This window comes from Falsiroseomonas sp. E2-1-a20, assembly GCF_051433195.1.
GTDB lineage: Bacteria > Pseudomonadota > Alphaproteobacteria > Acetobacterales > Acetobacteraceae > Falsiroseomonas.
On sequence record NZ_JBHMFT010000006.1, the window covers coordinates 109,831 to 167,501 of the forward strand.

Sequence of the window (57,671 nt, forward strand, 5' to 3'; positions counted from 1 at the left end):
ACCGATGCCACCCAGGCACGGCGCGGGGTGCGGGAGGTGCTGTTCGAGGGCGCGGGGTGGCTGCCCTGCCAGGTCTATGACCGCTACGCCCTGGCTCCCGGCGCCAGCTTCACCGGCCCGGCGCTGGTGGAGGAACGCGAATCCACCTGCGTCATCGGGCCGGATGCCCGGGTTTCGGTCGATGCGTTCCGGAATCTGGTCGTCGAACTGCCCTGAGGGGGCCGCTGAAAGCCCTCTCCACCCACAAGGGGGGAGAGGGCTTTTCCGCCGTTCTTCTGCGGCCTGCTTGGGGCATAGTGAAAAGGTGGCGCCACCAAGAAGCGCCACCGACAGGGACTGCGCAGGCAGCACGGCAACATCACCGCCGCACGCGGCGACAAAGGAGACCGGACCATGGCGACACGTCGTTCCCTTCTGGCAGCCGGCCTCGCGCTGCCGGCGCTACGCAGCGCCGGGGCGCAGGAAGTGTTTCCCTCGCGCCCGGTCACCTTGGTGATTCCCTGGGCGGCGGGCGGTTCCACCGACACGCTCGGCCGGCTGCTGGCGCAGACCATGGCGGTGGACCTCGGCCAGCCGGTGGTGGTGGAGAATCGTGGTGGCGCCTCGGGCACCGTGGGCCACGGCCATGTCGCCCGCGCGCGGCCGGATGGCTACACCTTCCTGCTCGGCACCAACAGCACCTATGCCATCGCGCCGCATTTGATGCGCAGCCTGCCCTATGACAACCGCGCCGCCTTCACCGGGCTCAGCCTGGTGGCGCGCAGTGCGCAGGCGCTGTGCGTGCATCCCTCGGTGCCGGTGAACAGCGTGGCGGAGCTGATCGCCTACGCGAAGTCGAAGCCGGGCGAGGTGACCTTCTCCTCCGCCGGCATCGGCGCCAGCAGCCACCTGGCGACGGAGCTGTTGCAGGCCAAGGCCGGCATCCGGCTGCTGCATGTGCCCTATCGCGGCGGCGGCCCTTCCGCGCAGGGCCTGCTGGCCGGGGAGGTGGCGATGTCCTTCGTCGACCTGGTCACCGCCCTGCCCTTCCGCCCGACCGGCCAGCTGAAGCTGCTCGGCGTCAGCACGGCGGAGCGTTCGCAGCTGGCGTCGGACGTGCCGACGCTGGCGGAGGCGGGCGTGCCCGGCTTCGCATCCTCCACCGACGTCATCATGCTGCTGCCGGCCGGCACGCCGGCACCCATCGTCACGCGGCTTTCGGCCTCGCTGCAAAAGGCGCTGGCGGATGCGGAGACGCGCCGCAAGATCATCGGGCTGGGGATCGAGCCGATCGGCAGCACTCCGGCGGAGCTGGACCGCTACTGGACGGAGGAGCTGGCCAAGTGGGGCGAGATCATCCGCAGCCAGAATATTTCACTCGGCTGAAGGAGTTTCCGCCATGCTCACCCGTCGCCTCGCCCTCGCAGGGCTGGCCACCGCACCCTTTGCCCCGGTCTGGACGCAAGCCTGGGCGCAGGGGCCTGGCTGGCCGGAACGGGTGATCAGCTTCACCATCCCCTTCCCCGCCGGCGGGTCCGCGGACCTGCTGGCGCGGCTGGTGGCGGACCGCATGGCGCCGCTGCTGGGTGTGGGGGCGCGCATGGTGGTGGAGAACCGCGCCGGCGCGGGTGGCACCATCGGCAGCGACCATGTGCGGCGGCAGCCGGCGGATGGCCACGCCATCCTGCTCGCCACGCCCTCCACCCACGGCACCGTGCCGGCCTTGCAGCCGGACACCACGCCCTATGACCCGATCGCGGATTTCACCGCCATCGCGGTGCTGGGCCGGGCGCCGATCGCGCTGGCGGTGCCCAACGCCTCCCCGCACCGCGACCCGCAATCCTTGATCGCGGCGCTGCGGGCCAACCCGGGCCAGGCGAGCTGGGGCAGTTCGGGGTCGGGCAGCGTCGGGCATCTGGCGGGCGAGTTGATGAACCTGTCGGCTGGCGGGCTGCGCGCCGAGCACATCCCCTATCGCGGTGGCGCCCCACTGGTGGAGGCGCTGACCAAGGGCGAGGTGCAGTATGGCTGGGAACCGCTGGGCTCGCTGGCCGCGGCGGCGCGGGACGGGCTGTTCCGCATCATCGGCATGGGCACGGCGCAGCGCCACCCGCTGTTCCCGGACGTGGCCACGATGCAGGAGGCCGGGCTGGACGGCTTCGCGGCGAGCACCTGGAACGTCATGCTCGGGCCGAAGGGGATGCCGGCAGCCGTGGTGGAAAGGCTGAACGCGACGGCGAACCAGGTGCTGGCGATGCCGGATGTGCGGGCGCGGCTGGCCACCGCCGGCATCGATGCCGTCAGCGACAGCACGCCCGCCACGACGGCCGCCTTCGTGGCCGGTGAGTTCGCGAAATTCAAGGACATCGTCGCCCGTGCGCGGCTGAGCCTGGCGCGCTGAGATGAGCGATACGTCGATCATCGCGGACCGGCTGAACCGCATCCAGCCTTCGCTCACCACCGCCATGCGCCAGCGTGCCCAGGCGCTGAAGGCGGAGGGGCGCGACGTGCTGGCGATATCCTCCGGCGAGCCGGATTTCGACACGCCGCAGCACATCAAGGACGCGGCCATCGCCGCCATCCAGGCCAACCAGACGCGCTATACCGATATCTCCGGCACGCTGGCCCTTCGCCGGGCCGTGGCGGCAAAATTCAAGCGGGACAACGGGCTGGACTACGCGCCGGAGGAGATCCTGGTCGGCACCGGCGGCAAGCAGGTGATCTACGATGCGCTGATCGCCACCATCAACGCCGGCGACGAGGTCATCATCCCGACGCCCTGCTGGGTGTCCTACCCGGATATCGTGGGGCTGGCCGATGGCACGCCGGTGCTGCTGCCCTGCGGCCCGAACCAGGGCTTCAAGCTGGCGCCGGAGCAATTGGAAGCGGCGATCACGACGCGCACCAAGTGGCTCATCGTCAACACGCCGTCGAACCCCACCGGCGCCACCTATTCCGACGAGGAACTGCGCGGGCTGTGCGACGTGCTGCTGCGCCACCCGCAGGTCCACATCCTGACCGACGACATCTACGAGAAGCTGATCTTCGACGGTCGCCGCTTCGCCACCTTCGCGCAGGTCGAACCCCGCCTGCGCGACCGCACGCTGACGATGAACGGCTGTTCCAAGGCCTATGCGATGACCGGCTGGCGCATCGGCTTCGGCGGCGCGCCGCGCCACATCATCAAGGCGATGGACAAGCTGCAGGGCCAGAGCACCTCCAACACCTGCTCCATCGCCCAGGCCGCCGCGGTGGCGGCGCTGGAGGGACCGCAGGAGGCGACGGAGGCGATGCGCCAGGTCTACGAGGCGCGCCGCGACCGCGTCGTCGCCGCGCTGAACGCGACGCCGCATCTGCGCTGCCACCTGCCGGAAGGCGCCTTCTACGCCTTCCCGGACATGACGGCCTGCATCGGCCGCACCACCGCCGCCGGCACGCGGATCGGGAATGACTGGGACTTCGTGCTGGCACTGCTGTCGGAGGCCGGGGTCGCGACGGTGCAGGGTTCGGCCTTCATGTTCCCGGGCCATTTCCGCATCAGCTTCGCCGCCGCCGACGCGCTGCTCGACGATGCCTGCCGCCGCATCCGCGGCTTCTGCGAGGCGCTGCGCTGAGGGCGTGAAGCGGGTGAAACCCGTCCGGCCTCGACGCCTGTGTCCGGCGGTGCGACGGTCCTGCCGGAAACCGGCAGGAGATAGCCTTGGGCGCGTTCAGACTGGCCGTCATCGGCGGCGCCATCCTGGCCCTCGGCGCCGGGTGCGCCGCCCCGGGCGCGCTGGCGCCCGCCGCCCCGGCCCGCTCGGTTGCGGCCGATCCGCAGGATAGCTGCGGCCCGCAGGTGGTGGTGTTCGTCTCGGCAGGAGACCTGTTCGGCACGCCGCCGCGCCGGTCCGGCCCGCCCTCCGCGGAGGAACTGGCCGCGGAGCTGGCGCGCGAAAATGCGGCGCTGGAGCGATTGCAGATCGCCTTCGACGCGCTGCTGTATTGCCGCTGGACGGAGGTGCGGGTGATCCGGGCGGACGCCGGCTCCGGCGCCTTCCCGGCCGCCGAGCTGCCGCAACGGCTGGGTGCGGCGGAAGGACGGCTGCGCCGGGATGTGGACCAGGCCCGGCAGACGCGCGAGCGGATTGCCGCCCGCAGCGCGCGGATCGAACAGGCGGTGGAGGCGGCCTCGCCCGGCACGCGGGCAGCCCTGGCCGCGGCGCGGGCGCCGCAGGCCGGAACCACGCGGGCGGTCGCGTCGGCAGCCGTGCCGCTGCGGGCGCGGCCGGATGGCACGGCGCCGGTGGTCGCGACGTTGGAGGCGGGGCGGGATGTGGGCCTGCGCCGGGCCGCGGGCGGCTTCGTGCTGGCGGATGCGGGCGGCGGTGTCTCGGGCTACGCGCCCGGCACCGCCTTCACCGTGCAGGCCGCGATTCCGGACAGCGCGCCGGAGGGCGTCGGGCGCCTGCGCAGCCTGGCGGCGACCAACCTCGCCCGGCGCGATGCCTTCGCGCAGAGCGTGGAACTGGCCAGCCGCTCCGGCGTGCAGGGCTTCGAGCCGGGCGGCTGACGCCTGCCAGAGGCGCATTTTCCGAGCCGCCCGGCGTGCACGCCGGGCTTGAAGATGCTCTACCGGTTGATGGTCAGGCCGCGCAGCAGCCCGGCCTTCTGTTCCACGTCGGTCTGCACCCGGCGCGTGAAGTCGGCGGCGCCGAGGTAGAAGTTCGTCGGCTGCGAGCCGGTGCGGGCCGCGGCGCGGTAGCTGTCCCCGGCGGCGGCGGCGGCGCAGGCGGCCTCGATGCGGGCGATGCGGTCCGGCGGCGTGGCGGCCGGCGCGAACAGGCCGCCGAAGCTGGCCGGCGAGACGTCGAAGCCCTGCTCGACGGCGGTCGCTGAATTCGGGAAGTCCGGGTGGCGCTGGGTGTCGAAGACGGCCAGCACGCGCAGGTCGTCACGGCCGGCGGCGGAGCCGAGCACGATGGAGCCGACCTCGATCCGGCCCGCCAGCACTTCCGTCATCACCATCGCATCGGCGCGGTAGGGCACGTGCTCCACCTCGACACCCGCCGTCTGCGCCCATTGCACCATGGCGAGGTGCGGGATGGAGGTGACGCCGAGGGTGCCGTAGGTGACCTGCCCCGGCCGGGCCCGCGCCGCCGCCTGGAGATCGCCCAGGGTGCGGATCGGGCTGTCCGGCTTCACGATCAGCGCCATGGAGTTGTTGAAGACCTGGCAGATCGGCCGGAAGGAATTGGCCTGCAGGCCGGAAGTCGGCTGGATCACCGGCAGCACGGAGGCGACCAGCGCCGGCACGAACAGCAGCGTGTAGCCATCCGGCGCCGAGCGCGCCACGGAGGCCGAGCCGACGGAGCCCGCCGCGCCGTCGCGGTTCAGCACGACGACGGACTGGCCGAGATGCGGCGTCATCGCCGCGCCGAGCGCGCGGACCAGCAGGTCGATGGCGTTGCCGGGCGGATAGGGCAGGACGACCTGGACGGCCCGGGTCGGGAAGGCTTCCTGCGCCTGCCCGGCCGCCGGGACGGCCAGGGTCAGCGCGGCCGCGGCGGCCATCATTGCACGTCGGAACATCGGTGGTCGTCCTCCCAGACTGGTTCAGGCACTTTGCGTGTCCTGGTTGCGTGCGGCGGCTCAGCCGGCGGGCATGAGCCTCGATGGGTCGGAGCCGACCCGCCCGCCTTCCGTGTCGGCGTCGCGCGACAGGGTGAAGTCGTAGCGGATGCCCGGCAGGCCCTGCACGGGCGCATCCGGCAGGTCGTCGCGCGCGGTGATCACCAGGGATTGCGAGACGCCGAACACCGTGTCGCTGTCCACATGCGCGTCGTCGCCGAAATACAGGGCCGTCACCAGTTCCCGATGCCCGGGCGCCGCGACCAGGACGTGGATATGCGCCGGGCGGAAGCCGTGCCGGTGCTGCTGCCGCACCAGCTCCCCCACCGGGCCGTCCATCGGGATCGAGTAGCCGATCGGCTTCACGGTGCGGAAGTGGAAGCGGCCCGCATCGTCGCAGCGCAGCTGGCCGCGCATGTCCATCACCGAGGGGTCGTGCGCCTGGAGGTCGTACTGGCCTTCCGCATCGGTCTGCCAGACATCGATGACCGCATGCGGCACGCCCTGGCCGTTGGTGTCGGTCACCTGGCCGAAGATCTGGATCTCCGGCCCGCCGGCGATGCGGGCGATGCTGCCGCCGAGTTCGACCTTGGGCGCATCCTCGCGGAAGAACGGGCCGAGCAGGCTGGTCTCGGTGCCGGTGGCCTCGCGGCCCTTGGTGTCGTGCATCACGTTGACCAGCCGGGACAGGCCGAGCACGTCGGACAGCAGGATGAACTCCTGCCGGTAGGGCGTGCAGGCCTGGCCGACGGCGGTCATGAAGGCGATGCCCTTCAGCCATTCGTCAGGCGTCAGGTTCACGTCGCGGGCGAAGGCGTGCAGGTGGCGCACGGCCGCCTCCATGATCTCGCGCATGCGCGGATCGGGGGTGGTCGCCATCTGCTCGATGACGGCGTCGGTGATCCCGTTGACGTCGAGGTCCTGCATCGCATCCTCCTGCCCCTGCGGGCGATCGATTGTTCCTGTTGGTGGAAGCCTGATCAGTTGGGCTCGATGCCGGCCTCGCGGATGATGTCGCGCCACTTGGCGACCTCGGTGCGGGTCCGTTCGGCCAGGTCTTCCGGCGTGCCGCCCAGCGGTTCCACGCCCTGGTTGCGCAGCGTCGCCAGCGAGTCCGGCCGGCGCAGCCAATCGTTCGTCGCCGCGTTGATCCGGTCCACCACCTCCCGCGGTGCGCCGGCCGGCAGGTAGATGGCCCACCAGCCTTCCACCACGAAGTCGCGCAGGCCGAGTTCCTGCATGGTCGGGATCTGCGGCAGCGTGGTGGTGCGCCGTGCGGCGGTCAGGCCAAGCACGCGCAGCCGGCCATCCTGCACATGCTGCATCAGCGGCAGGTAGTGGTAGAACATGGCGTCGACCTGGCCGGACAGCAGGTCCGTCACCGCCTGCGCGCCGCTGCGATAGGGCACATGCACGGTCTTCACCCCGCCGCGCAGGTCGACCAGCGCCTGGGACAGGTGCCCGGTGGTGCCGTTGCCGGCGGAGGCGAAGGTCAGCGGCCGGTCGCGCCGGCGGGCGAGGTCCAGGAACCCCGCGAAATCCGCGGCACCCAGTTCGGGCCGCACCGCCAGCACCACCGGAGCGGTGACGAAGGGCACCACCGGGGTGAAGTCGCGCACCGGGTCGTAGCCCTGGTCGCGGTAGAGGCTGGCATTGACGCCATGCGTGCCGCTGGTGCCGAGCACCAGGGTGTAGCCATCCGGCCGTTCCCGCGCCACCGCGGCGACGCCGATGTTGCCGCCTGCGCCGCTGCGGTTGTCCACCACCACGCTCTGGCCCAGCACCTGCGTCAGGTGGTTGGCGATCGCCCGGCCGAACAGGTCCGTGGTCGTGCCGGCGGCGAAGGGCACCACCAGGCGCAGCGGCCGCGCCGGCCAGGCCTGCGCCCGCGCCGGGCCGGCGGCCAGGCCAATGCCGGCCAGGGTGCCCATGGCCAGCGAACGCCGGTCGATCATGCTGCGGACCATGCAAAGTCTCCTTGTGCCGTATCCGGCATCGTCGTGGCCGGGAGGCGTGAGGTGGGGATGCCGCGGCGCATCGCCACGCAGTCCTCGGGGAAATCCTGCCGGAAGGTCGCCCCGGCCTCCGCGAGGCGGCCCAGGAAGGCGTCGAGGTGGCGCATCGCGCCGCCGGGCAGGTCGTGCAGCACCAGCAGCGGCCGCGGCTGCGCCAGGCACTGCGCCAGGGCGATGTCCGGCCAGCCATCCGGGTCGCGCCAGTCGCCGGGCACCGCCGACCACAGCACCACGGTGTGGCGATGTGCCACCAGGTGGTCGCGTGCCTCCACGCTCAGCAGATGCGGGCCAAGCCGGCCGCCGCCGCCCACCGGGCGGAACAGGCGGTCCGGATGGGACAGCGGGCCGAGCAGGGCCTGGGTGCGGCCGATCTCGGCCTCGGCATGGCCAGGGTCGCGGCGGTCGCCCAGCGGCCCGGCATGGGTGAAGCTGTGGTTGCCGAGCCAGTGCCCCTCCGCCCGCGCGCGCGCCGCCAACGCGTATCGGGCCGGGTCGGCCAGCTTGGCGCCGATGACGAAGAAGCTGGCCTGGATGCGGCGGCGCGCCAGCACGTCCAGGACATGCGGCGTCACCTCGGGCTCGGGCCCGTTGTCGAAGCTGAGCGTGACCTCGGGTGCTGTCATGCCACCCGGCCTCAATCCCCGAAAACCAGCATGTTCCGCTCCATCCCGGCCGCAGATTTTCCCGATAAAATGCGCTTGTCAATCTGTTTTACCGCTATTGTCGGACGCAGTCCGGCACGCCATCCTCCGCCCGACCCCACGATCCGCTGGCAGCGGGAAGGACAGATTCGCCATGGCCGAGACCACGACCCTGCTGCCGACCACCGTCGTCGGCAGCTACCCGCAGCCCGACTGGCTGGTGAACCACGCCGTGCTGGCGAAGAACGTCGTGCCGCGCGTGCGCATGCGTGAGATCTGGCGGGTGGGCGAGGATGTGCTGGAAGGCGCGCAGGACGATGCGACGCTGATCGCCATCCGCGACATGGAACGCGCCGGGATCGACATCATCACCGATGGCGAGATGCGGCGCGAAAGCTATTCCAACCGCTTCGCCCTGGCGCTGGACGGCGTCGATGTCGACACGCCCGCCGAGGTGATGGGCCGGGCTGGTAGGATGACCAAGGTGCCGCGCATCACCGGCCCGATCCGCCGGCGCCATGCGGTGGAGGTGCGCGACGTGGAGTTCCTGCGCGCCAACACCGACCGCCGCATCAAGATCACCCTGCCGGGTCCCTTCACCCTGTCGATGCAGGCGGAGGACGAGTACTACAACGACGACGAGGCCGTCGCGATGGCCTATGCCGAGGTGGTGGCCGAGGAAGCGCGCGACCTGCGCGCGGCCGGCGCCGACGTGATCCAGATCGACGAGCCCTGGCTGCAGGCACGGCCGGACCAGGCGAAGCGCTACGGCGTGCGGGCGATCAACCGCGCGCTCCAGGGCGTATCGGGGCCGACGGTGGTGCATCTGTGCTTCGGCTACGCGGCGGTCGTGCAGGACAAGCCCTCGGGCTATTCCTTCCTGCCGCAGCTCGCCGATTCCATCGCCGAGCAGATCTCGATCGAGGCGGCGCAGCCCAGGCTCGACCTCGGCATCCTGTCCGACCTGTCGAACAAGACCATCATGCTGGGCGTGCTGGATCTCGGCAGCCATGAGGTGGAGACGGCGGAGACGGTGGCGGCGCGGATCCGGGCCGGGCTGCGGCACGTGCCGGCGGAGCGGCTGGTGGCGGCGCCGGATTGCGGCATGAAGTACATGCCGCGCGCCCGGGCCTTCGGCAAGCTGAAGGCGCTGGCGGACGGCGCCGCCATCGTCCGCCGCGAACTTACCGGCTGAAGTGGCGGCGCCGGATCGCCTTCTCGGCCTCCAGGATCAGCATCAGCAGCAGGCCGAGCGCCAGGATCGGCAGGCCGTTCGCCACCGGGTCGAGCGGCCGCGTCGCGAACAGCCGTTGCAGCGGCGGCGCGTAGGTGAAGGCGAGTTGCAGGACCACCACCGCGCCGACGCCGATCAGCACCGCGCGAGTCCCGAGCGCGCCGCGCCAGGTGAAGGAGGTGCCGGCCTGGAAGCGCACGCTGAACAGGTAGGCGATCTCCATCACCACCAGGGCGTTCACCACCGCCGTGCGCGCTGCCTCCACCGGCAGGCCGCGCCACGCGGACCAGGCGAAGATGCCGAAGGCGCCGAGGGTGAACAGCACCGAGACGAAGGCCACCCGCCAGACCACGAAGCCGGACAGCAGCGGCTCCCGCGCGGCGCGCGGCAGGCGGCGCATGATGTCGGCCTCGGCCGGCTCGAAGGCGAGCACGAGGCCGAGCGTCGTCGCGGTCACCATGTTGATCCACAGGATCTGCACCGGCGTCATCGGCAGTGTCAGGCCGAGCAGGATGGCGGCGATGATGGTCAGCGCCTCGCCGCCATTGGTGGGCAGGGTCCAGGCGATCACCTTCTGCACGTTGTCGTAGACGTTGCGGCCTTCCCGCACGGCGGCGGCGATGGTGGCGAAGTTGTCGTCGGCCAGCACCATCTCGGCCGCTTCCTTCGCGGCCTCGGTGCCCTTGCGGCCCATGGCGACGCCGACATCGGCGCGCTTCAGCGCCGGCGCGTCGTTCACGCCATCGCCGGTCATCGCCACCACCGCGCCCTCGGCCTGCAGGGCCTCGACCAGGCGCAGCTTGTGCTCGGGGCTGGTGCGGGCGAAGACGTCACTGTCCCGCGCCCGGGCGCGCAGTGCCGCATCGTCCAGCGCGTCCAGTTCCGCCCCGGTCACCACCACGCCAGCGCCGCGCAGCCCGACTTGGCGGGCGATGGCGCCGGCCGTCGCGGCATGGTCGCCGGTGATCATCTTCACGCGGATGCCGGCGGCCTGGCAGTCCGCCACCGCCGCAACCGCTTCCTCCCGCGGCGGATCGATCAGGCCGACCAGGCCCAGCAGGACCAGGTCGTGTTCCACGGCGTGCGGCGGCAGTTCCGCGGTGCCGTGCGGCAACTCGCGGGTGGCCAGCGCGATGACGCGCATGCCGCCAGCGGCCAGCGCCTCCGCACGCGCCTGCCAGGCAGCGCGGTCCAGCGGCTCCGCGCCCGCCACGCCCTGCTGCCGGTCGCACATCTCCAGCAGCCGCTCCGGCGCGCCCTTCACGCAGACGAAGGCATGGCCGTGCCCGCCATGCAGGGTGGCCATGAAGCGGTGGCGGGCATCGAAGGGAATCTCGTCCCGGCGCGGCAGGCGGATGCGCACCGCCTCCGGCGATTCGCCGGCCCGCGCAGCAAAGGCGAGCAGCGCGCCCTCCATCGGGTCGCCATCCACCAGCCAACCGGCTTCCGGGTCATCCCGCAGCGCGGCGTCGTTGCACAGCGCGGCGGCGCGGGCCAGCGCCGCCAGGATCGGCGCCGCCTCCGCGTCCGGCGCCTCGCCATCCCGTGTCACCGCACCCTGCGGCGCGTAGCCTTTGCCGGAGACGCCGAAGCGGCCGGCGGCGGTTTCCACGGCGGCGACGGCCATCTCGTTGCGGGTCAGCGTGCCGGTCTTGTCGGAACAGATGACGGAGACGGCGCCGAGCGTCTCCACCGCCGGCAGGCGGCGGATGATGGCGTTGCGCGCCGCCATGCGCCGCACGCCGATCGCCAGCGCGATGGTCAGCACGGCGGGAAGCCCTTCCGGGATCGCGGCCACCGCGATGCCGACCACGGCCATGAAGGCGTCCTCCGCGCCGTAGCCGCGCAGCAGCAGGGCGACCGCGAAGACCAGGGCCGAGAGGCCCAGGATCACGAAGGTCAGGCGGCGCGCGAAAGCATCCATCTGGCGCAGCAGCGGCGTGGTGAGTTGCTGGACATCGCCGATCATGCCGCTGATTCGGCCCAACTCCGTCGCAGCGCCGGTGCGGACCACCAGGCCGGTGCCGCTGCCGGCCGCGACCAGCGTGCCGGAGAAGGCCATCGAGGCGCGGTCGCCGAGCGGCGCCTCGGCCGGTGCGGGATCGAGCGACTTCTCCACAGGGACGGATTCGCCGGTCAGGGCGGCTTCCTCGATCCGCAGGCCGCGCGCCCGCATCAGGCGCAGGTCGGCCGGCACCCGGTCTCCGGCTTCCAGCAGCACGAGGTCGCCGGGCACCACCGCCGCCGCGTCGATGGTCAGCCGCCGCCCGTCGCGCAGCACGGAGGCGTGCGGCGTCAGCATGCCGCGGATCGCCTCCAGCGCCTGCTCCGCGCGGCCTTCCTGCACGAAGCCGACGACGGCGTTCACCAGGGCGACGCCGAGGATGACCGCGGCATCCAGCGCGTGCCCGAGCAGCGCCGTAACCGCCGCGGCGGCCAGCAAGACGTAGATGAGCAGGTTGGAAAATTGCGCCAGGAAGCGGCGCAGGGCGCTGCGCGGGGCGCCGGCGGGCAATCGGTTCGGCCCATGCTCGGCCAGACGCTGCGCGGCTTCCCCGGCGCCGAGGCCTTCGGAGCGGGAGGCAAGGCGGGCCAATGCCGCCTCGGCGGTGACGGCATGCCAGGGCGTGTCGTCCCCGGGGGTCGGGCGGTCCTGCATCAGGCCGCGCAGCGCCCGGAATGAGCCGGGATCCGGTCCTGGGTGATGAAGATGGCGATGGACAAAGGCGGCTCCTTCCCCGGCTCCACTGAACCGCAGATTGACCGGACAACGCCACCGCAGCCATGACCTGGGTCAACGGTGACGCCGCTCCGTAGGTTCGGCGCGGCGAGCCACGCGCTTTGCCTGGGCAGCCGCCCGCGCCTTCCTGTCGCCTGGCTGTTGCGTCGGTCGGCGGCGGCCCGGTCAGATCCATACGCAAGGGCAGGCAACGCAACGGCCCCGGTTCCCCGATTTTTTGGAACCGCGGCGGGTTCGGAGTGTTGAGCGGAGGCGCTCGTCATCTTTTCAGCCCGAAAAGGCGCAGCGGGAATGGTGAGACCGACCGCCGGAAGCAGCCCGCCGATGCCGAACCTGCCCGCGACCCCGAACCGCGCCAGCGCCGCCACCTCGGAGCACCTCAACCGACCATGTCCCAATCGCCCCACCCCCCCGTCGTGACCGGCTTCTTCCACGGGGAGACGAGCAGCATCGCCTATGTCTGCGCCGATCCCGCCACACGGCGCTGCGCGGTGATCGACCCCGTGCTCGACTTCGACCGCAATGCGCGCGCCACCTATTGCGACTTCGCCGACCGTATGCTCGCCTTTGTGCGCGAGGGTGGGCTGGAGGTGGAGTGGATCCTGGACACCCACCCGCACGCCGACCACTTCTCCGCCGCGCCCTATCTGAAGGGGCGGCTCGGCGCGCCGATCGCCATCGGCGCCTGCGTCGTCAACGTGCAGCGCATCTGGAAGGAGATCTACAACCTCCCGGATTTCCCCGCGGACGGGTCGCAGTGGGATCGCCTGTTCGCGGATGGCGAGCGGTTCCGGGTGGGCGACCTGGAGGCGGAGGTGCTGTTCACGCCGGGCCACACCGCGGCCTCCATCGCCTATCGCATCGGCGACGCGGCCTTCGTGCACGACACGCTGTTCATGCCGGATGGCGGCACGGCGCGGGCCGATTTTCCCGGTGGGAACGCAGAGGCGCAGTGGCGGTCGATCCGCCGCCTGCTCGACCTGCCGCCGGCGACGCGACTCTTCACCGGGCACGACTACCAGCCGGGTGGCCGCGAACCGCGCTGGGAGTCAACGGTCGCGCAGCATCGCGCCCACAACATCCACGTCCACGACGGCGTGACGGAGGCGGAGTTCGTGCGCAGGCGCCGCGGGCGCGATGCCGACCTGCCGCTGCCGGCGCTGATGCTGGATGCTTTGCAGGTGAACATGCGCGGCGGGCGACTTCCGGAGCCGGAGGCGAACGGCACCTCCTATCTCAAGATCCCGCTCAACCGCTTCCCGCCGCGGCGTCGGTCCGAGGGCTGACGCAGACGGCGTCAGCCGCCCTGGCGGGGCGGATCGGGTGGAGGTCCGCCAGGCGGGCCCATGGGCCCGCCCATACGGTGGCGGCCGCCCCGGCCCATCCGGTGCGGACCGTACATCAGTTCCTGGCGTTGGCCGGGCGTCATGCCCTGCCAGCGCTGCCGCATCTCCTCATCGCCCGGTCGCTGCGCGCCCATGCCGCGATGGAAGCGCTGCTGCGCCTCCAGGCGCCGTTCGGCGGGCAGGTTGTTCCAGTTCTCCTCGAGCCAGCGGTGCCGCTCCTCGCGCTCCGCGGCGGAACCTGGCGGGCCGGACCCACGCCAGGGAGGCGTCGGAGTCGGCTGGGACTGGGCGAAGGCCGCGCCGGGCAGAAGCCCGGCCGCGATCACGAAAAGCTGGCGCCGCCGCATCTTGTTTCCTCCTGGGGCCGAACCCGGAGGAAGCCTAACGGCTGGCGGTGCATCGGCGACTTGCGCGATATCAATCAGGCTCGCGCAATGTTCGCGCATCTGTTCACGGGCGTGCGAGTGACGAAGATGAGCGGCGCCTCGGCGGGATCCGGAGCCCACCAGGCGATGGGGCCGGTGCTGTCACGTCTCATGCCGCGTCAGCATCTCCGCCGCCGTATCCTCCTCGATCCGCCCGTCGCGCAGGGAGACCATGCGGTCGAAGCGGTCGAAGATCTTCTCGTCATGCGTGACGACCAGCACCGCCGCCCGCCTGTCGCGCGCCACCTGGCGCAGCAGGTCCATCACCACGCGGGCGCGTTCCGAATCCAGTGCCGCGGTGGGCTCGTCCGCCAGGATGATCGGCGGCGTGTTGGCCAGGGCGCGCGCGATGGAGACGCGCTGCGCCTCGCCACCCGAGAGGTTTGCCGGCATGGCGTCGGCGCGCCGGCCGACCTGCAATTCATCCAGCAGCGCCCGCGCCCGCGCCCGTGCCTCGGCCCGCTTCATGCCGGCCAGCGTCATCGCCAGCGCGACATTGTCGACCGCGCTCAGGAACGGCAGCAGGTTGTGGAACTGGAAGATGAAGCCGATGCGTTCCCGCCGCAGCCGGCGCAAATCCGCCACGCGGTAGCCGCCATCCCACACCGTCTCGCCGCCCAGCAGAAGTCGGCCGGCGCTGGGTTCCAGGATGCAGGCGATGATGTTGAGCAGCGTGGACTTGCCGCTGCCGGACGGGCCGCGCAGCCCGACGACCTCTCCGCCCTGGACCGCCAGCGTGACGTCCGACAGCGCGCGCACGGCGGCCTCGCCCTGGCCGAAGGTGCGGGCCACGCCTTCGAGCTGAACCAGCGGCGGCGTTCCCTGCATCAGCCGAGCGCCTGCTGCGGGTCGATCCGCAGGGCGGTGCGGATGGAGACCAGGCTGGCGGCCAGGCAGATGGTCGCGATGACGCCGGCCATCACCGCGATCTCGGCCGGTCCCAGTTCGACCGCGCGAGGGAAGTTGTCCCGCACGGCGAAGACCAGGGCCACGGCCGCGGTGAAGCCCAGGGCTCCCAGCAGCATCGCCTGTTGCAGCACCAGGCCTGCGATGGTCCGGTCCGGGGCGCCGATCAGCTTCAGCGTGGCGATCTCCCGCCGCTTGTCCATGGTCATGGTGTAGATGATCAGCGCGATGATCACGCCGGACACGAACAGCAGCACCACGGTGAACATGCCGAGCTGCAGCCGCGCGCGCTGCACCACGGATTTCGTCAGCAGGTCCTCCTGCTCCGTCGCTGTCAGTGCGGCCAGGTGCTTCCAGCGGCGCAGATTCGCCGCCACGGCATCCGCATCGGCGCCGGGGTGCAGCCGGGCGATCACCGCGTTGACGATGTCGGTCGCGGCCGGCGCCGCCCCCGCCGCGGCTGCCCGCCGCGCCGCCGGAGGTGAGAGGCGGAACTGCATATCCTGGCTATCCCGCAGCGTGACGAAGGCCAGTGGATCGCCGCCGGAGGCGACCAGCCCGCGCGTCAGGCCGACGATGCGATAGCGGTCCCGGCCCAGCGTCAGCGTGGCACCCAGCGGCAGGCCGGCGCGCTGGTCCATCACGAGTTCGAACCGTGCGCCGCCCAGGCCACGGCCGACGACCAGCGTGGCCGGCCCCCCGGGCCGCCCAGGCTCGTAGCCCGCCACCTGCAGGCGCAGCCGGCCCCGAGGCCCCTCCGCCTCCACCGTGCGCAACGCCAGGCTGCCGGCGGCGGCGACGCCGGGGATGCGGGCCACCATCTCCCGCACATCGCCCGGGATGCGGGAGGCCTCGGCGAAGGGGCCGCGCGTGCCGGCCTCCACCACCCAGAGATCCGCGCCCAGGCTGCGCGTCAGCGCCAGCGCTTCCCGCACCAGCCCCTGGTAGATGCCGACCATGGACAGCGCCACCGCCATCAGCAGGCCGACCCCGGCGCAGGTCAGCAGGAAGCGCCCGAGGCCGTGACGGATATCGGCGAGCGCCAGGTTCATGGCGCGGGCACGGCGCGGGCAGCGCGGCCGATGCGGAAGGACGCTGTGGGGCGGGTTGCGACCTCGGCGCCCTCGGGAAGCCCCTCGACGAGGGCAAGCCGCGCATCGACCAGGCGCGCGGCAAAGTGCAGGTGGCGTTGCGCCAGCCGGCCGTCCTCCACCGTCCACACCGTGCCGGCGGATCCGTCGAAGCCGTGCACCGCGCTTTCCGGCACCAGCCTGGCGCGCGGCAGGCGCCCGGTCTCGATCAGGGCCTCGACCTGTTCGCCGAGGATGGGGCGCGCGGGGCAGGACCGGCAGCGCAGATAGACCCGGCGCTCCTCGGTCACCCGGTCGGCCTCCAGGCCGATCCGCACCACTTCCGCCGCCACCGGCTGGCCGGGGCGGCTGCGCAACGTGACCTGCGCCGGCTGGCCCACCGCGAGGTCCCCTGCCCGCCCCTCATCCACATGGGTGAGCGCCCAGAGGCTGTCGGGCGGGATCAGCGTGAAGACGACCTCGCCGGGGTTGAGCGCGGTGCCCGGCTCGCGCTGGCGGCTGACCACCAGGGCGTCGTAGGGGGCGAGCAGGGTGTGCCGGGCCAGCGTGTTGCGTTCCGCCAGCAGGTTCGCGCGGGCATCGGCGATGGCGGCACGGGCCACGGCGGCGTCGGCGCGATTCACTGCCAGGTCGGCCGTCGCCAGCACGGCGTCGGTCTCCGCCAGTTCCGCCGCTTCCGCGCTGCCGGCCCCGCGCTGCGCCAGGTCGCGGCGACGTCGTGCGGTGGATTGCCGCTGCGCCTGCACGGCTTCCGCACGTTCGCGCTGCGCCTCGGCGCGTTCGGCCACGGCCTGCGCCGATTGCAGCCCGGCTTCGGCGCGCGCGACACGGGCTTCCTGGCCGGCCGGGTTCAGGCGTGCGAGCACCGTGCCGGCGGGCACTTCATCCCCGTGGTCCGCGGCAAGTTCGATGAGCGTGCCGGGCACCTCGAACCCGATGCGCGACAGCGTCTGCGCCTCGACCGTGCCAAGGCCGAAGATGGTGACCGGGATGTTGGTCTCGCCAGGCGCGATTTCCACCTCGAGGGGTCGCAGGCGCGGCAGCAAGGTGACGGCCACGGCCAGCAGCACCGGCACGGCGAGCAGCAGGGCGGTGCGGCGACGCATCGAGGTTCATGCTTCCGGAGGGAGGGGGCGGGCTCGGTCTGGCGGCCAGAGCCTGCATGATGGCGGCGCCGCGGGCGTTGATGTACCGCAACCGTGAACCCCGCCCCCACGCTTGCGGAACGGCCGGGCCGCAACCCCGCCGCAACGCGGTGGTCCTGCTGCCGACGATGCGGTTGCGCGGGCGCCCTTGGGGCCGATAATCCTGTTGGCGCCGGTACGGCCGCCGGAGTTGTTCCCCCTTTCGAAGGCGCCGGTGCGGAACCGCCCGGCTCATGCCGGGCCGGGTCGAACCACCACCGTCCCGAAGGATCCCTGCAGGAGGTGCGAAGCATGCTTGTACGAGGTCACTGCTGCTCCAGCACGGCGGTGGTTGGGTTGTACCTGCGGCCGGGCTGCAACCTTGGCCGGGCGGCACCGCCGGCCGGACGACATGATGAAGCGGCGGCGGCCGAATCCGTCGACGCCTTGAACCATGCGTCAAGCCAAGCTGGCCTCTCGTAAAATCTCAATATCCTGTGTTCGTAAAGATGTGATCCTGGTCAAGCATTAACGTCTTGACCACTCGCACCGAAGCTGCTCAACGAACCGAATCCACAACATCCGTTGGACGTCGCACAGTATATCACGATGATGAGCACCCTTTCACATTTTCGTTTCGGTCTTGACGCGGCGCTGCCTGACGAGCTTCTGGTCGGAAATGGTTTCCTCCTGCATGTGCGTGGCTGGTGCTATTCGGCGAATTCGCAGATCAAATTCCTCTCTATCGTCGCTGGCGGAGTGGTTACTTCCGTTCCCAATCATTCATGGGCACGGGCAGACATCTTTGCCGAGCACTGCCCGAGCAGCGACGTCAGCGGCAATAGCCTGCTCAGCGGCTTCGAAGCATTTGTCCCGTTCGAAGCCGCCATGGTTGCTGGTCCCGCTTCAGCGCCCCGGGAGGTCGAGGTGACCTTGCGCGCGACACTCAGGAACGGTGCTGTCGAGGAGCGGCGGCTCGGCCAGATCACGCTCCAACCGGGGCATGGCGCAACACCGACAATCGTCACCTGGCCCGAGCCGGACGAGCCGCGCGTGGCCGTATGCATGGCCACCTTCAACCCGCCCCGCGACCTGTTCGTGAAGCAGATCGCGTCCCTTCAGGCGCAAACCCACCGGAACTGGGTCTGCATCATTGTCGACGACCACACCGATTACGAGCGATACGAACACATCCGCTATCTCGTGAAGAGCGACCCACGCTTCTTCCTGTTCCAGAACAAGGTCCGGCGGAATTTCTACCTCAACTTCGAGGAGGGGCTGCGACGCACGCCCGCGGATGCCGACTTCGTCGCCCTCTGCGACCAGGACGATGTCTGGCATCCTGACAAGCTGGCGACACTCGTCGCGGCGTTCGGCGAAGACACGCAACTGGCCTACAGCGATGCCCAGGTCGTGGACGAAGCCGGAGCAGTCAGGTCAACGACTTTCTGGACCACCCGCCGCAACAACTACACCGATCTTCCGACGTTGATGGTCGCCAACACCATCACCGGCGCGGCAAGCGCCTTCCGGGCCTCCATGCTGCCCGACATCCTGCCGTTCCCGGTTGCAATCGGCCCAACCTTCCATGATCACTGGATCGGCCTGACCGCGCTCGTGAAGGGACGCATCACCTATGTCGATCGGTCCCTGTATGACTACGTGCAGCACTCGGAAGGCGTGATCGGCCATAACTACCACGAGTGGCCCGGCTTCGCGGCCGCCGCAAAGGATGTGCTTCGCGCCTTGCCGCGTCCGCGGGAGATGGCGCGGCGTGCTGCAATGCAGCTGCGGCAATCGGTCAACGACCACCAGTTCGTGCAGCAGCGCGTCATGTTGGCTCGCACGCTGCTGCTTCGGCACCCCCAGGCCGAGCAGAAGCGACGCGACCAGCTGCAGCGGTTTGCACGGCTGGAGACCTCCTTCGCCGCCGCCGCCGCGGAGAAGATCGCCGCCACGCGGTCCGGCCGCGCGACGTTGAACCTGGAGGGGATGTATCTGTGGGCGATGACGGGCACGCGCCTCCGGAACTTCGCATTCCGCATGAAGCGGCGCGACCTCGTGCGGTTGCGCATCGAGCAGCCGGGATCGCGGCTGCTGCACGCCGTGATCGCGGGAGATCCCCGCAGCGCGACCGAGGGACCGCTCGGCGGACCACCGGCACCTGCACCGGAGCAGAACCAGGCGAAGCGGATCGGGACTTCGGTGCTGGAATTCGGCAGCACCAAGTGGATCAACCACAACATCTCCCCACTGACGCTCGATGTCTCGGACGCACACCCGAAGCGGGTGAACCTGCTGCTGGCCACGATCGATTTCCGCTACGTCTTCGGCGGCTACATCGGCATGTTCAACCTGGCCCTCCGCCTCAGCCGCGACGGATACCGCGCCCGCATCATCCTGCATGAGCAGACGGACTGGAAGCTGGACGACTGGCGCCGGCAGATCCAGAAGTATCCCGGCCTGACGACCTTGTTCGACGAGGTTGAGGTCATCTCCCGTTTCGACCGAGGCCTTCCGGTCGAGGTGAACCCGGAGGACCGGTTCGTCGCCACGAATTGCTGGGCCGCCCACATCGCCCACAACACCTTGCAGCAGCTTGGCGGCAGCCGGTTCCTGTTCATGGTGCAGGAATACGAGCCGTATTTCCTGCCGATGAACTCGATCAGCGCGCTTTTCCAGCAGGCCTACACCTTTCCGCAGGTTGCGCTGTTCTCGACCGAGTTGTTGCGTGACTTCTTCCGCGAGGAGAAGATCGGCGTATTCTCGCGGCCGAACGCTGAAGCGAACGCCATGATCTTCAACAATGCGATTCAGCAGTTCCACCCACGCAGGGAACAACTCCAGCGCAGTCGTCGTCGGTTGCTTTTCTACGCGCGGCCGGAAGACCATGCGGCGCGGAATTTGTTCGAGCTCGGGATGATTGCGCTGGCACGGCTGGTCCAGGACCCCCGTATCGATCTCGCGAAATGGTCCTTCCACGGCATCGGCTCGATCGACAGGACCAACATGCTGGAGCTTGCACCAGGCGTTCCGCTCGAACTCGTGCCCAAGACCAGCCTGCAGGACTACATCGACATGATGCCGAACTTCGACGCGGGGCTCTCGCTCATGCTCACGCCGCATCCGAGCCTGGTTCCGCTGGAGATGGCCGCAGCCGGCATGCTGGCGGTCACGAACACCTTTGCCAACAAGACTGCTGCGCGGCTGGAAGCGATCTCGGCCAACCTGATCGGCGTGGCGCCGACCGTGGAGGCGATCCTGGAAGGATTGGTCGAGGCCATGCGCAGGGTGGAGGATGTGGAGGGACGACTGGCCGGTGCACGCGTTGCCTGGCCGTCTGACTGGGACAGCGCCTTCCCGGCCGAAACCATGTCGCGGATCCACGAGTTCCTGGATTCGAAGTGACCGAACGCCGCGCAACGCGAAAGGCCGGCACGTTGGACGGCGCGGTGCCGGGCGGCTCGCGCACACCGGACAGCGTGCTCCGCGCCACCGGCTCCCAGTCGAGATCAGCGAGGCAACGATGACCCGCACCGGCAAGCCCTACGATGAAGCCTTCTTCGACGCCCAGTCGCAACGCAGCCTTGAATCGGCGCGCGTTGTTCTCGGCTACCTCTTCCCGATGCTTCATCCACGACGCATCGCGGATATCGGCTGTGGCGTGGGAAGCTGGCTTCGCGCTGCGATCGAGCTGGGCACGGAGGACGTGGTCGGCATCGATGGGGACTACGTCGATCGAGCCGCCCTTCTCATTGACCCCGACCGGTTTCTTCAGGCCGACCTTGCGGTAACCCCCTTGCAGCAGGCCCTCGGGCGCCACGCCGCGACCCGCTTCGACCTCGTGATCTGCATGGAGGTTGCGGAACACCTTCCGCACGCGCGCGCAGCCTCACTGGTCGCGGAACTGGCGTCGCTCGCCGACATTGTCCTGTTTTCCGCCGCCGTTCCCTTCCAGCACGGCACCCACCATGTGAACGAACAGTGGCCGGAATACTGGTCCATCCTGTTCCGCGACCAGGGCTTTGCGACCTTCGACCCGTTCCGCTCAACGCTATGGGCAGATCCACGGGTCGAGTGGTGGTACGCGCAGAACTGCCTGGTGTTCGCGCGAGAGGGCAGCCAGGCCGCGGAACGGATCCCGGCCGGCTCCCGCGCAGATGGCAAGGGCCTTGCCCTGGTGCACCCGGAGAATCTGCTCTCCAACCTGCTCGGCCTGCCCCGGCGCTACCGGCGAGAGGCTTCGGCGGAGGAGTTCGCCGACCTTCGCAACCTTGCCGCGGCCAATCTGCGACAGGAAGCGAAACTGCCCACCCTCGCCGCTGTCGAACGAGCGATGGTGGCGGGTCCGGACGCCCGGGACGTCTTTCCCTGGACACGCACTGCGACCTACCAGCCGGAGGAGGAGATCGCCAAGCTCCAGCAGCATCTCCTCGCTGCGGAACAGGCCTGTCGAGACCTTCGCGACGCACACGATGCCGAACGTGCGGCCCGAAGTGCGGAACGCGCAGCGCGCGAGGCTGAACGCATGGCCCACGGGACTGAACGCGCCGCCTACGAGACTCAACGCGCCGCCTACGAGACTGAACGCGCCGCCTACGAAGATGAACGTGTGGCGCGCCTGAAGAACGAGGCGGCGCTCCGGGAACGGGTCCAGGCTCATTCGGCCGCGCGGCATCACGCCGAGGTCAGGATGAGGGAAGCCTGCGACGTCGCGGCCAAGGAGACGGAGCAACTGCTTGCGACACGACGCGACATCGCCGCGCTGCAGGAGGCCCTGCGCAGGGCTGACGCTGAGAACGCCGCGCGCGCGCACGTGCAGGTAGTCCAGACGGTGGCCGCGGCGCCGCAGGTTGCGGATGGCCCGCTACCGCGGCTGCGGGGACGCATCAAGGCGGTAGGCCGGCTTCTGCCAGTCCCGGTGCGGCAACGCATTCGCAGGCTTCAGGGCATCCGGCCGGGCGCTTCCGCGCCGGTCATGCCCCCGCCGGAGCCGGCACCTCCGTCACCCGAGCCGATCATCGATGCCGAACCGGTTCACGAGAAGGCGCCGATCCGGCAATTCGGCGCCACGCTTGGCGACGTCCACGCGATAACGCTGGAGGCCGCTGTCGACCGCCTGCGCCACTTTCCACTTTTCGACGGCGAGGATTACCTGCGCCGCTATCCTGACGTTGCCCAGGCCGGGATCGAACCACATGCACACTTCCTGCAATCAGGCGCCCTCGAGGGCCGCGGCGGGATCGGTCAGGAGGACCTTGCCCGGGTGTTGAGCGGCTTCCGGCTTTTCGAGCACGCGAAGCGTTCCCTCGATGAACCCGCGGAGGAGGCCGGAGAGTTGCAGCGCCTGGTCGCTGCCACCGGCCGGATTGGCATCTACGCGAGTTCGCAGGGCAATGTCTTCATGGAGGAGATTGCCGGGGACCTCGCCGCGGATCTCCGCTGCGTCGGACTCGACGTCGATCTGCTCGACGAGTGGTCGGACATGAATGCCCGGCCGCCGATCTCTCTTTTCGTGGCGCCGCACGAATTCTTCATCCTCGGGCGGGGGCGCGACTGGGTGCGGGACGATGTCATCTCGCACAGCTTCATGCTCGGCACCGAACAGGTGCAGACCAACTGGTTCAACCTCGCGCTGCCGTTCGTGCTCATGTCGCGCGGCGTGCTCGACATCTGCGCCCAGACCGCCGATCTTTTTCTCCGCACCGGCGCCGGTGCGCTGCACGTGCTGCCGGGCGCAAAGCCGCGCATGTGGAGCCTCAGCGAGCGGGAAAAGGCGCATCCGCTTTTCCGGGCGCTGCCGAGCGCGGCCCGGGACGTTCCACTACCCGACAGGCCCTTCGCGGACCGGCCGATCGACATCGCCTTCTTTGGCACGTCAAGCCCGCGGCGGGACGCCTTCATGGCGCGCAATGCCGGCTTCCTCGCCGATTACGAGACATTCGCCTACCGCCGCCACGCGACCAGCGGGCCAATCCTGGGCGACGGCGAGGACGGCATGCTGACGCAGATCGCCGGTCACGTGTCCGGCCATGCCAAGATAACCCTGAACATCCACCGCGACGAGCTTGGATATTTCGAGTGGCACCGCATGGTCCGGCTCGGCATGTGTGCCGGAAGTGTCGTTGTGTCGGATCCCTGTCTGCCCAACCCGAACTTCGTGCCAGGCGAACACTATTTCGAGGAGATCCCGCGGCATATCCCGGACCTCATCGAATGGCTGCTGCGGACACCCGATGGACGGCGTGAGGCCGCGCGGGTCCAGCGCAACTGCAGGAACCTGCTGACCAGCGACCTCGCGCCGCATCACACGGCGCTGAAGCTGTTGCGGTTCTTCGCGTCCCACAGGGTCGAAATTGATGCGCTCGCCAGGGAGGCCCGGGCACCATGATGCGTATTCCGCCGGCAGAGATCCTGTTCGAAAGCACGCGGGACGACGCCCCCGACCCGTCCCTGGTGACGGTGGCCGTGAGCCTCTACAACTATGCCCAATTCGTACCGCAATGCCTCGCCTCCATCGCCGCGCAGCGACACAAGGCCCTGGAGCTCATTGTCGTGGACGATGCCTCGGCCGTGGATGATTCAGCCGCCGTGGCGCGGGATTGGATGGAGGCGCAGCACGAGCGCTTCACGCGGGTCTGCCTCATCCGGCACCGGCGCAACCAGGGCCTGGCGGAAGCGCGCAACACTGCCTTCTCGCAGGCTCGCGCAAGTCATGTCTTCGTCATCGATGCCGACAACGAAATCTACCCGCGCGCGATCGGCCGGCTGCAACAGGCGGCGAACGACAGCGGCGCCGCGGCAACCTATTCTCAGCTGGAAGTCTACGGGAACCGCCGCGGCATTGGGCTGGCCGATGTCTGGCAGCCGAATCGGTTGCGTCACGGCAACTACATCGATGCGATGGCGCTGGTTTCGCGCCAGGCCTGGTCCGATGTCGGCGGCTACACGCATCTCGAGGGCGGTTGGGAAGACTACGACTTCTGGTGCAAGTTCATCGAACATGGCTACGAAGCCCTCTTCGTGCCGGAAATCCTCTGCCGCTACCGGGTTCACAGCACCTCCATGCTCCGCACCGAGACATCGACCTCCTATGAAGCGCTCTTCAGCCAAATGACGTTCCGCCATCCGTGGTTGCGGCTCGCGCCGATCACGGAAGAATGGAAGGGCTGAGGCATGGGCCTCGCGCAGGCAACGGAAGCCAGATCATTGCTGCAGGCTTGGGACAATGCTGCCGCGGAGATCCTGTTCCGGAAGCGATCTCCCGACCCGCTTCTACAGCCATATAGTCTCGAGCTGCCGCTGGGCTATGCGCCGCCGGAGACTTCGCCGCCACCCAGCATCGCCGTCATCCTGCATGCGTTCCATCTCGAGCTTCTCGATGAGTTCCGCCTCCACCTGGGGAACATCCCCTTCCCGGCCGACCTGTTCATCAGCACGGATACGGAGGTCAAGCGTGCAAGGATCGAGCAGGAGTTTGCGGCCTGGCACACCGGACGCGTTGAGGTGCGGGTGTTTCCGAATCGCGGGCGTGACGTCGCGCCGAAGCTGGTTGGGTTCTCGGTGGTTCACCGTCGCTACGAGTACGTGCTGCACCTTCACACGAAGCTCTCCTCGCACGAAAGCCGGCTGGCCGGGTGGCGCGGCTACATCCTGGGAAGCCTGCTCGGGTCGCCGGAAATCGTACGCAGCATCTTCGAGACATTCCGCAGCGCGCCCTGGCTCGGCATGCTGGCTCCGCAGCACATCGACATGCTGCGTCCCTGGATCGGCTGGGGTGCGAATTTCGAAGCCGGCAGGGCGCTGGCGGAGCGGATCGGTCTCGTGATCTCGGACGACGATCCAATCGACTTTCCTTCCGGCTCGATGTTCTGGGCACGAAGTGCGTCGCTTCTCCCCCTCATCGACCTGGACCTTGGCTTCGACGATTTCCCCGAGGAAGCCGCCCAGACGGACGGCACACTCGCCCATGCGATCGAGCGACTGTATTTCCACGTCTGCGAGAAGGCGGATTATGGCTGGATGAAGATCGCCACCCGCGGAGCCCTGCATGACGAGCATGGCGTCACGGCGATCACCGGGCAGGACGCACTGAAGCTGTTCCTGGCGCGGCGCCGCATCCGACTTGCTGATCCGGCAAGAAACAGGAAGGACCATCCTGTCGATCCGCCGTCGCAGTTCGCTTATCCCAGCCCACGCCGCCTGCCTCGCATCGACTGGGCCAGGGCGCTCGGAACCGGATGCGCCATCCAGAAGGCCGGACGGCTGGCCATCATAGTTGCCGAGGCGGGACCGGCGGGCGAGGCCCTCGCGCGATGTGCCCGGCAGGCTGTCAAGCGCCTGCCGCGGGACCTGGAGGGCGACGTCATCAGCGCAACGCCGCTCGCGGATCGGTCGCCGAGGGACGACCCGGCCGCCTGGAACGGCGCGCTGCGGCACGCCTTCGCAGCGGGCGCCCATGCTGCCATCCTCGTTGCCGCACCAGGCTACCTGCATGCGGGGAGCATTGCGGCGCTGGTCGAGATGCACGAGGCTTCCTGCGGCCGTGCCTTGCTCGAGGCAGCCCAATTCCCCGCGACATCCATCGACGCGCTTGCCGATGGCAGCTTTCGCGTGAACCGGATTGGCAACCCGGTCATGGCATTCGCCCGCGATGCCTTCGAGGCCTGTGATGGGTTCGACGAAAATCTGACCGGCGCCCATGCGCGCGTGGATCTTTCGTGGCGCGCTGCCGCCATGGGCCATCCGCTGCTGCGCTGCCCGCGTGCCCTCTTCATCGATCTTCGGCCCGGCCCTGCGGGCAACGACGAGGCGGCGAACGGCTACCGTCTCGCCGTGAAATGGGGGAGTGCTGCTGCGCAAGCCCATTTCGCCCGGCTTCTCAAGGACACGGGCCTTGAGCTGCCGGAGGATGCCTGCCCCGCGGTGCCCGCGGAATGGCGGCACCTGGCCGATTTCTCCCTGGAACTGGAGGAGGGCAACGCATGACGACCGCGGCGCCGGGAGGCGGCCTCGACGTCCTTCTCGTATTCGAGGACCTGGTCGATCTGCCGAGGCTGGAGCAAGGCGTCTTCGCGCTTCTCGGGGCCGCGTCCGACGCGCATGGCGCCGTGGCCTCCGGCCTCAGGCCACTCTGTATCCATCTCTGCCTGCCGCGGTTTTCCGTCGCGGAGTTGCGGGCCGTGCGCAGTGCCACGCAGCCAATCCGGGATCTCTGCCCGGAGATGGCCGTGCGCTTGCACAACTGGCATCTTCCCGAACCCCATGGTCTCGGCGTACCGCTCCTCAACCTGGGCCTGGAGCGGGTCGAGGGGCGCTACCTCGGCTGCGTCGAGATCGGGCAGTTGATGCATCCCGGTGCCTATCGCAGGCTGCACGACAGGCTGGTCGAAACGGGCGATGCACTCGCTGTTGGCGGCGTCGAGGAGGTGCCTGTTGCCTGGTGGGGGGACGTGATCCTTCCCGCGCAGCGGCGGCAGTCCCTGAAACCTGAATGCCTCGACCTCCCGCAGGTGGCGCCCGCCTTCCTCCTTGACCGCTGGCGCATTTGCTCGTCGGAACTTCGGCTGCGCGCGGCTTGGTCGGGAAACCCGCTGCGGGATCTGGTGACGTCGATATCCACGAGCTACCCTACTGATCGCACGCTGGCCGATACCGCCCTTTGCGTTCACCAGGTCCTGGTCGCGAACACCTGAGCGGCCGCTCACGCGCAATGGGTGGGTCAATCCGCGAAGGCAGCAGCGCCGGGACCATGTGCGCATCCGGAGCGTCGCGCGATGTGCCGGGTCGGCTCATGCCGACCAGGCCCCGGAGACATCGCCCCGGCGACCTGGCCGCCAGGACAAACGTCATCCAGGTCCGCTCAACCTCGCCACGACGATGTCATGATGGTCGTCCCATATGCGCGGGATGTAGCTTACAATGCGCAGGCCGCAATCCGGAAGGTTTCTGCGAAACCACGCTTCATTCGTCAACGAAATTCCGTAATGCTCGTTCGTCAGCGCAACGCCATACTCCTTGCCGCCGGTACGGTAATCGCGATAGCCGAATCCGGTGTTCTCGAACTCATCGATCAGCGCCGTGGCCGTTTCGGTATCAAGCCCGTACCCTTGCGCACGCAGGCGGGGGATTATGCTTGGTCCGTGCGATGACACGACAAGCCTGGCATCGCCCGTCATGTGCCGCCGCATCGCCGCCAGAAACATCCGGGTCTGCAGCGGAGGAAGATGGGTAATGAGCGATCCCACCCATATCAGGTCGTGCTGCTCACCGAGCTGAAGCTGGCTGAAATCCTTCACCGAGACGGCGGCGTCGGCCTGGAATTGCGCGGTGCAAAAATCCACCCCTTCGCGATCGAGATCGCACGCCGTTATGGAGGCATTCGGAAAGCGCGCGCGCAGAACCCGTGTGACGCGCCCGAAGCCGCATGGCAGGTCCAGGATCTTCCGGGGTTCGGCTTCGCCGAGAGCGAGTTCAAGAATCGAGATTGCCGAGAGTCCAACGGAGAGATAATGCGCGTCGCTATCGGCATGCATCGTGTCACGCGGGGAAAGCGTGCGGTTCAGGGTCTGGAAGGGATAGTCCGCAGGAATGTTGAGTTTACGGGTGGCCGTCATCTCGTTGACCTTCGACTGATTTCAGGGCGAGCGCGCGCCAGCTGCGCCCTGTCTTCCTTCAGTCTGTGTCAAGCTTGAACGCGACACCATTCAAAACCAGGACATCCTTCAGGTTCCGTCTGAACCATGCCCCGCGTCGGACATGGCGCGCGGGGGGAATGCAGGTCGCCATTCATGCCCAAGCGCCAGGCTGAGGTTGGGGCTGTGGAACGGATCCTCCGCGCAGACCGCGGCCCAGCGCTGCCGCACCCTGCGGCTTTCCGCGGCCTGGAACGCGGCGCGGTCGCCCGAATAGTGGTTGCCGTAGGTCAGAAGTTCATGATGATGCAACTCGGCCTGCGGCGCGTAGACGATGCCGTGCCCGGTTTCGCCCACCCGCAGCGCGAAATCCACGTCGTTGAAGGCGCTGGGATAACGTTCGTCGAGACCCCCGACCAGCTCGAACAGGTTGCGGCGCACCAGCATGCAGGCGGCGGTGACGGCCGAAAGCTCCTGCGCCAGAACCGCACGCGACATGTAGCCGGGATCGTTTCCCGGCAGGTGGCGATGCGCGTGCTCGCACAGGCCCGAGAGGCCCATGATGATGCCGCCGTGCTGCACGCTGCCATCCGGATACAGCAGTCGCGCACCCACCATTCCCACCTGCGGGTCGTGCAGGAAGGCGCACATCCAGCGCAGCCAGTCGCGCCTGATGGGGGTGACGTCGTCGTTCAGCAGCAGGATGTGGTCGCCCTGCGTTCGCGCCGCGACGTGATTATTGGCGGTGGAGAAGTTGAAGCTCGGCGCCTTGAGCCAGCTGACCGTCGCATTCGGATGGCGGCCAAGCGCCTCCGCCGCCGCGCGCTGGCGGGCATCCAGCGGACCAGGCTGCATCACCACCACATGCAGTTCGAAGCCTGCATGATCCGTTCCGTCCAGGATGGCGCTGATGCAGGCCTGCGAGTGCCGCGCCCGCAGCGTGGACGGCACGATCGCCGTGACGCGTTCTTTGCGCGTGTCGGGCGCAAGTTGGAAGCGCAGCGGCACGCTGGCGATCGGCGTGATGGCGGGACCGCCGCCCTGCAGGTGCCGCGATACAATCTCCGCCAGCGCCTCGGGTGCCGCCGGCTCCGCATCCGGGCGGCGATGCGCCAGGATGTATGGGATTCGCTGGCTGAACGGCCGCGGATCGGCGCGGTAGCGGGCGAGCCAGGTGGCAAGGCGCAGCGCCTCCGCCGTCTCCGCCACCTCCGGCGCATGCCGCAGGAGCGTATCGCGCCGAACCAGCCAAAGGCCACGCGACAGGGTGCCGGACAGCATCAGCGCCAGGTTCGGGCGTGGCTTGAAGCGCGGGGCATGGCGCGTGCCGTCCAGCGCCATGTCATCCTCGTCGGCAAACGCGATCTCCGCCGCGCCGAACCTCTGTGCGCACAGTTGCGTCGCATGCGGCGGCAGCATCTCACCGGCCTGGAGGATGCCGATGACAGCGGCGTCCAGCCCCGCGATGACGGGCCGCAGCAGTGCGCCGGGATGCAGGACCGCATGGCCCGGGCGCGTCGGCTGCGCCGCGAGAGACGCCAGCGTCGCGGCCAGCGCGGGCGATTGCGAATCCTGTGCCAGCACGATGTAGGTGATGCGCGGCAATGCGGCGTTCACCGGAAAATCCGACGCGGGCCATTGGTCGAACAATGCGATCCATGTCGCGTAGGAGTGACGGGACTCCTGCGACCTGTTCGCGGCCAGCGCCAGCACGTGCCGCAGTTCCCGGCGCAGGTTGCGCGGGCGGGTCAGCGCCATGCGTGCCAGGCGCGCGACGTCGCGCCGCGGGGCCTGGCGCAACAGCCGGATTGCGGCCGCGACGCGGCCCAGCGGCTGCAACACGAACGCTTCCGCACGCAGTCCGGCGGCAGGACCCAGGGCCGAAAGACGGGCCTCGCGAATTTCGCCAGGGACATACCAGACCATCGCCTGCGCCTCCCGCCCGGAATCCCGCGAGGGCAGCGCGTGCAGGTACAGGTTGCCGCACAGGGAGGTTCCGGCGGCATCGTGCAGCGTCACATAGGGAACGGTGGCATCCTCCAGCCCGTCCATCGCAAAGAAGATGCGGTACCAGGCGCCTTCGGGCGGTGGCTCCAGGCGCAGGGAGCGGATCAGCACCGGCTCGCGCTTCATCGCCGAGCCCGCGTATCCGGTGGCGCCGGCGGCAGGTTGCGCCGCCGGGTCAGCGCGCCCCGGATCGGCGCCGGGTGGAGGAGGTCAGGTTTATGGCGCAAGCCTAGCAGCCACTCCATCAGGATCTGGTTGTCGTCGAGGTGTTGCCTCCCGATGTCGGGCTATAGAGCAGGAATCCGCGACCGGGGCAAAACGCGGATCATCGGCATGTTGCGCCACGGGCTGGTCCGACCGGGGATGGCACCCTGACCGGCAGGACCTGGCTTCACCGCAACGACGCATCGCCTTCACCGCCCGCGGTGGAAATCTACAGCAGTTGGCTAGAGACGCGCCCAGACCTCCGTGACCGCTCGGCGCAGCGAATCCCGAAGCGGCACGTCGGTGCGCAGGCGGACCACGGGCGTTCCCGGAAACTCCGCCTGCGTCTCCAATTGCCAGCGCCGGACCACCGCCGCGGCATCCGGCCCTTCGGGCTTCGAGCGCTCGGCATCGCGCCGGATCGCCGTTTCCATCGGCGCCTCGAGGCGCAGCACGAGGCCGGGTCGCGGCAGCGTGGCGTGCAGCCTGTGCTCCTGGCGCATCAGCCAGCGCTTGAGCGGCGACCCGCATGCGGCGATGGTCGCCGCGTCGAAGCAGCTGCTGTCGATTGCGCCCTCGGTGGCCGAGGGGTAGCGGTCGCTCACCACGATGGCGCCGGCGGCGGCGGCCCGCCGGCTGCGTTGCAGCAGCGCGCGCCGGTCATGGGCCAGAAGGGTCATGCGCAGCACGTACAGCAGCGAATGGCCGCGCCCGCGGCGCTTCTCCATGCTGTCATAGGCGCTTGGCCGGTCGCCCGGGAACATGCGCCGAGCCAGGGGCAGCAGCATCCGCGGGGCCGCGGACAGCAGCGTCGCCGGTGGCTTTCCGGCATGGATCCGGATGACGTCGAGCTGCCCGGACAGGCTCTCAGCGATGCCATCGCCCAGCGTGGACTTGCCCGTGGCCTTCGGGCCTACCAGCGCCACGATGGTGCCGCCGGTTTCCAGCACCAGGTCCCGACGCCCCGAGATGCGGCGCTCCAGGGCTGCCGCCACCCGGTGCAGCCGGGACCGCAGCTCGGCGATGCGGCCGAGCCTGCGCAGGCCCCGCATGGTCCAGGCGAGGTGCACCCCGAGGCGCATGCGCTGCAGGAGTGCGCGTCGGTCGCCGATCGCCTCGACGAGCCGCCCGAACAGCTCCGCCCCGGCGCCAGGCACCAGGCCCGCGAACAGGTCGATGGCGCGCGCCTCATCGGCCTGGTCGCGCAGCCAGGCCAGTTCCTCGACCGTGGCGCCGTAGCCGCGATTCGCCATCACGGCCTCGACCGGGTCGGCATGCTTCAGCGCCACGCGCAGCACGAAGACCGCGAGTTCCGCCTCGGGCGTCGGAACCGGCCAGCCATGCAGCCGGCGGCATCCGGTCAGCAGCATCGGCTCGACCGGCAGGCGGTAGCTCTTCACCAGGCTGTCGCCGCCGACGATCTGCAGGTAGGCATGCAGGTGGATGAGGCCGCCGCTCGCTTCATCGAGCGCCACGGCGTGGAAGACGCCGGGATGGCCGAGGCCCGCGCGCGATCCCGTACGCCGGAACCCCGCCTCCGCCAGCGCCGCCTGGAACGCCACGGCATCCTCCCGGTGCACCAGCAGGTCGACATCTTCCATGCCGGTGAGCGCCCGCGCGAGGCGGATGTTGCTTTTCCAGTGGCAGTAGCGGATGCCGCGCTGGTCGAGCGCGGCGCGCAGCAGGCGGAGCGGCCGCGGAAGCACCCCCGGCGCGTCCGTCACCGGGTCCTCCGCCGCATCCGCCACGGTGACGACGCTCTGCACGTTCATCGCTCGACCTCCGCCTTCCCCATCGGCAAGGCCAGCCCGGGCCGGAGGCCGAGCCGGCGCCACGCGAACACCAGGATGAACAGGTTCCATCCGACCAGGCTGCCCGCCGAAGCCAGCGCGACGCCGAGCAGACCCAGCGGGCCGACGAGCAGCAGGGCGAACACGAAGGCCGCCGCGACCGCCGCGGCCAGGCTGGACGCCGCCGCAACCTCGTGGCCCGTCATCGTCAGCAGATGCTGCTGCGGTCCACAGGCCGCGGCAAAAAGCTGGGCCAGCACCAGAACGACGACCGCGGGCGCGCCAGGCGCGAAGGCCGGCCCGAACAGCGACAGCAGCGGCCCCGCCGCCGCCATCAGCGGCAGCGCGGCCAGCAGCGTGGCGGCCAGCGACAGCCGAGCGGCCCGCGTGCACAGCGCCTGCAGGCGCTGCCGCTCGCCCCGCGCATGCAGGTCGGCCACGGTTGGCGCGAAGGCCGATGCGATCGCCATCCGGGGCAGCGCGGCCAGCAGCGACAGGCTGTAGGCGACGGCGAAGATCCCGGCCTCATGCATCGCGCCGATCGAACCAAGGACCATGGTGCCGGCCCGGCCCATCAGCACATCCGCCAGCATCAGCACCGTCAGCGGCAGCGTCGGACGCAGCCACTCGCCCGGCGTCAGCGTCGGCGCGGCGGCGGCGAGTTCGCCCGGCCGCCGGCGGCGCAGCATCAGCCAACTGGCGACCAGGGCGCAGGCCCCGCCTGCCAGGAAGGCCACCGCCGCGGCCGGCGCGCCGGGCGCCATCCAGCCGGCCGCCAGCACCAGGACCAGCACCGCCACCGCAACGCCGTCCCGCAGGATGCGCTCGGGAACCAGCGCGGCGACGACACCGCCCCAGGCGCGCACGGAGGTGGCCAGGATCAGCTGGAGTGCCACCAGCGGCACCACGCAGAGGCCGATCAGGAAGGTCCGGGCCTGTTCCGATGCGGTGCCCTGCAGCAGCAGCACCAGCGCGATGCCGGCGGCCGCGACGCAGCAGGCCGAAACCGCCGTGGTCCACGCCGAGAAGTGGGCAAGGCCTCGGGCGTGGGACCAGTTCCCCGTCGCCCGATAGGTCGGCAGCAGCCGCAGCAGCGAAACGCGGAAGCCCAGCGTCGCCGCGTAGGCCAGCAGGGTCGTCCAGGCCAGGACATAGGCGTAGACGCCAAAGCTGGCCGGCCCGATCAGCCGTGCGGTCACGACCTGCGCGACATAGCTCAGCCCCGCGCCGGCAACGAGCACGGCCAGCGACCCGCCGCTGGCCTTGGCGAGGCCGGAGGCGCGGACGCGCAGGAGCCGGTCCGGGATGCCCCGGCGCAGCAGCATCGGCCCGGCCATCAGCTTCCCGCTCACGGCGTCGCTCCCTCCGTCATGGCCGGTCGGACGTGTGCGCGCACCGCCGCGGCGATGCGCAGCACGTCCTGGTCGCGGCCTGGCCCTGGCAGCCCCTCGACCCGCAGCACCGCCCGTCCCCGCCGCGGCATCAGGCGGCGCAACGACTCCGTCAGCCGCGCCTGTTCCGCAAGGGTGGCGAGGTCCAGTTCGAACAGCCGCTCGGCCGCCGACTGCCGTGCCAGGCGTTCGCGGAGCCGCGCCTGCACGATCTCCCGCGGGGTTTCCACCCACACCACCAGGTCGGCGGGCGGAACCAGATCCAGCGCGGCGCCCAGCCCGTCCTCGGCACGACCCGCGCGCCCGGAACGCGCCGCGAGGGAGCAGGTCGCGGAGAGGTAGCCCTGGTCCAGGATGACGATGCTGCCGGGGGCCCGATGCGCCGACAGCGTCCGGTGCAGGCGCGAGAGGTAGCGCCGGCTGCGGAGATGCACGATGGGTGCACGTGGCGGAAACAGCGCCAGCAGCCCCACCCCGACCGGATCGCCGGAGCGCAACTCCCCTACCGCGCCGAAGATCTTCGTTGCGCGGCTCAACGGCGCGACCACCATGCGTTCGAGCGCAGATCCCGGTCGCGACGCCTCATGCTCGGCGGGCCGGGCGCTGGACACGACCTCGGCGCGATGGCCCGTCGCCTCCAGCGCCCGGCGCAGGGCCTGCGCAAAGGTCGTCTTGCCAGCGGCCGCCGGCCCGAACAATTCGACGACGACGGGCCCTGCACGCCCCGCGGCATCCTGCCGCGCCCGGCGGTGCAGGACGGCCGTGACGTGCTCCGCCTCATGGTCACGGAGCTCGGCCAATCTCCCGCCTCCCCAGCCTGCTGCCTGGACGGCGCGCCATGTCGCCTCCCGGGGCGATGCGACGCGGCCGCGCGCTCATCGCCGCAAGCCTGCCGCAAGCCTGGCGCGCTCGGACTCAGCCAGGTCCGAAGCAGGCAGGATCCGTGCTTCCGGGCGAGGTGCGGAGGCCTCCGGCGTGCGGCTGTTCGCCGGCAGCGCGGGCCGCGTGCCGGCGACGACCCCAGCCAGCGGCGGCGCACCGCCACCCCGCCCGAGATCGACGATGTCGCCAGGCTGCAGCTCGGTTTCCCAGTCGGCCCTGACCAGGGCAGCGCCACCGGTGCCGGCGCGCACCAGCGTGATCGTCAATTCGCCCGGCTCGCTGGTCGGAACCGCGACACCCAGCAACCGCAGTCTCTCCTCGATGCTCTCGAGCCGGGCGCGCGCGGTCGCCACCTTCGGAACCGCCTCCTGCAACTCCGCCAGCAGGCGGATACGGCGACGATCATCGGCGCGTTCGAAGTCCCGCAGCAACTCCGCGCGCTGCCGCCGCACGGAGACCAGCTGCGCCGAGGTCTGCAGGGCCCGGGTCGAGGAGAACAGCAGGACCCGCCGCGCATCCGTGGCGCGGGATTGCGTGACCATGCCGCGGGCGAGCAGCTGCGTCGTCCGCTGCAACTCCGCGGTATCCGCCTCGACGCCCTCCTCCTCGCGCTCCTGCTGCGCGGTCAGGGACTCGATCTGGCGCCCGGCTTCCGCCGCGGCATTGAGCAGGTAGCTCTTCTCCCGCTCGTGGTCGGCGGCACGGTTGCTGCGATACTCGGCCTCCCGCGTCAGCAGCTGTTCCAGCACGCGGTCGGCGACCGGTGCGGGCGGCAGGCTCGCGCGATCGAATTCAGCATCGTCGCCCAGTTCCGCCTTCAGGCGCCACGCGCGCGCCAGTTCCGCCGCGAGGGCGATCCAGACGGTGCCGAATTCACCGCGCAGCTGCGCCGCCTCGCCATGCGTGCCGACCTCGGGCCGCAGCAGGGTGAACCCGCCGGCCGCCGCCATCACGTGGCGCACCGTCATGCCGGGGCGGAACGGCTGCTCGCCGGGCCGCGCGACATTTCCTGTGATGGAAACCGGCCGGTATTCCGCGATGGACGCCGAGATCTGCTCCCGGTCCACGAAGCGCAGCAATTCCCGGCCATCCGCCAGGTAGGTCCGCAGCGGGCGGCTGGCGAGCGCTGTCTGGATGCGCGCCTCGACCTCGGCGAGTGTCGCGCCGGCGGCAGCGACGCGGCCCGCCAGGGGTATCGGCAGGCTGCCATCGAGCTGCACCGCGACGCGCCGCAGCAGTTCCGGCCAGCCTGCCACGGACACCTCGATCACGTCGCCGGGCTGCAACCGATAGGCCGCGGCCTGCGCCGGCAGATGCACAAGGCAGAGCATCGCCGCGGCGCAGCTTGCCGCCCGCATCATCCGCCGGAAGCCGGCGCCGGTCAGGGCGGATTCCTGCGCATCCGCAGCCGGCCCCTGGTACCAATGCCTTGGTCCTGCAATCACTCCACCACCTCCGGCTCGCGCCCGACTTGGCGCCGTCTGGCGTAAGGCCATGCCACGCATACGCTCAGGTGACGTAGTCGCGTTCACGGCGCACCCGCCCCTCCTCCAGCCGGCGGCGCCACCACGCCGCCGTCCGCGCCAGTCCCTCACGCAGGTCAACCCGCGGATGCCAACCCGTGGCAGCCGAGAAACGACTCGCATCGGCCAGAAGCTCCCGCACCTCGGAACGCTCCGGGCGCATCCGCTCCGCGTCGGTCTCGATCGGCTTGCTGCTTCCGGTGACCTCGATGACCCGTTGCGCGATCTCGCCGATCGTCACCGCGACACCGCTTCCCGCATTGTAGGCGCTGCCGAACTCCACCTGGGGCGCGCTCCCGATCGCCAGGAAGGCGGCTACCGTGTCGCCGACGAAGGTGAAGTCCCTGACCGTCGAGAGGTCACCGACGCGAATGGTCGCCACCTTCGGATCGAGCGCCTGGCGCAACAACGTCGCGATCACCGCCCGTTCGCTCTGACGGGGGCCGAAGGTGTTGAAGGGCCGCAGGATGGCCACCGGCAGGCCGAACGACCGTGCGAAGGCTTCCGCCATCATGTCGGCGCCGATCTTGGACGCCGAGTAGGGCGACTGGCCCTGGAGCCGGTGCGATTCCGCAATCGGCGAGACGAGTGCCGAGCCGTAGACCTCGCTCGTCGAGGTGTGCACGACGCGCAGGACGTCGTTGCTGCGCGCGGCCTCGAGCACATTGAGCGTGCCGAGCACGTTGGTGTCCACGTAGGATTGCGGCGCCGCGTAGGAGTAGGGAATGGCGATCAACGCCGCCAGATGGAACACCACGTCCTTGCCCACCGCGAGGCGCCGCATCAGCGCGGCATCGCGCACGTCGCCGCGCACCGCGTGGATGCTTTCCCGGATCGCCGGCGGAAGGTCGTCGAGCCAACCGAGTGAATCGAAGGAGTTGTAGAGGGTGAGTGCCGTGACGTTCGCGCCGCTGCGAACCAGCTGCTCGGTGAGGTGCGAGCCGATGAAGCCGTCGGCACCGGTGACCAGGACATTGATGCCCTGGTAGCCGGTGGCCACGCGCCCAGCGCCTTCGTCCATGCCCCTGCTCCCTAGATCCGCACGGTGAAGCTGGGCGCCCTGCCGAGCTCACCGCGCGATCCCGCCGCGCCCATGGCGGAGGATGGGCCGGTGGCGGGCAGGGAAAGTCCACCCCGTGTCCTGTACAGGCCCACCACGGCCAGCACGCCGCACAGGATCCATCCGATGTCGGACAGCAGCGTGCGCTTCGGGTAATAGGCCAGGTCGAGCTGCGCCTTGGTCGGGAACAGCACCTGCCGGTACAGCCGGGCCGGCTCCGCGCCCGGTGGATAAAGGGCACCCTCGTCGCGGAATGCCACCTGGCTCGGCCCGAAGATGCCGGGCCGGTAGGCCAGCACGGCGCGATTCGCATCGTCGAAGCAATCCGCGAAGGCGAGGCTTTCCGGCCTCGGCCCGACGATCGACATCTCGCCCTTGAGGATGTTGTAGAGCTGCGGCAGCTCATCGAGCTTGGTGATCTCGAGGATCCGCCCGATCGGCGACATCCGGTCATCGCCCCGCACCGTCAATGGCCGCCCGGACTCGACCGCGCACTTCTTGAACTTGCGGAACTTGAACAGGCGGAAATGGCGCCCATCCTGCCCCAGGCGCGTCTGCGCGAAGAAGATCGGCCGGCCACTCTCGATCAGGATCGCCAGCGTCACCAGCAGCAGGACCGGGCTGAGAAACAGGATGCCGAGGCCGGCGAGGACCACGTCGAGAGCGCGGCTTCCGAGGGAATTCCGCCTGGCCTGGAAAGGCTGGATGTTCATGTCAGCGCTCCCTGAAGCTGGACGGCCCTGGCCAAGGCGGTCACGACCGTCGTGACATCCGCGAGCTCCATGGCCGGATGCAGCGGCAGCGTGATCTCGCGCTCGCAGAACTCCTCCGTGACGGGCAGGCTCAGGCCAGGAAAGCGGTCGAGATAGAAGGACAAGTGGTGGACCGGCGGGTAGTGCACCGTGGTCTGCACGCCGGCCTCGCGCAGGAAGATCGAGACGGCCTTGCGGGACAGACCCTTGGGCAGCAGGACCGGCATGATGTGGTGCGCCGAGGCGCCTTCATCCATGAAGGGCATGAGGATCTTGGGGCAATCCCGTGCGAGCGCCGCGGCGTAGGCATCGCGCAGCAGCCGTCGCTTGGCGTTCCAGGCGTCGAGCCGCTCCAACTGGACCAGGCCGATGGCGGCGCGCAGTTCGTCCATCCGGTAGTTGAAGCCGAGCATGGTCACGTCGTAATCCGCTGTGCGCGCATTCAGGCGCTCGAAGGTGCCGCTGGTCATGCCGTGGCCACGCAGCCGCCGCGTGCGCTCCAGCAGTTCCGGCGAGCGGGACAGGATCATGCCGCCCTCCGCCGTCGTCATGTTCTTGTTGCCGTAGAAGCTGAATGCGGCCGCCGCGCCATAGGTGCCGACACCCTCGATGCCGATCACATGCGCCGCATCCTCGACAAGGTGAATGCCGTGGCGCGCCGCGAGGTCCTGCCAGGCGGCGCGATCGGCCAGGCGCCCGGCGAAGTGCACCAGGATGACGGCGCGCGTACGTGGGGTGATCCTGGCTTCCACAGCCGCGACGGAAAGGATGGGGTAGTCCAGCGCCGCGATGTCGGCGAAGACCGGCGTGGCCCCGACGTACAGAACGCTGTTCGCGGTGGCCACGAAGGTGAGGGAGGGCACCACCACCTCATCGCCCGGCCCGATATCGAGCGCCGCCAGGATCAGGTGCAGCGCGGCGGTGCAGGAGCCGACGGCAACCGCATCGGCGGCGCCGTGCCGCGCCGCGAAGTTCTCCTCGAACCGCCGCACACGCGCGCCCATCGTGATCCATCCGCTGTCGATCGTCTCGCACAGCGCGCGCTTCTCCGCGTCGCCAAGCTCCGGCTGGGCTACAAGCAACACCTGCGTATCCTCCCGTGCAAATCGACCCTGCCGACACCGTGGACGGCGACGGCTGGCTCAGGCGACGAGCGCCACTTCCTCGAAGGCCGGCGGCTGTTCATCCCAGGCCAGGTTCTGTGCGGTCTGGAAGTCCTCGATACGCCCGATGTCGAGCCAGAGGCCGTCATGCAGGAAGGTCCCGGTGCGCACCCCCTCGGCCAGCAGGCACAGGATCAGGTCATCGAAGCCGAACGGCACGCCGTCCGGGATGTAGGACAGCGCCTGCGGTTCCATGCAGTAGACGCCCATGCTCACCAGGTTGGTCAGCACCGGCTTTTCCTTGAAGCTGGTGATCCGCCCGTTGGTCTGCTCGATGACGCCGAAATCCGTCTTGGTCCTGCGCAGCGACGTCGCGACCGTCACGATGTTACCCTGCCGGCGATGGCAGTCGGCGAAGCTGGCGAGACTTAGGTTGGTGAGCACGTCGCCATTGATCACCATGAAGGGCTCGTCGAGCTCCTCCTTCAGCATGCACAACGGGCCAATGGTCCCCAGGGGCTCCCTTTCCTCGGTATAGCGAATCCGCAGGTTCCACTGCGCGCCATCCTGGCAGAAGCTCTTGATCAGATGCCCGAGGTAGCCGGTGGTGATGTAGACGTCGCGGATGTTGTTGCGACGCAGCCAGTTCAGCAGCAGCTCCAGCACCGGCTTGGCGCCCACTGGCATCAGCGGCTTGGGCAGCACCATCGTGTAGGGCCGGAGACGCGTACCTTTGCCGCCACATTGAATGACCGCCTTCATTACCGCATGCTCCGTTCAGGAGTTTCGTGGCGTTCCGCCTACCATCGGGCGACGCCGTGATCTTCGCGCCAAATGCGGTCGCTGTAAGCGGTCAGGAAGGATATGCCCCCATTGGGCCAGCGTCCTTCGGTTCGATGCCTTCATGACATCGCCACGCTCTCCGAAGGGGTAATCCCTTGCCTACTCCAGAGGATGGTCGGAAGGCGATTTACGAACACGGACCCACGGTGCGACCCTTGGCCTGTCTGCGATGCCTGCGGCAGCGTCTTGGAGAGGACCGTCTTGCCCCGCGATATCCTGCTCGGCCTGGGTCTTGCGCTCTCGACAGCAACGCAGTTCCGCGTGCCAGGACTGCCGCTCGGCCCCGGCGAGCTGTTTTTGAGCGCGTGGCTTGTGCTTGCGACGACGGCGCAACTGGTCGGTGGGCGGCCTGCTGCCAATCAGGCCCTCGGACGTCTCATGACATTCTGGACGGTCCTGGCACTGGCGCTCTCGGTCGCGCTCGTGAGCGGCCTTGCGCGGGATCTGTTCCAGGACGTCGGCGGCATGCTGCACGACATCACCGCCTATCTCCTGATGATGGCGATCGGCCTGATGCTCATGCTGGAGCTGCAGGATGCGCGGCGGCGGAGAGGCGCCATCTGGATCTTCGTGGGCCTGAGCACGGCGATCCTGACCATCCAGCTGATCAGCGGCTTCGGGCTGAACCTGGTGCCAGGTGTCGACAACTGGTTCTACGACCGCTTCCGCGGCTGGTCGGAGAATCCGAATCAGCTCGGCTTCTTCGTGGTGGTTCTCACCTTCGTCGCGCTTCACCTGGCGGAGACCGCGCCATCGGCAACGGAACGCGTTGGCGGCCTGGCCTGTGCGGCGGTGGCAGGGCTCGCCGGCGTCCTTACGCGAAGCGATTCCTATGTGGTTGCCCTTCTCATCGGCGCCTCGGTCTGGGTCGCACTCACCGCCTTCGTCTGGTTCCGCACCCTCCGCTCCGGCCTGGTGCTGCGCGGCGCCACCGTGCTGTTCGCGCTTCTTTCGATACCGCTTGCGGCCGCGGCCTTCGCACCCTTCGCCGCCGCCGCGCTGGAGCGCATCGAGGATACCTCGGCGAGCCTGTACAACGACAATGAGCAGGGCGAGACGCGGCTGCAGCTCTGGATCGAGGCGCTGGACCGCGGCTACCAGTCCGGACTGATTGGCTTCGGCCCGGGGCCGCAGTTGACCAGCAAGTCGTACAAGCGCCCGCCGCCCGAGAAGTTCGAAGCCCACAACACCTTCCTCGACCTTTTCGTCCAAGGTGGCCTGGTGGCACTGGCGGCCTTCCTCTGGCTGGTTGGTTGCGCCGCACTGGGCGCATGGCGCACCCGGCTCGCCGGCATGCTGGCGCTGATCGGCGCCCTGACTGCGTTCGGGTTCTTCCACTACGTCGTACGCCAGCCGATCTTCTGGTTCGGCGTGGCGACCTGCCTGCTGGAGGCCAATCGGCTCGTCGCTGCATCGGGTCTGCGGCTCCTTCCTTTGCGAACGGAAGTATCGGCATGAACCATGGCTTCGGCGCCTCGCCGCCAATCGTGTTGCTCCTGAACATCCTGCGCCGCCGCTGGCGGGTCGTGGGCGCCTGCATGCTCACGACGGGGCTCATCGGCCTGGCGCTCGGTTCACTGGTATCGCCCGTCTACACGGCGAAGGTCCAGATCGTGCTCGACGAGCAGGTGGCCGCTCGGGCCGCGCGGTTCGACGATGCCTCGGTGCAGACCTGGGTCGAGCTTCTGTCGACGGCCAGCCACATACGGCGCCTGCATGCCAGCCTTGCCGAGGATCCAATCCAGCCCGAAGATGCGAGCTTTGTCCGGCCGCTTCTGACGGACCTGGCGGATCAGGTCGGCGCGATGCTGGATCCGGTGCTGAGTCGTACGGCGCCCGACGATTCAGGCACGGCGGGTGCCTCGCATGACCTGCAACTGCCGACGCTGAAGGAGCTGGAGCGCGGGCTGCGGTCCTTCAAGGAACGGCAGTCGCGCATCCTGTCCGTGACCTTCACCTGGACGGATCCAAATGTCGCGGCGGCCATCGCCAACCGTTGCGCGGCGCTGTTCCTTGAACACAACTTCCAGCTTCAGATGGCCGGCCGTGAACAGGCGCGGGAAGCGGTGCAGCGTCGCATGGCGCTTGCGCGCGCGGATCTGGGCCGGGCCGCCGCGACGCTGGCGCAGTTCCGCGTCGAGCATGGTGTCTCCGACGCCGACCGCGCCGACCAGATCGATACGCAGATCGCCGAGGCGAACCGCCAGCTTGCGATCGCAAGCTCGGGGCTCCAGGCGAGCCGGCAGCTCGGAGCGCTGGACGGCTCGGTCGCATTCGCCGCGCGGCTGCCTGTCGGCGCGCAGCCCGCCTCCGTTCCCGTGCCGGCGGGAAATGCCGATTCGGCGATCCTCGAATCGCGCGTGCAGTACCTGGTCCGCAGGCTTGCGGTCCTTCAGGAGGCGAGCGCAGGTGCGCGGAGTGCGGAGGCGCGGTTGCGTGAATTGCGGCTCGAGGCGGGGGCCGCGGCACAGAGCTTCGAATCGCTTCTGAAGCAGGAGGCGGATTTGCGCGACGGCGCGATCCTGCCCGAGGCAAAGATCGTCTCCCTGGCCAATGCACCGAGCCAGCCGAGTTCGCCCGATCCCATCTTCTTCCTGCCGCCGGCGTTGCTGGTGGGCGCCATCGGCGGCGGGCTGCTCGCGATCGTGCTCGAGCGGATCGACCGGCGGCTGCGCACCGAACGCACGGCGGAAACCGCATTGGGCGCGCGCTGCATCGGCGTGATTCCACGCGTGCGTCGCACGGGAACGCTCGTGCCCCTGCGTACCCTGGCGTTGGAGCCCTTCGCTCCCTACACGCGGGCCATCCGATCCGTCACCATGACCGTGCTGGGATTTCCGACGGACCAGCGTGGTGGGAAGGTGATCCTGTTCACATCGAGCGCGAACCAGGATGGCAAGACCGCGCTTGCGGTCAGCTTCGCGTCCTACGCCGCCCTGCTGCGGCGCCGGGTCCTGGTGATCGACCTCGACCTGCCATCGCCCGAAGTGGGGCGCCTGCTCGGCGGCGCAACCGGGCCGGGTGCGCTGGAGGTCCTGAAGGGCGTGCCGGCGGAAAGCGCGATCCATCGCAACGGCGAGTTCGGCATCGACTACCTGCCGCTGTCGGCCGGCCCGGTCGATCCGCTGCTGCTGATGGCGGATGAAGGCATGCGCGCGCTGCTGGAGGCGCTGCGGCGCCGCTATGACTGCATCGTCATCGATGGTGCGCCGCTGCTCGGCAATCCGGAGGCACGGGTTCTCGTTGCGCTCGCGGACCACGTGATCCTGACGCTGCGATGGGGGTGGACGGAAGTCGAGACCGCGCGCGCAGCCATGCGGGAGATCCGCAAGGTGTCGAACCCCTCATCACGGTCCGCGTCGGTGAGCAGCGTGCTGACGGAGGTCGACCTCCGGCTCTACGCGACCTACCCCTCCGGCATGGAGAATGGCGAGAGCGGGGAACCACGGCTTTCCGACGCCCCGGATCGTGGGATAGCCGGTGCCTGACCGCGTCGGTGGATCGATGGCAGAAGGAAGAATTCCTTGAAGCTCAGGGCCAAGTTCCGTGCGGTGCGAGGCGGGTCGGTCCTTGCCGTGGCCATGGCGCTGGCGCTGCTGGCAGGATCCGCCGCGGCGCAATCCAGGGCCACGACGCCGCAGCATTATGTCGTCAGCCTTCGCGGCGTGTATCCGCCCGCGCTGGCCGTCGGATTCAATCTGGCCGATGTCAGCTCGAGGTCGGGGCTGGATCGGCTTCCCAGCGGCATGAAGGGCGTGCTCTGGCTGCGCAGCGGCTTCAACGGGCGGCGCAACGAATGCAGCTGGCGCATGGACGATGCCGCGGTGCTGGCCGCCGTCGCCTCGGTCCGGCGCCATCCCCGCTTCAGCGGAATCTACTTCATCGCCGACGAGCCACATCCCTCGTTGTGTCCGGAGGCACCGCGACGCATCGCGGAGCGGAGCGCGTTGATCCGCACCGCGCATCCCGGCGCCCGCACCTTCATCGTGGTTTTGAACACCTACAGGTATCCGGGCGAACTGGAGCAGCTGAAGGACACGGCCGACTACATCGGCATCAACCCCTACCCGTGCAACCGCCGGAACATCGGGCGCGGCTGCGATCTGGCTGCGATGCGCGCGCGGATCACGCAGGCACTTGCCGCCGGGGTCGAGCCCGAAAGGCTCGTGCCGGTCTTCCAGGCCTTCGGGCAGACCTGCACCACCTCCCAGCCCGGCTACCAGCGCCTGCCGACGGAGGCGGAGATGGAATCGATGCTCGCGGTCTGGGACGAGTTGGTGCCGCCGGCACGCCGGCCCTTCGACATGACCTACACCTGGGGTTCGCAGCCGCGGCACGCCTGCCCCAGCCTCTCCATGGCGGATGGCGGCGAGCATCCGAACCTGCGCGGCGTCTTCGCCGCCTACTTCGCGCGTCTCGCGGGGCGCTGATGCACGTCGCGGCCCGACCTGCGTGCGGCCTGCCCGAGAGCGTTGACCGGGAAGTGCGGCCATGACCGCGCACCTGCTGCTGGTCGGGGGCGAGGATCACGAGCTTCGCATCCCCTTCCTCCTCGCCTTGCGCCGCAACGGCTTCCACGTCTCGGCAGCCGGAACCGGCCGGCCGGAGCCCTTCGCCCGGGCCGGGCTCGCCTATCATCGCTTCCGCTTCGATCGTTCCGCCAACCCGCTCGCGGATCTGCGCAGCCTTGCCAGCCTCGCGCATCTGTTCAGGGAGGTACGGCCGGATGTCATCCAGTCCTTCGACACCAAGCCGAACATCCTCGTGCCCCTCGCCGCGCGCCGCCAGGTCCGTGCCAAGGTCATCCGGACCATCAACGGCATGGGCTGGCTGTACTCGTCGCGCAACCCGGTCGCGCTCGCACTCCGGCCCGTGTACTGCGCCTTGAACCAGGTCGCCACGCGCTGGACCGCGGCCACGGTGTTCCAGAACAGCGTCGACCGGGCGTATTTCGAAAGCCGCGGCATGGTCGGCGCCGGGCGGAGCCGGCTGATTCCCGGCTCCGGCATCGATGTCACGGCGTCCGAGCCGGCTTCCGCATGCGGCGATTCCAGCCTCGCCCTTCGCGAGCAGCTCGGCCTCGGGACATCGCCGGTCGTCATGACCGTCACGCGCCTGACCCGCCAGAAGGGCATTCCCGCCCTGCTGGGCGCGGCGGCGCTGGTCCACGCGGCGCGGCCGGAGGTCCGCTTCCTGCTGGTCGGGCCGCGCGAGGGCGAGGGACGGCTTGCCGTGTCGCAGGCCGAGATCGATGCGCATGCGCCCTACGTCATCGCGACGGGAAGGCGGCCGGATGTGCCCCGGCTGCTCGGCCTTGCGGATGTGTTCGCGTTTCCCACCGAATACCGCGAAGGTGTTCCGCGCGCCCTGCTGGAGGCGGCGCTGGCGGGCTTGCCCCTGGTCGCGACGCGGATGCCTGGCTGCACCGATGTGGTGGACCACGGCCACACCGGCCTGCTCGTGCCGCCCGGCGACCCACGGCAACTCGCCACGGCCATCCTCGAGCTGCTGGACAACCGCGACGCCGCACTGGCAATGGGCCTACGTGCCGCCGCGCTGGTCCGGCGGGAGTTCTCGCTCGATCTCACCGTCGATCGCTACGCCGGCCTCTATGCGGAGGTCCTGGCGGGTCACTGAGACTGGCTGTCGCGAACCGCTCAGCGCGGGACGCGTTGCCCCGCCAGGTCCCGCACGGCTTCGTCGAAGCGCGCCGCATCCGCGATCACCCGCGGCACCTTGTGCTGCCCGCCCAGCCGGCCGGTGTGGCGCATCCAGGCGAGGAAACTGCCCTCTGGCAGCAGGGTGACCCGCGGCGGTGCCAACTGGCCGGCGCGCCGGTGCGTGGCGTAGTCGTCGTTGCCGGCGCCGAGCCGCGCATCGATCGCCTCCGCCAGGCGGCCGGCCAACCCGCTTCCTGCGCAGTCCACCTCGATCAGCCAGTGGTGCCGCCCGCGCGATCCGATGATCTCCGGCCCCATGGTGAACTCCAGGACCTTGCCCCCTGCCCCCGCGGCCGCGGTCCACAGCGCCGTCTCGATCTCCGCGCTGGTCAGATGCTCGCCGAAGGCGGAGAGGTCCTGCGCCGTGCGACCGGTCACCAGCAGGCGTGGCGGGTCGCGCGACAGGAAGCGGACCGTGTCGCCCAGCACATAGCTCCACAGCCCGGCGCAGGAGGACAGGATGACGGCATAGTCCACGCCCGGCTCGACCGTGGCCACCCAATGCCGCGTCGGCTCCGCCGCGTGCAGTTCGGCCATCGGCACGAACTCCCAGAACACGCCACGGTCGAGGTTCAGCCGCAGCCCCTCGCCCTCGCCGCGGTCGGCGATGGCGCAGAAACCCTCGCTGGCCGGATAGACCTCCCGCGTCGCGCAACCCGGCGGCAGCAGGCGGCGGATGCGGTCGCGATAGGGCTGCCAGGCGGTGCCGCCATGCACCAGCAGCTCCAGCAGCGGCAGGGGGGGCGCGCCGTGGCGTTCGGCCAGGCTGTGCAGCAGCATCAGCAGCCAGCTCGGCGTGCCGGTCAGCACGCGGATGGCCTCCGGCGGCGTCGCCTCCACCAGGGCCAGCAGCTTGTGGTCCCAGGCCTCGATCAACGCCATCCCGGTCGGCGGGAAGCTCCAGCGGCGCAGCAGCGCCGGCACCTCCTGCGCCGCGATGCCGGACAGGTCGCCCTGCCGGATGCCGGGCGCGACCTCCGGCAACGCCGTGCTGCCTCCGAGCATGAAGGACAGGCCGGCGAAGACCCGGCTGCTCGGATGCGCCGCCAGGTGCCAGGCCAGCACGTCGAATCCCGCGGCGCGGTTGGCCCGCACCATCTCAGGCGACACCGGGATGAACTTGGTGCGCCCGGCGCTGGTGCCGGAGGACAGCGCCAGGTAGGGGATGCGGCCAGGCCAGGTCACGTCCGCCAGCGCCGGATAGGCGGGCTGCCACCACTCCGACCAGAAATCCTCGTAGCGGCGCAGCTTCACCCGCGCCTGGTAGGACGCGACATCGCGGATCGACGCGAAGCCGTGCGCGCGGCCGAAGCGCGTGCCGGCTGCGCGCGCGAGCAGCCGGCGCAGCAGCCCGGCCTGCGCCGCCACCGGGTCCAGCCGCCGCAGCCGGTCCAGCCGCCAGCGCGCGGCCAGGCGCAGCATCGGCGTCGCATCGAAGGGCGGCGATTGGGTCATTGCGGGACCATGCGCGTCACCAGCGGGAACTCGGCGGCCACCACCTCCGGCCGCAGCGGCAGGCGGATGCCCTCGTTGCGCTGCCAGATGGGGATCTGGCTGAGGAAGGCGGCGCTGCCGAGCCAGCCATCCTGGCCGCCCCAAAGGCTGAACCAGTTGGCGTCGGGGTCCGACATGTCGCTGATGTGGCGCGCCATGGAGCCGAACACCACGTCATGCGGCCCGGTGATGAAGCCATGGCCCGACTTCATCGGCGTCTCACGCGAACCGCCGACGGGATGCCGCGCCTGGATGAAGGGCTCGCCCACCACGGGCAGGAAGGACAGCACGTAGCCGGCGCGCATGCGGTGCACCTCGCCCCAGTTGCGGTGACGTGCCGCCACCGGCGCGGCGCGTTCCACGGCGCGCCGCAACAGCGCCTCCCGCTCGCCCGCCGGCAGCGCGTCGAGGTCCCGCAGCAGGAAGGTGGTGATGGCGCCCCATTCCGTGGCGAGCGGCAGTCCGCGCGCCTCCGCGACCTGCGGCGCGATCTGGCCGAGCAGCAGTTCGAACACCAGCGCGGCCTCGCTGGTCGCCGCATAGTCGCCGTCCCATCCCCACATGCGCGCGAGCATCGCCGGCTCCGGCGCCCCGCCCGGCAGCGCATCGAGCCGTTGCAGCAGGGCGGCGGCCAGCAGCGCCGCCTTGGGCGCGCGGGTATCCGCCTGCAGCGCCACCAGATCCTGCACGCGCAGCAGCGGGCGCGCCTGCAACAGGGTGCGCAGCCGCATCAGCCGGTCGTCGTCGCTGAAGGAATAGCCCATCGGCGGCCCGCCCGGCGCCCAGGTCTCGGGATTCTCGTTCGCCGAGGTGATGACGCCGTCGGCGGGATCGACCAGTTGCGGCAGGTCGCGCACGCCCCACAGGCGCTGCCATGGCCCGGTCGCGTCCGGGTCGCGCGCATCCAGCACCGGGTCGGCTTCGGGAAAGCCGCGGCGGGAGGGCAGCACCGTCGCCGCCACCCGGCCGATGCCGCCGGCGCGTTCGGCATAGACCAGGTTGAGCGGGGAGACGCCGAAGCCGACCAGGCTTTCGCGGAACTCCGCGCCGTTGCGGGCGCGGGCGGCACGCAGCAGCGCGGTGATCTCGTCGGTCGGCTCATGGCCAGCCCAGCGCAGCGCCAGGCTGTCGCCGGGCCGTGCCCGCAGCAGCGCCGCGTCGGACATCACCGGGCCGTGCGGCGTGTCGCGCAGGCTGCGCCGTGCCGTGGTCCAGAAGCGCCGCGCGATCAGCGTCTCCCGCGTCGTGATCTCGGCCGCTGGCAGGTGGGTGATGTCGAAGACATCGCTGGAGGCGGCGCGCATGTTGGTGCCGCCCCAGGCGAGATCGGGGCTGCGGCCGAAGCCCACCACCGGCAGGCCGGGCACCATCATGCCGACCATGTGGAAGCTGGGGGAGCGCATGCCGGCCAGCAGCCAGACATTCGGCAGCACCAGGCCAAGATGCGGGTCGTTGGCGATCATCGCGCCGCCGCTGGCGCTGCGCGCAGCGGCGACCGCGACGGTGTTGCTGCCGCTGCGGGAGACGTCCTGCAGCAGCGCGCCAAGCGCCGCCTGCCGCCCCGCGAGGCCATCCGGCATGGCATTGCCCGTGCCACCCTCCCGCAGCCGCTGCCAGCGCGCGGCATAGCCCGGCTGGCCGCGATCCTGCAGCAGGCCGATCAGCGGAAACCAGTTCACGTCGCTGCCGGCCAGCCGCCCGATCGCCAGCATGTCGGCCACCGTGAGCGGCTCCCGCCGCAGCGCCAGCAGCCCGGCCTCGGGCGGCAGCGGGCCGTGCCGGATGGCGTGGTTCAGCCCGGCCAGGAACCGCGCGACGAAGGCGCGGGTCTCGGGCGGCCAGCGGCGCTCGATCTCCGGCGCGGCGCGGCCGAAATCCAGGATGCGCAGCGCGTGGTCGTACTCGGTGGCGAGCGGCCCCAGCATCTCCGACAGCCGGCCGCGCGCGATGTTGCGCAGGATCAGGATCTGCCCGGCGCGCAGATGGCCGTGCACCAGGCCCAGCGCATGGGCCAAATCCGCATCCGTCTCGGCCTCGATCCAGGGCACCATGTGCTCGTTCCATCGGATGGTGACGGGCCGTGCGAGGTCGAGCCCGGATCGCGGCAGCGCGGCGAGGCGCTGTTCCACGCTGGCGGGCGCGGGCGCCAGGGCGGCGCAGGCCGGCAGCAGGGCCAGCAGGCCGGTGGACAGCGCCAGGGCGCGCAGGATGCGAGGCGTGATCATCGGGCAGGCGTTCTCCAGTGTTGTGCGGTCGCGGCCACCAGCAGCGCGCCGGCCAGCGCCACCGCCGCGCCGAGGAGGCCGAGCGCCGGCAGGCCGAAGATCGAAAGCCCGAGTCCGCCGAGCGCGGCGCCGAGCCCCTGCCCGGCGAAGACCATCGAGCCGTTGAGCGCGAGCAGCACCGGCCGATGCGCCGGCACCGCCGCCACCAGGCGCAGCTGGACCACCGGCGCGCGCAGGAACAGCGCCGCGGCGCCGAGCGTGGTGGCCGGCACCAGCAGCGCGAGCGTCACGCCCTGCGGCAGCGGCAGCAGCAGCAGCACGCCGAACAGCGACAGCATGGCGGCCGAGAGCAGGAAGCTGGCCAGCAGCGGCCCCCAGGCGCTGGAGCGGTCCGCCCAGCGGCCACCGGCCACCACGCCGGCGATCGCCCCGAGGCCGATCAGCGCCTGCATCGCGCCGACGCCGGCGCCGGAGAAGCCCACCAGCGCGCCCAGCAGCGGCCCGAGATAGGCGGTGACGCAGAAGGTCGCCATGAAGCCCACCAGCGTCAGCGCCAGCGCCGGGGCGACCGCCGGCGCGCCGAGCACCGCGCGCGGCCGGAAGGCGACGCGCGGCCCGGGCCGGATGCGCGGCAGGCGCAGCCGCACGATGGCCGCGGCGACCAGTGCGACCAGCCCCGCCCACAGGAAGGTGCCGCGCCAGCCCAGCACCTCCCCCGCCAGGCTGCCCAGCGGCACGCCGACCACGAAGGCCAGCGTGACGCCGGCGAAGACGGTGGCCATGGCGCGGCCGCGTGCCTCGGGCGGGGACAGCTCGGCCGCCGCGACGGTGGCGATGGGACCGACGAGGCCGGTCGCCAGGCCGCACAGCACGCGGACCAGCATCAGGGTGCCGAGCGTCGATAGCATCGCCGCCACCAGGTTAAGCGCGCCGATGAGCAGCAGGCCGAGGACCAGCACGCGCCGGCGCTCCACCCCCGCCACCGCCGCCGCGACGAAGGGCCCGGTCAGGGCGCTGCTGAAGGCGAAGGCGGTGGCGAGCTGCCCGACCGCGGCGACCGGCACGCCGAGGGTCGCCGCCATGGCGTCGAGATGCCCCACGAAGACGAAGGCCTCCGTGCCCAGCGCGAAGCCGGCGAGGGCGAGGACCGCGATATGCGGGTTCATGCGCCCCGCGGCCGGATGCGGGCCGGGGATGGCTTCGGGCGTCGTCGCATCGGTCGGCTCCGGCGGCTTGCGGGTTGACAGTGTCAACTCGGTTCGCATATTCGGTAGACACCGTCAACCCGTGAGGCCTGCCATGCTCCTGCGTTCCCTTCTTCCCGCCACGCTGCTGCTGCTGGCAGCAGGAGCCGGTTCGTCCGGACTACGTGCGGCCGAGCTGCGCGTGGCGGTGACCGGCGCGACCAGCACCACAGGCCAGGTCGGCTGCGCGCTCTATGCCGGGGAGGCCGGCTTCCCGACCGACGCGGCCAGCGCCATCCAGCTGTGGCAGCCGGCGAACCCGGCCGGCGTGACGTGCCGGTTCGAGAACCTGCGGCCGGGCAGCTATGCCGTGGCGGCCTCGCACGACGTGAACGGCAACCGCCGCACCGACACCAACTTCTTCGGCATCCCGACGGAGGATTGGGGCGTGTCGAACAATGTGCGCCCGACGCTGCGCGCGCCGCGCTTCAACGAGGCAGCGGTGCAGGTGCCCGATGGCGCGCCCGTCGCCATCGAGATCAGGCTCGGCCGATGAGCCGCCTGCTGGATCGCTACGGCGCCTGGGCGCTGGTCACCGGTGCCTCCGACGGCATCGGCGAAGCCACGGCGCGGCGCCTGGCGGCGGAGGGCTTCTCGCTGCTGCTGGTGGCACGTCGGCAGGCGCGGCTGCGCGAACTGGCCGCGGAGCTGGCGGCGGCGCATCGCGTGCAGGTGGAGACGCTGGCCCTCGACCTCGGCACGCCGGAGGGTGTGGCGGCACTGCTGCAGGCCAGCGCGGCGCAGGATATCGGCGTGCTGGTGACGGCGGCGGGCTTCGGCACCTCCGGCTCCTTCCTGACCAGCCAGGCCGAGGATGAGCTGGCGATGGTGGATGTGAACTGCCGCGCCGTGCTGGCGATGACGCATCACTTCGCGCAGCGCTTCGCCGGCCGGGGTCGTGGCGGCATCGTGCTGTTCAGCTCGCTCGTCGCCTTCCAGGGCGTGCCGAACTCCGCCAACTATGCCGCGACCAAGGCCTATGTGCAGAGCCTGGCGGAGGGCATCGGGCCGGAGCTGCGGGCCCGCGGCGTGGATGTGCTGGCCGTGGCGCCCGGCCCGGTGCGCAGCGGCTTCGCCGCCCGCGCCGGCATGCGCATGGGCGCGACCGACAGCCCGGGGACGGTGGCGAAGGGCCTGCTGGAGGCGCTGGGCCGGCGCAGCCTGGTGCGTCCGGGGCTGCTGTCCAAGCTGCTGGAATTCGCGCTGACCTTCCTGCCGCGGCGCGGCCGGGTGTGGATGATGGGCAAGGTGATGTCCGGCATGGCGAGGGCGGATCATGCCGGCTGAACGCCGCCTGGCCGCGCGGCGGTTGGTGCGCCCCGCCGCCGCCGCTAGACTTGCGGGGAACAGGAGGGGCGCGGCCTTGGCGCGCGCCCCGGCAGATAGGCACCGCATGGCCCGCAGACCCGAACACCCGCGCGACCTCCGCGAGGCCTGCGTCGACGAGGCGCTGGCGATCATCGACAGCCACGGCATCGAGGCGCTGAGCCTGCGCGAGGTCGCGCGGCGCCTCGGCGTGTCGCACCAGGCGCCCTACAAGCACTACCCCTCGCGCGACCACCTGCTGGCCGAGGTGGTGCGTCGCGCCTTCGTCGCCTTCGCCGACCACCTGGATGCGCGGCCCCGGGGAGCCGATGCCTTCGCGGATCTGCACGCCATGGGTCACGCCTACCTGGACTACGCGACGCGCCATCCGCTGCAATACCGCCTGATCTTCGGCACGCCGCTGCCGGATGCGGACGCGCATCCGGACATGATGACGCGCGGCCGCTATGCCTTCGCGCTGCTGGAACAGGCGATCGCGGCACTCGACCAGGCCCGCCCCGCCACGGCACGCGGCGCGGACCCGAGGCTGGATGCGCTGCATGTCTGGTCGCTGCTGCACGGGCTGGCCAGCATCGGGCAGGCCAGCGCGCTGCGCAGCCTCAGCCTGCCGAAGACCGTCATGACCGCGATGCACGAGCACGCGATGGCGCGGATGGATGCCGGGCTGCGTGCCGCGCTGGTCAAGGCGAAGCCGAGGCGGCGTCGCGCGAAATGACATGGCGGGAGCCGGGCGCGGCCATCACGCTCTGCTGGTTCGCCGCCGGCAGCTTCCTGGTGATCTTTGCGCTGACCGCTGGGGTGGAACGGCTGGACCCGCGGCAGATCGGGGGTGTCAGCGTCTGGGCGAAGCCGCTGAAGTTCCAGATCGCCACCGTGGTTCACCTGGCGACGATGGCCTGGGTTGCCAGCCGGCTCGGCGAGGAGGTGCGCGAGGGCTGGCTGCTGCACGCGGTGCTGCTGCTCGCCATCGCGAGTGCGAGTTTCGAGGTCGCCTACATCACGCTGCAGGGCGCGCTGCAGCAGCGTTCGCACTTCAACGTCGCCACGCCGTTCCACGCCGCCATGTACTCGCTGATGGCGCTCGGCGCCGTGGTGCTGACCGTCTCGGCTGGGGTGCTGGGCGTGATGGTGGCGCTCGACGGGCAGGCGCGGATGGGGCCGGGCCTGCGCCACGCGGTGGCCCTGGGGCTGGTGGGCGGCACGCTGCTGACGCTGGTCATCGCGCTCGACATGGGCGGCCGGATGACGCACCACGTCGGCACGCCGCCGACCCCGGAATCGCGCTGGCCGGTCTTCGGCTGGTCGCGCGACGTGGGCGACCTGCGCCCGCCGCATTTCTTTGCCACCCACATGATGCAGGCGGTGCCGGTGCTGGGCTGGGTCGCGGACCGCGCGCTGCCGCCCCTCGCCGCGACCGCCGCCGCCTGGGTCGCCGCCGCGACATGGGCCGCGTTGACCTGGTGGCTGTACCGGGAAGCCCTGGCCGGACGGCCCTTCCTGGGGTGATGCGGCTCAGGGGTCGCGCATGAAGCGGCGCGCGGCGTCGGCAACCATGGCGGGCAGGTCGAGCGGGATGTCCATCGCGCTGACCTTGTCGTCGATCAGCAGGAACGACAGGCCGTGCACGAAGGTCCACAGCTTCAGGCCGCGTTCGAGGATCGAGGGATCATCGATGGGCGCGCCGTAGCGATGCGACAGGTGGCGCAGCAGCACGCCGAAGGTCTCGCGGCCCTTCTGCATCAACCCGGGATTGCGGCCGTGGGTGCGCGTCAGGCTGAACATCAGCTTGAAGACACCACTCTCGCGCGTCGCGAACCGGATATAGGCGACCCCGATCGCCGCGACCGCTTCCTCGCTGCCCAGCGGATGCGCGTCGCTGGCTTCCTGCATGGCCGCCTTGTGGCGTTCCATGCCGCCCGAGGCGATGGCATCCAGCAGCGCGTCGCCGTCGGCGAAATAGCGGTAGGGCGCGGCTGTCGAGACACCGGCGGCGCGCGAGGCGTCGGACATCGTCAGCCGGTCCGGACCCTTCTGTTCCACCAGAAGCGTCGCCGCCTCGATGAGGGCGGCCCTCAGGTCGCCGTGGTGATAGCGCGCCTTCTTCATGCGACGCCCCTCGTGGTCCCGGCCGATGGAAAAGGCAAGGCCTGCAATTGCCGTTGGCATGGGCGCCCCCAGGTATGTTATAATCTCTAACATAGTCGTCGGAGTTTCGCCATGCCAGGCCTCAGGACCAGCCTCGTCAACACCGGTCTTGTGATCCGGCGCCTCGTCGTGACCGGCGCCGTCCTCGGCCTTTCCGCCGCGGCGGTCATCAGCGGGGGCGACCTGCTGGCGCAGCGCGCGGCCGCTGTCCCATCGCCGCCGGCGGCGCCGCTCACGCCGGTCGCGGTCACCCAGGTGGCGCCGCAGGCGGGCTACGCGGTCACGCGCCGCTTCATCGGACAGATCGAGGCGCCGGGCCGGATTGACCTCGGCTTCGAACTGGGCGGCCGCATCGTGGATATCCTGGCGCAGGAGGGGGACGAGGTGCGTCGCGGCGCTCCGCTCGGCAGGCTCGACACCGCGGCGCTGGAGGCGCAGCGCGCCGTGCTGCAGGCCGAGCGCGCCGCGCTTGCCGCCGACGTGGAACTGGCACGGCTGACGCGGACGCGGGACGAGCAACTGGCGCGCGGCGGCTTCCGCTCCGAATCCGCACGCGATGATTCGCGGCTGGCCGTGGTGCGGCTGGCGGCGCGGATGGCGGCGCTGGATTCGCAGATCGCGGGCGTGGATATCCAGATCGCCAAGTCCACCATCGCCTCCCCCTTCGATGCCGTGGTCGGCGGGCGGCTGGTCGACCCGGGGCAGAACATCGGCGCCGGCGCGCCGGTCCTCACCCTGTTCGAGCAGGCGGCACCGCAGCTGCGCGTCGGCCTGCCGGTCGGGCTCGCGGGCCAGCTCACGCCCGGCGCCGCCGTCGAGGTGGAGATCGAGGGGCGGCGCATGGCAGGGCGCGTCCTGCGCCTGCGGTCGGACCTCGACCCGATAACCCGCACCCGCGGCATCGTGGTGGCGCTGCCCGAGGATGCGCGGCTCGCCTTCGGCCAGACCGGAAGCCTGCTGCTGGAGGAGGTGGTGGCGGAGCCCGGCTTCTGGGCCCCGGTCGCGGCCCTGCGCGAAGGCGGCCGCGGCAGCTGGACGGTGCTGGCGATCACCAGCGGCCCGGCCGGCGAGACCGTGGCGCCGGCGGCGGTCGAGGTCATCCACATGGCGGGCGACCGCGTCTTCCTGCGCGGCGTGCTGGCGCCCGGCGCCAGGATCGTCTCGCGCGCGCCGGCCCGGGTCGCCCCCGGGCAGGTCGTCGCGGTGCTGGCGGAGTGATGGCGATGGAGACCCTGTTCTTCCGCCAGCCGCGCCTCGTCGTGCTGTCGCTGTTCGTCCTGATCGTCTCCGGCATCTCGGCCTTCGTGACCATCGGGCGGCAGGAAGACCCGACGATCACCAACATCTTCGCCTCCATCACCACCGTCTTTCCGGGCGCCGATCCGGGACGGGTGGAGGCGCTGGTCACCGCCAAGATCGAGACGCGGCTGCGGACCATCCCGGAGATCGCGGAGGTGTCCTCGACCTCCGCCACCAGCGTCTCCGTGGTGCTGGTCGACCTGGCGGACACCGTGCCGGTCGCGCGCATCGAACAGGTCTGGGCGGAGATCCGCGACGCCATCGCCGATGTGCGCCGCGACTTCCCGCCCGGTGTCCAGGAGCCGGAATTCAACAGCGACGGCGCCGGCGGCTATGCCGCGATCTTCGCCATCACCGCCCCCACCGGCCATTCCCTGTCCCGCGCGGCGCGGGAGGCGGAGGCGCTGGCGGATGCGCTGCGCGCGGTGCCCGGCACCAAGCTGGTGGACCTGCACGGGACGCCGGAGGAGGAAGTGCTGGTCAGCGTCGATCCGGCGAAGGCCGCGTCGCTCGGCCTGACGGCGGATGCCATCTCCGCCGCGATCCGTGCCGCGGATGCGAAGATGCAGGCCGGCCGGCTGCGCGGCGCCTCCAGCGACCTGCTGCTCGGCATCACCGGCGAGATCACCGGGCTCGACCGCCTGCGCCGCGTCGTGGTGCGGGAGGATGCGGCCGGGCGCGCCGTGCTGCTGGGTGACATCGCCAGCGTGACGCGTGGTGCGCGCGCACCGGCCGCGGAAGCCGCGATCCACCGCGGCCAGCCCGCGATCCTGGTGTCGGCGAAGCTCGAGGAAGGCCTGCAGGTGGATCGCTGGATGGCGCGGATGCGCATGACGGCGGAACGCTACGGCGCGGCGATGCCGATGGGCCTCGGCGTCGAGACCGTCTTCGACCAGAGCCGCTACACCGCCGAACGACTGCGCGAGATCTCGATCAACATGGCGCAGGGCGTGGCCCTTGTCGTCCTGGTGCTGTTCCTGACGCTCGGCTGGCGATCCGCCCTGATCGTGGCCATGGCGCTGCCCATCGTCACGCTGGTCTCGATCGCCACGCTGAAGGCGCTCGGCGTGCCGATCCACCAGATGTCGGTCACCGGGCTGATCGTCGCGCTCGGCCTGCTGGTCGATGCGGCCATCGTGATGGTCGATGACATCGGGGCGCGGCTGCGTCGCGGCCTGTCACGGATCGACGCCGTCGCGACCTCCGTGCGCCGGCTGGCCATGCCGCTGCTGGCCTCCACCGTCACCACGATCCTGTCCTTCCTGCCGCTGATCCTGCTGCCCGGGCCGGCCGGCGATTTCGTCGGCTCCATCGCCATCGCCGTCGTCGTGATGCTGGCCTGGTCCTTCGTGGTGGCGGTGACGATCACGCCGGCCATCGCCGGCTGGTGGCTGCGCACCGCGGATGGATCCCCGCGGCGGGAGGGACCGCTGCTGCGGCTGTTCCGCGGCAGCGTGCGGCTTGCGATCGCCAACCCGATCCGCGCCGTCGCGCTTTCCGTGGTCTTGCCGGTGCTCGGCTTCGTCGCGCTGCCGACGCTGACGGCGCAGTTCTTCCCGGGCGTGGACCGGGACCAGTTCACCATGGACGTGGAACTCCCGGTCGGCGCCGCCCTGGAACAGACCGCCGCGACGGTGCGCGGGATCGACGAGAGGCTGCGCGCCGAACCGGACATCGCCTCCGTCACCTGGGTGCTCGGCCGTTCCGCGCCGGCCTTCTACTACAACATCGTCGGCAACCGCGACCAGGCGCCGGGATTCGCGCAGGCACTGATCACCACGGCCTCCCCCGCCGCGACGGACCGGCTGGTCCGTGATCTGCAGTCCAGCTTGCCGCCGGCCTTCCCGGAGGCGCAGTTGCTTCTGCGCGGCCTGGTCCAGGGGCCGCCGGTGGATGCGCCGGTGGAGCTGCGGCTGGTCGGCCAGGATATCGCCACGCTGCGCGAGGTCGGCGATGCGTTGCGCGCACGCGTCGCGGCGCAGCCGCAGGTGACGGTCGCGCGGACGACGATCGGCGGCGGCGCGCCGAAGCTGATGCTCGACATCGACGAGGGCCGTGCGCGGCTGCTCGGCCTCGACCTGGCGCAGGTGGCGCGGCAGTTGGAGGCGGGGCTCGAGGGCGTGGTCGGCGACTCGCTGCTCGAAGGGACGGAGGAATTGCCGGTGCGCGTGCGGCTCGGTGCCGGGCTGCGCGGGGACCCTACCGCCATCACGGACATGCCGATGCTGCCGCCCGCTGCCGCGGCGCTGTCCGCGCAGGGGCAATTTCCCGGCGTGGCGCTCTCGGCGCTCGGCACGCTGCGGCTGGCGCCGGCGGAAAGCGCCGTAACCCGCCGCAATGGCGAGCGGGTGAACACCGTGCAGGCCTTCCTGATGCCCGGCGTGCTGCCGCAGGAGGCGCTGGGTGCCGTGCTGCGCAGCCTGGACGCCGAGGGCTTCCGGCTGCCCGAGGGCATCCGGATGGAAACCGGCGGCGACGCCGATGCGCGCGCCTCCACCGTCCAGGCGCTGATCGCGCCGCTCGGGCTCATCGTGGTGCTGTCCATCGCGGTGGTGGTGCTGACCTTCAACTCCTTCCGCCTGACGCTGATCGCCTTCATGGCGGCGGGCCTGTCCGCCGGGCTGTCGCTGCTGGCGCTCGCGGTCTTCAACTATCCCTTCGGCGTCAACGCGATCATCGGCCTGATCGGGTCCATCGGCGTGTCGATCAACGCGGCGCTGATCGTCATCTCCGCCCTGCAGGAGGATGAGGCGGTGGCGCAGGGCGACCAGGCGGCGATGGCCGAGGTGGTGGTGGGCGCCAGCCGCCACATCCTGTCCACGGCGATCACCACCTTCGGCGGTTTCCTGCCGCTGATCCTGGGCGGCGGCGGCTTCTGGCCACCCTTTGCGATGGCGATCGCCGGCGGCGTGCTGCTC

45 protein-coding genes (2 of these 45 only partly in view) are annotated in these 57,671 nt (G+C 70.3%); 22 read left to right on the top strand and 23 right to left on the bottom strand.

What is annotated here, in order from left to right; translation table 11 throughout:
- From ACFHPP_RS09890 to ACFHPP_RS09910, 5 genes are all read left to right on the top strand, one after another.
- Nucleotides 1–216, top strand: the 3' end of a protein-coding gene (locus ACFHPP_RS09890) for a hydantoinase/oxoprolinase family protein (RefSeq protein WP_437163101.1). It extends 1,887 nt beyond the left edge of the window; the window shows 216 of its 2,103 coding nt (coding positions 1,888–2,103); its start codon lies beyond the left edge, outside the window; the stop codon is at nt 214–216.
- Nucleotides 217–393: 177 nt separating this feature from the next.
- The gene (locus ACFHPP_RS09895; RefSeq protein WP_437163102.1) at nt 394–1,365 is read left to right on the top strand and encodes a Bug family tripartite tricarboxylate transporter substrate binding protein; all 972 of its coding nucleotides are present in this window, start codon (nt 394–396) and stop codon (nt 1,363–1,365) included.
- 13 nt (nt 1,366–1,378) lie between these two features.
- Entirely contained in the window at nt 1,379–2,380 is a 1,002-nt protein-coding gene (locus ACFHPP_RS09900) for a Bug family tripartite tricarboxylate transporter substrate binding protein (protein WP_437163103.1), read from the top strand.
- Nucleotide 2,381: 1 nt separating this feature from the next.
- Nucleotides 2,382–3,593 carry a pyridoxal phosphate-dependent aminotransferase gene (locus ACFHPP_RS09905; protein ID WP_437163104.1) on the top strand — a complete coding sequence of 404 codons (1,212 nt, stop codon included), beginning with the start codon at nt 2,382–2,384 and terminating at the stop codon, nt 3,591–3,593.
- Nucleotides 3,594–3,679: 86 nt separating this feature from the next.
- A complete protein-coding gene (locus tag ACFHPP_RS09910; protein ID WP_437163105.1) occupies nt 3,680–4,531 on the top strand; it encodes a hypothetical protein in 852 nt (283 codons plus the stop codon).
- A gap of 59 nt (nt 4,532–4,590) precedes the next feature.
- Here ACFHPP_RS09910 and ACFHPP_RS09915 read toward each other — a convergent pair whose 3' ends face one another.
- Genes ACFHPP_RS09915 through ACFHPP_RS09930 form a run of 4 tightly spaced genes read right to left on the bottom strand, consistent with a single transcriptional unit; the run spans nt 4,591 to nt 8,227 of the window.
- A complete protein-coding gene (locus tag ACFHPP_RS09915) occupies nt 4,591–5,550 on the bottom strand; it encodes a tripartite tricarboxylate transporter substrate binding protein (RefSeq protein WP_437163106.1) in 960 nt (319 codons plus the stop codon).
- A 60-nt stretch (nt 5,551–5,610) separates the two neighbouring features.
- Complete coding sequence (locus tag ACFHPP_RS09920; protein ID WP_437163107.1) at nt 5,611–6,516, bottom strand: dioxygenase; 906 nt, start codon at nt 6,514–6,516, stop codon at nt 5,611–5,613.
- A 53-nt stretch (nt 6,517–6,569) separates the two neighbouring features.
- Nucleotides 6,570–7,556 (bottom strand): Bug family tripartite tricarboxylate transporter substrate binding protein, encoded by a 987-nt coding sequence (locus tag ACFHPP_RS09925; RefSeq protein ID WP_437163108.1) that lies wholly within the window; start codon nt 7,554–7,556, stop codon nt 6,570–6,572.
- The gene (locus tag ACFHPP_RS09930) at nt 7,541–8,227 is read right to left on the bottom strand and encodes a polysaccharide deacetylase family protein (RefSeq protein WP_437163109.1); all 687 of its coding nucleotides are present in this window, start codon (nt 8,225–8,227) and stop codon (nt 7,541–7,543) included. Before ACFHPP_RS09930 ends, ACFHPP_RS09925 begins: the two co-directional genes overlap by 16 nt.
- A gap of 172 nt (nt 8,228–8,399) precedes the next feature.
- On the opposite strand from ACFHPP_RS09930, the gene ACFHPP_RS09935 reads away from it, so the two are divergent.
- Nucleotides 8,400–9,440 carry a 5-methyltetrahydropteroyltriglutamate--homocysteine methyltransferase gene (locus ACFHPP_RS09935; RefSeq protein ID WP_437163110.1) on the top strand — a complete coding sequence of 347 codons (1,041 nt, stop codon included), beginning with the start codon at nt 8,400–8,402 and terminating at the stop codon, nt 9,438–9,440.
- On the opposite strand, the gene ACFHPP_RS09940 is transcribed toward ACFHPP_RS09935, so the two are convergent.
- Complete coding sequence (locus tag ACFHPP_RS09940; RefSeq protein ID WP_437163111.1) at nt 9,430–12,138, bottom strand: cation-transporting P-type ATPase; 2,709 nt, start codon at nt 12,136–12,138, stop codon at nt 9,430–9,432. The two genes, ACFHPP_RS09935 and ACFHPP_RS09940, sit on opposite strands and share 11 nt — an antisense overlap.
- A 470-nt stretch (nt 12,139–12,608) precedes the next feature.
- Here ACFHPP_RS09940 and ACFHPP_RS09945 point away from each other — a divergent pair, with 470 nt between their 5' ends.
- Nucleotides 12,609–13,505 (top strand): MBL fold metallo-hydrolase, encoded by an 897-nt coding sequence (locus ACFHPP_RS09945; protein ID WP_437163112.1) that lies wholly within the window; start codon nt 12,609–12,611, stop codon nt 13,503–13,505.
- 11 nt (nt 13,506–13,516) lie between these two features.
- Here ACFHPP_RS09945 and ACFHPP_RS09950 read toward each other — a convergent pair whose 3' ends face one another.
- The 4 genes from ACFHPP_RS09950 to ACFHPP_RS09965 form a co-directional block, all read right to left on the bottom strand.
- Entirely contained in the window at nt 13,517–13,912 is a 396-nt protein-coding gene (locus ACFHPP_RS09950) for a hypothetical protein (protein WP_437163113.1), read from the bottom strand.
- Between the two features lie 180 nt (nt 13,913–14,092).
- Nucleotides 14,093–14,818, bottom strand: a complete 726-nt coding sequence (locus ACFHPP_RS09955; protein ID WP_437163114.1) for an ABC transporter ATP-binding protein — start codon at nt 14,816–14,818, stop codon at nt 14,093–14,095.
- Entirely contained in the window at nt 14,818–15,948 is a 1,131-nt protein-coding gene (locus ACFHPP_RS09960) for an ABC transporter permease (protein ID WP_437163115.1), read from the bottom strand. Before ACFHPP_RS09960 ends, ACFHPP_RS09955 begins: the two co-directional genes overlap by 1 nt.
- Nucleotides 15,945–17,093, bottom strand: a complete 1,149-nt coding sequence (locus tag ACFHPP_RS09965) for an efflux RND transporter periplasmic adaptor subunit (protein ID WP_437163116.1) — start codon at nt 17,091–17,093, stop codon at nt 15,945–15,947. The genes ACFHPP_RS09960 and ACFHPP_RS09965 overlap by 4 nt, the downstream gene beginning before the upstream one ends.
- Before the next feature lie 627 nt (nt 17,094–17,720).
- On the opposite strand from ACFHPP_RS09965, the gene ACFHPP_RS09970 reads away from it, so the two are divergent.
- The 5 genes from ACFHPP_RS09970 (at nt 17,721) to ACFHPP_RS09990 (ending at nt 26,806) form a co-directional block, all read left to right on the top strand.
- Nucleotides 17,721–20,519: a rhamnosyltransferase WsaF family glycosyltransferase gene (locus ACFHPP_RS09970; RefSeq protein ID WP_437163117.1), complete on the top strand. Its 2,799-nt coding sequence runs from the start codon at nt 17,721–17,723 to the stop codon at nt 20,517–20,519.
- A gap of 118 nt (nt 20,520–20,637) precedes the next feature.
- Nucleotides 20,638–23,502, top strand: a complete 2,865-nt coding sequence (locus ACFHPP_RS09975; RefSeq protein WP_437163118.1) for a methyltransferase domain-containing protein — start codon at nt 20,638–20,640, stop codon at nt 23,500–23,502.
- Nucleotides 23,499–24,284: a glycosyltransferase family 2 protein gene (locus tag ACFHPP_RS09980; RefSeq protein ID WP_437163119.1), complete on the top strand. Its 786-nt coding sequence runs from the start codon at nt 23,499–23,501 to the stop codon at nt 24,282–24,284. Before ACFHPP_RS09975 ends, ACFHPP_RS09980 begins: the two co-directional genes overlap by 4 nt.
- 3 nt (nt 24,285–24,287) lie before the next feature.
- Entirely contained in the window at nt 24,288–26,099 is a 1,812-nt protein-coding gene (locus ACFHPP_RS09985; RefSeq protein WP_437163120.1) for a rhamnan synthesis F family protein, read from the top strand.
- Complete coding sequence (locus ACFHPP_RS09990; protein WP_437163121.1) at nt 26,096–26,806, top strand: hypothetical protein; 711 nt, start codon at nt 26,096–26,098, stop codon at nt 26,804–26,806. The genes ACFHPP_RS09985 and ACFHPP_RS09990 overlap by 4 nt, the downstream gene beginning before the upstream one ends.
- 153 nt (nt 26,807–26,959) lie before the next feature.
- On the opposite strand, the gene ACFHPP_RS09995 is transcribed toward ACFHPP_RS09990, so the two are convergent.
- From ACFHPP_RS09995 to ACFHPP_RS10040, 10 genes are all read right to left on the bottom strand, one after another.
- Nucleotides 26,960–27,727 (bottom strand): class I SAM-dependent methyltransferase, encoded by a 768-nt coding sequence (locus ACFHPP_RS09995; RefSeq protein ID WP_437163122.1) that lies wholly within the window; start codon nt 27,725–27,727, stop codon nt 26,960–26,962.
- Between the two features lie 108 nt (nt 27,728–27,835).
- Nucleotides 27,836–29,878, bottom strand: a complete 2,043-nt coding sequence (locus ACFHPP_RS10000) for a glycosyltransferase (RefSeq protein WP_437163123.1) — start codon at nt 29,876–29,878, stop codon at nt 27,836–27,838.
- Nucleotides 29,879–30,198: 320 nt separating this feature from the next.
- The gene (locus ACFHPP_RS10005) at nt 30,199–31,728 is read right to left on the bottom strand and encodes a hypothetical protein (RefSeq protein ID WP_437163124.1); all 1,530 of its coding nucleotides are present in this window, start codon (nt 31,726–31,728) and stop codon (nt 30,199–30,201) included.
- The gene (locus ACFHPP_RS10010) at nt 31,725–33,098 is read right to left on the bottom strand and encodes a lipopolysaccharide biosynthesis protein (protein ID WP_437163125.1); all 1,374 of its coding nucleotides are present in this window, start codon (nt 33,096–33,098) and stop codon (nt 31,725–31,727) included. The genes ACFHPP_RS10005 and ACFHPP_RS10010 overlap by 4 nt, the downstream gene beginning before the upstream one ends.
- Complete coding sequence (locus ACFHPP_RS10015) at nt 33,095–33,937, bottom strand: hypothetical protein (protein ID WP_437163126.1); 843 nt, start codon at nt 33,935–33,937, stop codon at nt 33,095–33,097. Before ACFHPP_RS10015 ends, ACFHPP_RS10010 begins: the two co-directional genes overlap by 4 nt.
- Before the next feature lie 75 nt (nt 33,938–34,012).
- Nucleotides 34,013–35,464, bottom strand: coding sequence for a polysaccharide biosynthesis/export family protein (locus tag ACFHPP_RS10020; RefSeq protein ID WP_437163127.1), 1,452 nt, complete (start codon nt 35,462–35,464; stop codon nt 34,013–34,015).
- 64 nt (nt 35,465–35,528) lie between these two features.
- The gene (locus ACFHPP_RS10025; RefSeq protein ID WP_437163128.1) at nt 35,529–36,563 is read right to left on the bottom strand and encodes an SDR family NAD(P)-dependent oxidoreductase; all 1,035 of its coding nucleotides are present in this window, start codon (nt 36,561–36,563) and stop codon (nt 35,529–35,531) included.
- A gap of 11 nt (nt 36,564–36,574) precedes the next feature.
- The gene (locus ACFHPP_RS10030; protein WP_437163129.1) at nt 36,575–37,315 is read right to left on the bottom strand and encodes a sugar transferase; all 741 of its coding nucleotides are present in this window, start codon (nt 37,313–37,315) and stop codon (nt 36,575–36,577) included.
- Nucleotides 37,312–38,439: a DegT/DnrJ/EryC1/StrS family aminotransferase gene (locus ACFHPP_RS10035; protein ID WP_437163130.1), complete on the bottom strand. Its 1,128-nt coding sequence runs from the start codon at nt 38,437–38,439 to the stop codon at nt 37,312–37,314. The genes ACFHPP_RS10030 and ACFHPP_RS10035 overlap by 4 nt, the downstream gene beginning before the upstream one ends.
- Before the next feature lie 57 nt (nt 38,440–38,496).
- Nucleotides 38,497–39,219, bottom strand: coding sequence for a nucleotidyltransferase family protein (locus ACFHPP_RS10040; RefSeq protein WP_437163131.1), 723 nt, complete (start codon nt 39,217–39,219; stop codon nt 38,497–38,499).
- A 282-nt stretch (nt 39,220–39,501) separates the two neighbouring features.
- Here ACFHPP_RS10040 and ACFHPP_RS10045 point away from each other — a divergent pair, with 282 nt between their 5' ends.
- From ACFHPP_RS10045 to ACFHPP_RS10060, 4 genes are all read left to right on the top strand, one after another.
- Nucleotides 39,502–40,758 carry an O-antigen ligase family protein gene (locus tag ACFHPP_RS10045; RefSeq protein ID WP_437163132.1) on the top strand — a complete coding sequence of 419 codons (1,257 nt, stop codon included), beginning with the start codon at nt 39,502–39,504 and terminating at the stop codon, nt 40,756–40,758.
- Entirely contained in the window at nt 40,755–42,788 is a 2,034-nt protein-coding gene (locus tag ACFHPP_RS10050) for a GumC family protein (protein ID WP_437163133.1), read from the top strand. Before ACFHPP_RS10045 ends, ACFHPP_RS10050 begins: the two co-directional genes overlap by 4 nt.
- A gap of 36 nt (nt 42,789–42,824) precedes the next feature.
- Nucleotides 42,825–43,730 (top strand): hypothetical protein, encoded by a 906-nt coding sequence (locus ACFHPP_RS10055; protein ID WP_437163134.1) that lies wholly within the window; start codon nt 42,825–42,827, stop codon nt 43,728–43,730.
- A gap of 61 nt (nt 43,731–43,791) precedes the next feature.
- Nucleotides 43,792–44,937 carry a glycosyltransferase gene (locus ACFHPP_RS10060; RefSeq protein ID WP_437163135.1) on the top strand — a complete coding sequence of 382 codons (1,146 nt, stop codon included), beginning with the start codon at nt 43,792–43,794 and terminating at the stop codon, nt 44,935–44,937.
- Between the two features lie 20 nt (nt 44,938–44,957).
- Here the strand turns inward: ACFHPP_RS10060 and ACFHPP_RS10065 are convergent, their stop codons facing one another.
- Genes ACFHPP_RS10065 through ACFHPP_RS10075 form a run of 3 tightly spaced genes read right to left on the bottom strand, consistent with a single transcriptional unit; the run spans nt 44,958 to nt 49,992 of the window.
- Complete coding sequence (locus ACFHPP_RS10065; protein WP_437163136.1) at nt 44,958–46,475, bottom strand: GH3 family domain-containing protein; 1,518 nt, start codon at nt 46,473–46,475, stop codon at nt 44,958–44,960.
- Nucleotides 46,472–48,739 (bottom strand): penicillin acylase family protein, encoded by a 2,268-nt coding sequence (locus tag ACFHPP_RS10070; RefSeq protein ID WP_437163137.1) that lies wholly within the window; start codon nt 48,737–48,739, stop codon nt 46,472–46,474. The genes ACFHPP_RS10065 and ACFHPP_RS10070 overlap by 4 nt, the downstream gene beginning before the upstream one ends.
- Nucleotides 48,736–49,992: an MFS transporter gene (locus ACFHPP_RS10075; protein ID WP_437163138.1), complete on the bottom strand. Its 1,257-nt coding sequence runs from the start codon at nt 49,990–49,992 to the stop codon at nt 48,736–48,738. Before ACFHPP_RS10075 ends, ACFHPP_RS10070 begins: the two co-directional genes overlap by 4 nt.
- Before the next feature lie 46 nt (nt 49,993–50,038).
- Here ACFHPP_RS10075 and ACFHPP_RS10080 point away from each other — a divergent pair, with 46 nt between their 5' ends.
- The 4 genes from ACFHPP_RS10080 (at nt 50,039) to ACFHPP_RS10095 (ending at nt 52,815) form a co-directional block, all read left to right on the top strand.
- A complete protein-coding gene (locus ACFHPP_RS10080) occupies nt 50,039–50,479 on the top strand; it encodes a DUF2141 domain-containing protein (protein WP_437163139.1) in 441 nt (146 codons plus the stop codon).
- Nucleotides 50,476–51,270, top strand: coding sequence for an SDR family NAD(P)-dependent oxidoreductase (locus ACFHPP_RS10085; RefSeq protein WP_437163140.1), 795 nt, complete (start codon nt 50,476–50,478; stop codon nt 51,268–51,270). The genes ACFHPP_RS10080 and ACFHPP_RS10085 overlap by 4 nt, the downstream gene beginning before the upstream one ends.
- A gap of 106 nt (nt 51,271–51,376) precedes the next feature.
- Nucleotides 51,377–52,024: a TetR/AcrR family transcriptional regulator gene (locus tag ACFHPP_RS10090; protein ID WP_437163141.1), complete on the top strand. Its 648-nt coding sequence runs from the start codon at nt 51,377–51,379 to the stop codon at nt 52,022–52,024.
- A complete protein-coding gene (locus ACFHPP_RS10095; protein ID WP_437163142.1) occupies nt 52,021–52,815 on the top strand; it encodes a hypothetical protein in 795 nt (264 codons plus the stop codon). The genes ACFHPP_RS10090 and ACFHPP_RS10095 overlap by 4 nt, the downstream gene beginning before the upstream one ends.
- 6 nt (nt 52,816–52,821) lie before the next feature.
- Here ACFHPP_RS10095 and ACFHPP_RS10100 read toward each other — a convergent pair whose 3' ends face one another.
- Complete coding sequence (locus ACFHPP_RS10100) at nt 52,822–53,415, bottom strand: TetR/AcrR family transcriptional regulator (protein WP_437163143.1); 594 nt, start codon at nt 53,413–53,415, stop codon at nt 52,822–52,824.
- 111 nt (nt 53,416–53,526) lie between these two features.
- Here ACFHPP_RS10100 and ACFHPP_RS10105 point away from each other — a divergent pair, with 111 nt between their 5' ends.
- Both ACFHPP_RS10105 and ACFHPP_RS10110 read left to right on the top strand, forming a co-directional pair.
- Nucleotides 53,527–54,672: an efflux RND transporter periplasmic adaptor subunit gene (locus tag ACFHPP_RS10105; protein ID WP_437163144.1), complete on the top strand. Its 1,146-nt coding sequence runs from the start codon at nt 53,527–53,529 to the stop codon at nt 54,670–54,672.
- On the top strand, nt 54,672–57,671 hold the 5' portion of the coding sequence (locus ACFHPP_RS10110; protein WP_437163145.1) for an efflux RND transporter permease subunit. Its footprint extends 153 nt past the window's final position; 3,000 of the gene's 3,153 nt are visible here — the first part of the coding sequence; its start codon is at nt 54,672–54,674; the stop codon falls past the right edge of the window. Before ACFHPP_RS10105 ends, ACFHPP_RS10110 begins: the two co-directional genes overlap by 1 nt.

Excerpts from the sequence above, each read along its gene's own strand:
- ACFHPP_RS09940 (WP_437163111.1), bottom strand. The coding sequence starts at position 12,138 with ATGCAGGACCGCCCGACCCCCGGGGACGACACGCCCTGGCATGCCGTC.
- ACFHPP_RS10005 (WP_437163124.1), bottom strand. The coding sequence starts at position 31,728 with ATGAACGTGCAGAGCGTCGTCACCGTGGCGGATGCGGCGGAGGACCCG.
- ACFHPP_RS10065 (WP_437163136.1), bottom strand. The coding sequence starts at position 46,475 with ATGACCCAATCGCCGCCCTTCGATGCGACGCCGATGCTGCGCCTGGCC.
- ACFHPP_RS09960 (WP_437163115.1), bottom strand. The coding sequence starts at position 15,948 with ATGAACCTGGCGCTCGCCGATATCCGTCACGGCCTCGGGCGCTTCCTG.
- ACFHPP_RS09985 (WP_437163120.1), top strand. The coding sequence starts at position 24,288 with ATGGGCCTCGCGCAGGCAACGGAAGCCAGATCATTGCTGCAGGCTTGG.
- ACFHPP_RS10085 (WP_437163140.1), top strand. The coding sequence starts at position 50,476 with ATGAGCCGCCTGCTGGATCGCTACGGCGCCTGGGCGCTGGTCACCGGT.
- ACFHPP_RS09935 (WP_437163110.1), top strand. The coding sequence starts at position 8,400 with ATGGCCGAGACCACGACCCTGCTGCCGACCACCGTCGTCGGCAGCTAC.
- ACFHPP_RS10105 (WP_437163144.1), top strand. The coding sequence starts at position 53,527 with ATGCCAGGCCTCAGGACCAGCCTCGTCAACACCGGTCTTGTGATCCGG.
- ACFHPP_RS09990 (WP_437163121.1), top strand. The coding sequence starts at position 26,096 with ATGACGACCGCGGCGCCGGGAGGCGGCCTCGACGTCCTTCTCGTATTC.
- ACFHPP_RS09955 (WP_437163114.1), bottom strand. The coding sequence starts at position 14,818 with ATGCAGGGAACGCCGCCGCTGGTTCAGCTCGAAGGCGTGGCCCGCACC.
- ACFHPP_RS10025 (WP_437163128.1), bottom strand. The coding sequence starts at position 36,563 with ATGGACGAAGGCGCTGGGCGCGTGGCCACCGGCTACCAGGGCATCAAT.
- ACFHPP_RS09945 (WP_437163112.1), top strand. The coding sequence starts at position 12,609 with ATGTCCCAATCGCCCCACCCCCCCGTCGTGACCGGCTTCTTCCACGGG.
- ACFHPP_RS09915 (WP_437163106.1), bottom strand. The coding sequence starts at position 5,550 with ATGTTCCGACGTGCAATGATGGCCGCCGCGGCCGCGCTGACCCTGGCC.
- ACFHPP_RS10070 (WP_437163137.1), bottom strand. The coding sequence starts at position 48,739 with ATGATCACGCCTCGCATCCTGCGCGCCCTGGCGCTGTCCACCGGCCTG.
- ACFHPP_RS10100 (WP_437163143.1), bottom strand. The coding sequence starts at position 53,415 with ATGAAGAAGGCGCGCTATCACCACGGCGACCTGAGGGCCGCCCTCATC.
- ACFHPP_RS09970 (WP_437163117.1), top strand. The coding sequence starts at position 17,721 with ATGATGAGCACCCTTTCACATTTTCGTTTCGGTCTTGACGCGGCGCTG.
- ACFHPP_RS09995 (WP_437163122.1), bottom strand. The coding sequence starts at position 27,727 with ATGACGGCCACCCGTAAACTCAACATTCCTGCGGACTATCCCTTCCAG.
- ACFHPP_RS10000 (WP_437163123.1), bottom strand. The coding sequence starts at position 29,878 with ATGAAGCGCGAGCCGGTGCTGATCCGCTCCCTGCGCCTGGAGCCACCG.
- ACFHPP_RS09950 (WP_437163113.1), bottom strand. The coding sequence starts at position 13,912 with ATGCGGCGGCGCCAGCTTTTCGTGATCGCGGCCGGGCTTCTGCCCGGC.
- ACFHPP_RS09900 (WP_437163103.1), top strand. The coding sequence starts at position 1,379 with ATGCTCACCCGTCGCCTCGCCCTCGCAGGGCTGGCCACCGCACCCTTT.
- ACFHPP_RS09965 (WP_437163116.1), bottom strand. The coding sequence starts at position 17,093 with ATGCGTCGCCGCACCGCCCTGCTGCTCGCCGTGCCGGTGCTGCTGGCC.
- ACFHPP_RS09980 (WP_437163119.1), top strand. The coding sequence starts at position 23,499 with ATGATGCGTATTCCGCCGGCAGAGATCCTGTTCGAAAGCACGCGGGAC.
- ACFHPP_RS09925 (WP_437163108.1), bottom strand. The coding sequence starts at position 7,556 with ATGGTCCGCAGCATGATCGACCGGCGTTCGCTGGCCATGGGCACCCTG.
- ACFHPP_RS10040 (WP_437163131.1), bottom strand. The coding sequence starts at position 39,219 with ATGAAGGCGGTCATTCAATGTGGCGGCAAAGGTACGCGTCTCCGGCCC.
- ACFHPP_RS10030 (WP_437163129.1), bottom strand. The coding sequence starts at position 37,315 with ATGAACATCCAGCCTTTCCAGGCCAGGCGGAATTCCCTCGGAAGCCGC.
- ACFHPP_RS10060 (WP_437163135.1), top strand. The coding sequence starts at position 43,792 with ATGACCGCGCACCTGCTGCTGGTCGGGGGCGAGGATCACGAGCTTCGC.
- ACFHPP_RS09975 (WP_437163118.1), top strand. The coding sequence starts at position 20,638 with ATGACCCGCACCGGCAAGCCCTACGATGAAGCCTTCTTCGACGCCCAG.
- ACFHPP_RS09895 (WP_437163102.1), top strand. The coding sequence starts at position 394 with ATGGCGACACGTCGTTCCCTTCTGGCAGCCGGCCTCGCGCTGCCGGCG.
- ACFHPP_RS10050 (WP_437163133.1), top strand. The coding sequence starts at position 40,755 with ATGAACCATGGCTTCGGCGCCTCGCCGCCAATCGTGTTGCTCCTGAAC.
- ACFHPP_RS10095 (WP_437163142.1), top strand. The coding sequence starts at position 52,021 with ATGACATGGCGGGAGCCGGGCGCGGCCATCACGCTCTGCTGGTTCGCC.
- ACFHPP_RS09930 (WP_437163109.1), bottom strand. The coding sequence starts at position 8,227 with ATGACAGCACCCGAGGTCACGCTCAGCTTCGACAACGGGCCCGAGCCC.
- ACFHPP_RS09905 (WP_437163104.1), top strand. The coding sequence starts at position 2,382 with ATGAGCGATACGTCGATCATCGCGGACCGGCTGAACCGCATCCAGCCT.
- ACFHPP_RS09920 (WP_437163107.1), bottom strand. The coding sequence starts at position 6,516 with ATGCAGGACCTCGACGTCAACGGGATCACCGACGCCGTCATCGAGCAG.
- ACFHPP_RS10090 (WP_437163141.1), top strand. The coding sequence starts at position 51,377 with ATGGCCCGCAGACCCGAACACCCGCGCGACCTCCGCGAGGCCTGCGTC.
- ACFHPP_RS10080 (WP_437163139.1), top strand. The coding sequence starts at position 50,039 with ATGCTCCTGCGTTCCCTTCTTCCCGCCACGCTGCTGCTGCTGGCAGCA.